This is a genomic window from Nocardiopsis sp. NPDC058789, assembly GCF_042745575.1.
GTDB classification, from domain to species: Bacteria; Actinomycetota; Actinomycetes; order Streptosporangiales; family Streptosporangiaceae; genus Nocardiopsis; species Nocardiopsis eucommiae.
The window spans coordinates 1-52,193 of the sequence record NZ_JBHYOW010000025.1; the positions used below are offsets into that span (position 1 = coordinate 1).

The window sequence follows — 52,193 nt, forward strand, 5'->3', positions numbered from 1 at the left end:
CCCGAGCCTACATGCCCCGAGCGACTGCTCGAACCACTCTGTTTCGGGAGGACGTCGTGATCGCGGCCCGGTGCCGAGCCGAAACCGTGAAGGTTTCGCTCGCCGTCCCGCAGCGACTCGTTCGAGTGTAGGGGGATCGTGTGCGGACGTCAAACCGGGACCCGGAACGGGCGCCCTCAGGGCGATCCGGGCCTCTGGCACTTCCGCGCGGCCTCACACCAGGCTCGCGCCGGAACGTCGGCTGTGGTCAGACATGGACAGTCGTGCCCGGATCATCCCGAGGGCAAACCTCCGCCCCGTTCCGACCGCCGACCGACACGCGAGGGTCGGCCCCCCAAGGGGAGGCCGGCCCTCGACCGCCCGTGGGTCAGCCCTTGAGGACGACGCCACCGATGTTGCGCTTGCCCTTGCGGAGCACGACGAAGCGCTCCGCGAGCACGTCCTCCTCGCTGAGCCTGGCCTCGACGTCGGTGACCTTCACGTTGTTCACGTAGGCACCGCCCTCCTGGACGGCGCGGCGGGCCGCCGACTTGCTGGGCGTCAGGCCGCTCTGTGCGAACAGGTCGGTGACCAGCAGTTCGGTGACCGGACCCTCGACCTCGGACTTGGGCACCTCGGCCAGCGCGGCCTCCAGGGTGCGGCCGTCGAGCTCCGACAGGTCCGCGCGGCCGAACAGCGCCAGGCTGGCGTCCTTGACCTTGCGGGTCTCCTCCTCACCGTGGACCAGCGTCGTCAGCGCCTCAGCCAGGGTGCGCTGTGCCGCGCGGGCCTGCGGACGCTCCTCCGTCTGCCGCTCCAGCTCCTCGATCTCCTCACGCGAGAGGAAGCTGAACACCTTGAGGTAGCGGATCACGTCGCGGTCGTCGGCGTTGAACCAGAACTGGTAGAAGGCGTACGGCGAGGTCAGCTCGGGGTCGAGCCAGACCGTTCCGGTCTCGGTCTTGCCGAACTTGGTGCCGTCGGCCTTCGTGAGCAGGTTCGTGGTCAGACCGTGTGCCTGGCCGTGCGGCTCGTTGCCCTCGATCCGGCGGACCAGATCCAGACCCGCGGTGATGTTCCCCCACTGGTCGGAGCCGCCGGTCTGGAGCGTGCAGCCGTAACGCCGGTACAGCTCGACGAAGTCGTAGGACTGGAGGAGGACGTAGCTGAACTCGGTGTAGCTCATGCCCTCACCGTCGAGACGGCTCTTCACCGTCTCCCGGGCCAGCATCTGGTTGATGCTGAAGTGCTTGCCCACGTCACGGAGCAGCTCGATCGCGTTGATCTCCCCCAGCCAGTCGCCGTTGTTGGCGAGAATCGCGTCGGTCGGTCCGGCCTGTTCGCCCTCCGGGGCGAAGTGCAGGAAGGCGGAGAGCTGACCGGCCAGATTCCCGACCCAGCCCTTCACCGTCTCCACCGAGTTCATCTGGCGCTCGGCGTTGGGCTTGGGGTCACCGATCAGGCCCGTGCCACCACCGACGAGGGCGATCGGCCGGTGCCCGGCCTGCTGGAAGCGGGCCAGGGTCAGCGCCTGTGTGAGGTGTCCGACGTGCAGGCTGCCCGCGGTGGGGTCGAATCCGCAATAGAGGGTGATCGGACCATCGGCCAGCGCCTTGCGGAGTGCGTCAAGGTCGGTCGTCTGCGCGATCAGGCCGCGCCACTGGAGTTCGTCGATGATGTCGATCACTGTGTGGCTCTCTGTTGTGTAGGCGGGCCCTTCGGCCCGATCTGCCTAGCAGTGTAAGGGCGGGCGACCGTGCGGGGCACCCCGATATCCCTCACACGACCACGCTATCGGCCGGGTGTCGGTCCAGTTCACACGGTCGGGGACGGCAGCGGTCGGCGGGTGGAGCCCGTGCTCTTGACGTGGTTGGCTAATGACATTAGCTTTATGGCTACTGGCATGAGCCACGAGGTTCGTGCCGCGGACGAAGGAGACCGCCATGCACCACCTGCGACGCCCCGAGGGGCGGATCGCCTACGACCTCCACGGGACGGGCGACACGGGCACCCTCGTGATCTGCGTGCCCGGCATGTTCGACCACCGCTCCTCCTTCCGGTTCGTCGCCGCGGAGCTGGCCCGGGCCGGACACCGCGTGGCCGTCATGGACCTGCGCGGGCACGGGGACAGCGACGCCACCTTCGACCGGTACGACAGCCGCGCCACCGCCGGTGACGTCATCGCCCTGGTCGAGGAGCTCGGCGGCGGGAGGGCGGTGATCGCGGGCAACTCCATGGGAGCCGCCGCCGCGACCATCGCCGCGCTGGAACGGCCCGACCTCGTCGCCGGCGTCGCCCTGCTCGGACCGTTCCTGCGCCCGGCGGCCGTGAGCCGACTGACACGGGCAGCGCTGAGGGTCCTCGTCTCCGGGCCCTGGACCGCCCGGGCGTTGACGCTGTTCTACGACTCCCTGCACAAGGGGCGCGTCCCCGAGGGCCACGCGGAGCAGAAGGCCCGGATCCACGCGATGCTCCGTCCCGCCGAGCGGCGACGGGCCGTGGCCCGGACCATCGAGGCGCCCAACGAGACGATCGACGACGCGGGCGGGCTGACCGCCCCGGCCGTGGTGATCATGGGTGAGCTGGACCCCGACTGGAAGGATCCCCGGGCCGAGGCCGACTGGGTGGCCTCCGTGGTGCGCGGTCGCGTGGTCATGGTCCCCGAGTGCGGGCACTACGCGCAGTCGCAGCGCCCCGACGTCGTCGTCTCCGCGTTGGAGGACCTGATCAGGCGGGCGGAAGCCGTTGCCTAGGGCGGGGCTGACCCCCGGAGTGGTCACGGCGGAGGCGGCCTCGCTCGTCGACGAACGCGGGTTCGACGCACTGTCCCTGGCGGCCCTGGCCAAGCGGTTGGGCGTGGCGACACCGAGTCTGTACAAGCACGTCGACGGGTGGGACGGGCTGGTTCGGGAGGTGTCCCTGCTCTCCGTGTCCGAACTCGCGGAACGGTTGCGGTCCGCCGCGGTCGGCCGGTCGGGAGCGGAGGGCGTCCGGGCGGTGTTCGACGCCTACCGGCGGTACGCGCTGGAGCACCCGGGCCGCTACGCGTCGATCCAACGGGCCCCGGCGGCGTCGGACACCGAAGCGCACACGCACTACGCGCGGCCCGTGGAGGTGATCGCGGCGGTGCTGCGCGGGTTCTCGATCCCCGAGGGGCGGATGGTGCACACCATCCGGGCGCTGCGCAGCGCCGTACACGGATTCGTCGACCTGGAGACCCGGGGCGGCTTCGGGCTGCCGGAGGACGTCGACGAGAGTTTCGCCGTGCTGGTGGAGGGCTTCGTCCGCGCTCTGGACGGGTGGTCTGGCCGCGCCACGGGTGAGGAACAGCGGGGCTGACGAGGCGGAGCTGACGGGGTCGGGGCATTGCGGGCGGTGGTGCCGTCCCTGGGACCCGGGCGCCCCACGGTGGCCCGCCAGGGAACACTGACCCCCGGTGCCGTTACGGTCCGGCCCCGTGATGGGCCAAGCTGGTGGGACCCGGATCGGACGACCCGCCCGTCCCGGGAGGCAAGACAGTGTTGGAGTTCCCTGATGGCCCAGAAATCCTCCCCCCGAACCCCCGCCAAGGGCGGGAAGCCCACCTCCCGGCTGACCGCGATCATCAGTACCGTCGTCGGCGTCCTCGTCCTCGCCGCCTTCGTCCTGCAACAGCTGGGCGTGATCGACCTGGAGTCGGGTGACCCCGCCGTCGAGCAGCAGAGTGCCCCCGAGTCGAGCTCGGCCGACGTGGACCAGGCCCGAGAGCGGTTGGAGGAGATCCGGATCGAGGAGGAGGACGACCCGCCGGGATACGACCGCGCCCTCTTCCCCCACTGGGACTCCGGGGTCCAGGACAACTGCTCCACCCGCCAGGTCGTGCTGCTCCGCGACGGTGAGGACGTGCGGACCGGCGACACCTGCCAGCCGACCTCCGGTTCCTGGTACAGCGCCTACGACGGCGAGACCTACACGGACGCTCAGGACATCGACATCGACCACATGGTCGCGCTCAAGGAGGGGTGGCGGTCGGGCGCCCACGCCTGGTCGACCGAGGAGCGTCAGAAGTTCGCCAACGACCTCGACTCCTCGCAGCTGTGGGCGGTGAGCGCCTCGACCAACCGGGCCAAGGGTGACGCGGACCCGGCGAACTGGATGCCGCCGTTGGAGTCCTCGCACTGCGACTACGTGGTGTCCTGGATCGAGGTCAAGCACAAGTGGGACCTGACCGCGGACCCCGACGAGGAGTCCGCGCTGCGTGAGGTCCTGGCTGGTTGCTGATCCCGGCCCTCGAGCGACCGGGGCTCGGTGACGCGTCGGCCCGGCACACCGGGCCGACGCGTTAGGCCGGGTTCTCCTGGATCACTCCGCGCGCGGTGGCCAGGATCTCCTCCTCACCGATGAGGCCGAAGGGGTCGCGGACCTCGACGGCGACGCCCGGCGCGGGTGTCCAGAAGGCCTCGGAGCCGCCGTACAGCCCGCCGGTTCCGTTGTTGTCGAAGTCCCCGAGCTCCCAGGTGTCCGCGTCGCGCTCGTGGTAGCGGGTGAGGAAGGCACGGACCGCCTCCAGGTCGGTGAGCTGCTCGCTCCTCAGGACCAGGACCTGGAGCAGCACCTCGAACCCGCCGCCCTCCTTGGCCTGTTCCCAGGCCCGTTGGGTGAAGGAGACCTCCCCCCACTCGTAGGTGAAGTCCGAGGCCGAGGCCTGGGGACCGACCTTCGCGGGCAGGTGGCCGATGGTGAATCCGTCCAAGGGTCCTCCTCGGGGGCCGACGGCGGACACGGCCGCCGTGAGAACGAGTGCGAGCACGACGGCGAGGGCCGTCGAGGCCCACCTGGTCAGACGCATGGTCACCTCCACCGGCGGGCTCGGGACCGTCCCGAGTGACCGGTGATTCCATGCTCCGCCGGGCGGGCGGTCAGAACCAGAGTGTCCTCGAACCTGTGGATAACTCCGTTCCGACACACCGGCCGGAGGAGGGCCCGGGCCACCCGAGGTTCCCCCCGGGTGGCTCTGAGGGCCGGGGTACTCCCCCGTCCGTTCCGGGCACTCCCCCGCGCGGACCGGGGCCCGGGGTGCTCCCCCAAGGTGTACCCGAGGGCCGGAGCCTAGCGCGCGCCGCCGACGTGGTGGTCGTACAGGAACTCCGCGATCGCCAGGGACGAGGTCGCCGCCGGTGAGGGGGCGTTGCGGACACACACGACACGGCCGTGGGTGTCCACGTGGAAGTCGTCCAGGAGGCCGCCGTCCCGGCCCAGGGCCTGGGCCCGCACTCCGGCGGGCGCCGGGCGCAGGTCGGCGGCGGTGAGCTCGGGAAGCAGGCGGCGGGCCTGCCCGGCGAACACCGCCTTGGAGGCCGAGACCAGTGTCTCCCGCGCGCCGACGGTCCAGTGCTGGCGGGCCAGCCGCCAGAAACCCGGCCAGGCGAGCGTCTGGGCGAACTCACGGGCGTGCAGGTCGCGGGCGCGGTACCCCTCCCGGGCCAGGGCGAGGATGGCGTTGGGGCCCGCCATGACCTCGCCGTGCACGTGGCGGGTCAGGTGCACGCCCAGGAACGGGTACCGGGGGTCGGGCACCGGGTAGAGCAGTCCGCGCACGAGCTCACGGCGTTCGGGAACGAGCTCGTGGTAGTGACCCCGGAAGGGGACGACCCGCGGGTCGGTGCCGCCTCCCGCCATGCGGGCGAGCTGGTCGCTCTGGAGTCCGCCGCACAGGACCATCCGGTCGAACCGGTGGATGACCCGCTCCCCCTTGGGGTCCCCGGTGAGGGCCTCGGTACCGTCGAGGTCCTGACGGAGGTCGATGACCGGGGTGTTGAGCAGGACCCGGCCACCGGAACGGCGCACGTCGTCCGCGAGCTGCTCCGCGACCGCGACGAAGTCCGTGATGGCGGTGGTGGGAGAGTGCAGCGCCCCGACCCCGACCGCGTGGGGTTCGACCTCCCGCAGCCCCTCGGGGCCGAGGCGGGCGACCCCGGGGACCCCGTTCTCCTTGGCCTTCGCCTCGATGTCGTCCAGGCGCGCCTCCTCCTCCGAGTTCACCGCGACGAGGAGCTTGCCCGCCTCCTCGTAGGGCAGGTCGTTCTCCGCGCAGTAGTCCCTGAGCAGACCGACCCCCCTCCGGCAGAGGGTCGCCTTGAGCGATCCCGGGCGGTAGTAGAGCCCGGCGTGGACGACGCCGCTGTTGTGGCCGGTCTGGTGCGCGGCGACCCGGTTCTCCTTCTCCAGGACGGTGACTCGGGTGCCGGGGCGGTGGAGGGTGATGTGGCGGGCCAGGGCCAGTCCGACGATCCCCGCTCCGATGATGCCGATGTGTTCGGTGCTGCGCATGGGCGCACGCTAGCAACCCGGTGTCCGCGAGTGGGGCACCGGGTGACGTGCAACACGGGCGTCGCGGCCCGGAGTCACAGCGAGCGCAGTCCGACCAGGACGGCGTGCAGGATGTCCTCGCGGCCCAGGGGCCGGGACGGGCCGCAGGACTGGAGCGATCCCTCGGAGACCATGCGGGTGACCATCGAACGCACCTGGCCCATGGGGAGTCCGACCTCGGCGGCGAGCTCCGCCACGGTCCGGGCCCGCCGGGCGTGGTTGAGGATGGCCTCCCGCTCGGGGCGCAGCCACTCGTGGCGGCCGGGGGTACGGGCGGCCACCACGAGGGTGAGCAGGTCCAGTTCGGCGGTGTCCGCGGTGGGCGGCGCGGCCCGCTCCGTGGTTCCGACGTCGACGGCGTAGGGCCGCAGGAACCTCTCGTTCTCCGCGTCCTCTCCCTCGTCGGCGGGTCTGGGGCCGTTCCCGTCGGTGCGGTCGGCCGCGCCACGCTCCGTCAGGCGACGGGCGTGGCGGCCCTCAGCGCTCACTGTGTCCTCCTGGTGGTGTCGTGAAGGGCGAGACGTCGGACGGCGCGGGGTCGAGGGGCTCCTGCTCCCCGGAGTCGAGGCGCAGGGACGGCCCGGTGGAGCCGCCTCGGTCGCGCTGCGCCGACCGGCGGTGCGGGAGCCGTCCCCCGGAGGCGCCGTACGGCCTCCGGGGCTCCGAGGCGCCGACCCGGTACTGCTCGCCGCTGGGCGGCCGGGGCACCGCCTGGGGCTGGGGACCTGAGTGGACCTGCGGCTGGGGGCCGGAGTGCGCCTGGGGGCCGGTCCCCGCCTGGGGCCCGGTGCGGGGGGCCCGGTCGTGGTGGCCGGGGACCCCCTGCGGCCCGGACTGGCCGAACGGCCCCTGGGGTCCCGTCTGTTGGGTCGGCCCCTGGTGCGCCAGGTGACCGAGCGCGCCGGGGAAGGCCGGGACCCCGGCCGGGGAACCCGTGACCGGGACCGGGTTGTCCACGGGCTCCAACAGGCTGTCCGGGATGAGCGCGGTCGCCAGAGTGCCGCCGTAGGGCGAGGGGTGCAGCCACACGCGGATGCCGTGCCGTTCGGCCAGGCGGGCCACGACGAACAGACCCAGACGCGGGTCGTCGGGCAGGGCCATGACGTCGAACTCCGGCGGCCGGGTGAGCGTGCGCTCGGCCGCCGCGTAGCCCTGCTCGGACATGCCCAGCCCGCGGTCCTCGATCTCCACGATCAGACCGCCCCCGACCGGGGAGCACCCGACGTCCACGGTGGTCCCGGCGGGCGAGAACTGGGTCGCGTTCTCCACCAGCTCGGCCAGGAGGTGCACGACGTCCGCCACGACCTGGCCGTGCATGAGCACCCGGGGCGCGGACGTGAGCCGCACGCGTTCGAAGTCCTCGGTCTCCGCGATGGAGGCGCGCAGCACGTCCACGAGGGGGCGCGGCTGACGCCACCGGCGGGCGGACTGGCCGCCGCCCAGGATGATGAGGTTGTCCGCGTAGCGCCGGGCACGGGTGGCCAGGTGGTCCAGGCGGAAGAGCCGACGCAGCGCCTCGGGGTCCTGTTCCCTGTACTCGATCTCGTCGAGCAGGCGCAGTTGGCGTTGGACCAGGGTCTGGTTGCGGAAGGCGATCCCCAGGAAGGCCCGGTTGGCGCCCCGTCGGATCTCCGCCTGGCGGACGGCGGCCTCCACCGCGGTGATCTGGGCGCTGTCGAAGGCGTCCGCCACCTGGCCGATCTCGTCGTCTCCCTCCTCGTCCAGGGCCGGGAGCTCGTCCACCACGTCGACCTTGTCGCCGCGCTGGGCCCGCTCGATGATCTCCGGCAGGTCGGCGTCCCGGTCCAGGATCTGTTCGCGCAGGCAGGTCAGGCGTTCGGTGAGGCGGCGCGAGGAGCGGCCCACGAGCGCGATGGCCACCACCCCGCCGAGGAGGGTGACGGCCGCGGCGGCGACGCCCAGGGTGACCCTGAGCAGGGCGGCGCTCCAGGCCAGGTCCACGGTGCGTTCGATCTGGGACCGGGAGATGTCGTCCAGGGAACCGGCGGCGACGGCCGAGGAGGTGTCCCAGTCGTTGGCCTCGATGTCGATGGCGGAGTTCCACTCGGTGAGGGGCTCCTGGCCGGGGAGGGCGTCGTCGTTCTGGGCGACCGGCGGACGGGTGACGACCCTGCGGCTGAACCCCTCCGCCCTGGTCCACACGTCATCCTGGACCAGGGCCTCGTGGGCCGCGCGGATGCTGGGGTGCATGGCGTGGCTGACGGTGTGGAGGGTGGAGCGGTAGGAGGCGGTGAGGAAGGTGAAGTGCGCCGTCTCCTCGTAGGTCATCCGCTCCGCCGCGATGACCCCCGCGAGGAGGGCGTCGGCGGTCGCGTACTCCTCCCGCGCGGCCAGGAGCTCCCTGGTGAGGACGGCGTCGGTGAGGTTCTCCCCGCCGTCGGTGGTGTGCAGCAGCGCGATGACGGTGTCGGTGAGGGTCCCCAGGAGGTCGCCGTAGCCGCTGAGGGCCTCCCCCCGGTTGGCGGTGCGGGCGTCGACCGTGGAGCGCAGGGCCTCCAGGCGGTCGGGGGCTCCGGTCACCAGGGCGGAGTTGCGGTTCACCTCGACGTCCCTGCCGTCCTCCAGCCTCTCGGCCAGGGCCACGGCCTCGGTCAGGGCACCGTCGGTGGTGTCGCGCTGTTCCTCCAGGTCGTCCTGGCGGGTCGCCTCCCCTCCGCCGTCCTGGACTCCCAGGTGGACCATGGTCAGTCGGCGTTCGGCGCGCAGCTCGGTCGCGGCCCGGGACAGGATCTCCGTGCCCTCCCTGGCCTGGCTCACGGCGCTCATCAGCTGCGCGGCCTGAGCCGTGCCGAGCGTGGCCACGATGAGCCAGAGCGCGAGGAAGCACAGGCTCGGGATGAGCACGATCCGGTTGAGCTGCCCGCGGATCGTCCGGGTGGACGCGTGTGTTCTTCGCATGGCCCCCTCCAGCCCGTGCGGGTGCCGGGGCGTCCTGGGGAGGTGCCGCGGCGGCTTTCGGTCCTGCCGAGGCTATCGAAAAATCATTGCCGTACGTTGTCAAACAATCACGACTAGTTATACGAGCTTGTGGGGACGGTCGCGGCGCGCGCGTGGAGGAGGGGCGAATCCGACGTGAAGGGGCAGGTCACCCCCCGATCAACGCGAACAGGGCCGCCCGGTGGTCCGGGCGGCCCTGTTCGACGGGGTCCTGGCGGGGCGTGTCGCGGAGTCAGGACTCGGGACGGTGTCGGGAACCCACCGGGGCGGGCAGCTCCTCGGCGGTGGGCGGCTGCTCCACACCGAGCGAGTTGAGCACCTCGGCGTAGCGCAGCGCGGCGATCTTGCCCAGGAGGCTGTCCGCCCCCAGGGGAGCGCCGGGCCGGGCGCCGTGGCGCTCGGCGAGGTCGGCCAGGTACCGGGGCGGAACCTCCGGCCCCAGGGCGCTCGGCGCGATGACCGGGCGCTGGCTGCCGCCCTGGCGCAGCTGGGCCACGACCTGCTCGATCGAGGCCTCGTTCTCCAGGTCCGCCGGGAGCACCGTCAGCCCGAGCCGGGCCGCGAGCAGGACGGCGGTGACGCCGGCGGCTCCCACGGCCCCCTCACCCCCGACGGCCCCGACGACGACGCCGTCGGCCATGGTGGTGTTGCGGGCGGTCACACTGATCAGGCGCATACGGTCGGCGCGCACGAACCCGGCCTCGGCCAGTCGCAGGTGCAGCACCTCGGCCAGCATGGGGTGCGGGCCCAGCCCCTCGGTGACGCGGACGTCCGCGCGGGTGTGGGCCACGGCCGCCTCGATCGCGGCGTTGGTGCCCCCGTGCGGCGCCGTGACCAGGGGGACGACGACACCGGCGAGCGGTCGGCCCTCGGACTCCTCCAGGTCGGCCAGAGCCTCACCGATACCCAGTTCGTGGCCCTCGGTGTGCCCGAACCTGATCGTCACCTCGGGGCGGTAGGCCCGGACGAGATCGGCCATTCGGGCACCGATCAACTCACCGTCGGCGTCCCTGGCCTGTTCGGCCGTGCCCGGGACCGCCATGATCAGGGTGGGGGTACCGAACCAGTTGTCGAAGGACAGCGGGTTGCGGTGGCGTCCGGAACGCCGCTTGGGCAGTTCGCGTGGGGGAAGTCGGTCAGAGTTTCGCATACCAGGATTCAGACGAGAAGTGGATGGGGCGCGCTGTCAAAGCGGGTGGTCACTGCCGCGACATTGTAGCGTTCAACACCACATTCACGGGCGTTTCTCCTGAACGTACAACGGACCGACCCGGCTCCGACTGGCGGGGTCGCCCGCTCAACCGCTGAGTACCGGACGACGACCGTTGATGACGTGGGTCACCAGCTGGACGAGGACCTCCTTGGACGACTCGCGCTCCCTGGCGTCCGCCATCAGCAGCGGCACCTCCGCCGGTATGTCCAACGCCTCCCGTACCTCCTCCGCCTCGTAGTGCGCCGCACCGTCGAACTGGTTGACCGCGACCACGAACGGCACGCCCCGGCGCTCGAAGAAGTCCACCGCGTGGAAGCAGGTGTCCAGCCGACGCGTGTCGGCCAGCACCACGGCGCCCAGGGCGCCCTCCACCAGCTCGTCCCACATGAACCAGAAGCGGTCCTGCCCCGGTGTACCGAACAGGTACAGCACGATGTCCTCGTTGATGGTGATACGACCGAAGTCCAGGGCGACCGTCGTGGTGGTCTTGTTCTCCACTCCCCCGAGGTCGTCGACCCCCTGGCTGGCCTCGGTCATCACCTCCTCGGTGCTGAGCGGGGTGATCTCGCTGACGGAGGCCACCATCGTCGTCTTTCCCGCGCCGAACCCTCCGGCGATGATGATCTTGACCGCTTGGGGTATCGCCTCCGGCGCCTCACGCGCCTCCTGCGCTCCCGGTCGGTTCTCAGAGTCTGCGGATGCCATCGAGTACCGCCTGAAGTACTTTCTTCTCGGGAAGCTGGGCCACGGGCATCGCTGCCCGCGTGTGGACGTCCCCCTCGGCCACCAGGTCTCCGAGGAGCACCTTGACCACGGTCAGGGGGATGTCCAGGCGCGCGGAGATCTCCGCGACCGAAATGGGCCTGCGGCACAGGGTCAGGATCGCCTGGAGCTCGGGGTCCCGGGCACGGTCCTCACGGTCGGGGGCCGCCATCACGATCGTGATCAGGTCCAGTCCGCGTCCCGCGCTGCCCGGTCGGGTCCGTCCCCGGGTCATCGTGTAGGGACGGACCAGCGGCCCGGCAGGGGCGTCCCCCGGCGTGATCCCGGCGGCGGGACCCTCGGAGGTGGGGTGGCCCCGACCACGGTGCCAGGTGGGGTGTGCGCGCCGTGTGGGACCGCCCACGCCCTCCCCCTCCCTCACGGGCGGCACGCTCGACAGCGAGCCGCCGCGTTGTTCACCAGGGGTGCTCACGAGCTCCCGCCTCCCATGGCCGTGAGGTGGCCCGGCCGTCGTGGCGGCGCGGTGAGGAACTGACCCACCCTCTTGACCCGGAGGTTCATCTCGTAGGCGACCAGTCCGACGTCGGCGTCCTCGGTCGCCAGGACGGCCAGACAGGCCCCGGTGCCCGCCGCGGTGACGAACAGGTACGAGTGCTCCATCTCCACCACGGTCTGACGGACGTCCCCGCCGCCGAAGTGGCGCCCGGTGCCCCGGGCCAGGCTCTGGAACGCGGAGGCCACCGCGGAAAGATGCTCGGCGTCGTCCGAGATCAGTCCCCGGGAGCGTCCGAGCAGCAGTCCGTCGGCCGACAGCACGATCGCGTGGCTGGCTCCCACGACACGGTCGACCAGGTCGTCCAGGAGCCAGTCCAGGTTGTCCGCGGCCTTGCTCATGCCCACCATCTCAGTCGCTCTCTCCTGTGTGGTCGTCGGCGCCTGCACCGACCTGGTCATCACTGCTGTGCCCGAGCCCTTCGTGGCCGATCTCCTCGGCTCGACCGCGTCGGGTTCCGGCGCTGAAGGCGTCCATCATGCGGCGTGCCTGTTCGGGGCTGCGTTGCGACACCGGTTCGGTGTCGTACGGATCCGCGCCGGTCGAGGGGTCGTCGCGGAGCTGGGGTGCGAGGTTGGCCTGGCGCCTGCGCCGTGGCAGTCCGGCCCGGTCCGGTCTGGTCCCGATCGTCGTCTCGTCTCCTCCTCTTCGGGGCAGGGGCGCGTGGCCCGTGGGGCCGGGCTCCTCGCCGGGCCCGTGCGCGGGCTCGGGGGTCGGCTCGGGTTCGGGTGTCAGGTCCGGCACCTGGCGCAGCAGCGGCCCGTGGGGAACGTGGTCGCCCGTCTCGTCCGCGGGCCGGTCGTCGTGTTCGGGGACCGACCGCAGGACCGGGCGGGCGTGCCGGGGGCCCGCCTCGGCCGCCAGCAGGTCGGCGGGGTCGTCGTGCTCGGTACCCGCGTGGGGTTCCGGGCGGACCGATCCGGAGCGGGCGAGCACCGCCGCTCGGGGACGCTCCACCGGCGCACCGCCGCTGGAGACCACCAGGGCGCTGGGCACGAGCACCACGGCGCGGGTGCCTCCGTAGGGCGAGTGCCGCAGCTGCACCCCGATCTCGTGCTTGAGCGCGAGCCTGGCCACGACGAACAGGCCGAGGCGGCCGTCCGTCCCGGGGGTCATGACGTCGAACTCGGGTGCCTCCGCGAGCGTGGCGTTGTTCTCGTCCAGGACCTCCTCCGTCATCCCCAGGCCCCGGTCCTCGATCTCGATCACCACGCCCTTGGGGACGTTGTCGGTGGCGATGGTGACGTTCGTGTGGGGTGGCGAGTAGGCGGTGGCGTTCTCGACCAGCTCGGCCAGCAGGTGGATGACGTCGGCGACGACCGCTCCCACCAGGGACAGGTCCGGCACGGAGGTGAGTTCGACGCGGGCGTACTCGTCCGTCTCGGAGATGGCGCCGCGCAGGATGTCCACGAGGGGGACGGGGTGGCGCCAGCGCCGTCCGGGCTGGGCGCCGCCGAGGATGATGAGGTTCTCGGCGTGACGGCGGCCCCGGGTCGCGAGGTGGTCGAGCTGGAAGAGGCTCTCCAGCAGGTCCGGGTCCTCCTCCTCGCGCTCCACCCGGTCCAGGAGCTGGAGCTGGCGCTGCACCAGGGACTGGTTGCGGTGGGCGATGCCGAGGAAGACCCGGCTGACGCCCGCCCGGATGTCGGACTGCTTGACGGCGGCGCCGACAGCGGTGCGCTGGGCGATGTTGAAGGCGTCCGCCACCTGGCCGACCTCGTCGGTGCCGTGGTCGAGCTGCTTCATCTCGGTGTCGAGGTCCACGCTCTCGCCCGCTTCCAGGCGGCGCACGATTCGGGGGAGGTCGCTGCGGGCGATCCCGAGCGTCTCCGCGCGGAGCCTGGCCAGTCGGTAGGTGAGTCGGCTGGCGGAGCTTGCGGCCACCCCGTAGGCGACCGTTCCCGCGAACAGCGAGGTGATGCCGCCGCCGAGGGCCATCGTGAACATCCACGAGCTGGCCTCCTCGGTGGAGGTCACCACGCTGTCCACCCTGTCCGTGGTGACCTCCGTCAGCCCGGCGTTGACCTCGTCGGCGGCCTCGCGCCAGGCGCCGAGGCCGGCGGGCGGGGCGTGGTCGCGGTGGAGCTCCCCGGTGATGGGGTCGACCTCCACCGGTGCCTCGTGCTGGACGAGGGTGTCGGCCACCCCCATGGCCCGCGCCCACGCGGCGCCGCGGGTGATCCGCTCGACGCTGGCGGCCTGGTCCTCCTCGGCGGCCTCCGCGGTGTCCGTGCCGGTCTCGGCCCGGGCGACGGGCCCCTGCCCCTCGGAGAGCTCGTCGGGGGGTTCCTCCGCGCTCAGCCTGCGGCGCGTGTCCCCCGTGAGGGAGGCGATCTCGGCCTGGTGCGAGCGGGTGAGGTCGTTCTCGGCGAGCACGGCGGTGATGACGGCGTCGGCGTGGCCGAAGCTCTCCTGGGCCCACAGGAGGTTGTCGGCCTCGGAGGCGGCGTCGGAGACGAGCCCGTCGTCGAGGCCCTGGACGGTGGTCGAGTAGAGCCGGATGCCCTGCTCGACGGCGCCGGTGTAGGTGTCCAGGACGTCGGCCACCGCGCCGGGGTCGGCGAGGTTGTCGGTACGCAGCGCCTGCACGTCCTCGAGGGAGCCGAAGAACGCCAGGGCCAGCGCCTCGGGCTCGTCTCCTTCGCCCTCCAGCGTCTCGCGTACCTGGCGGAGCTGGGCGAGGGTCTCGTCGGTCGTTCGCGCGGCCTCGACGAGCGCCTGACGGGTCTCGCCTCCGGGGTCGGTGACGAAGTCGACGCTGAGTCGGCGTTCGTCCTGGAGTGCGGTGAGCGCCCCGGCGAGGTCGGCCCCCGCACGGCCGTCGGTGACGGAGTGGTGCAGTGACAGCGCCTGCGCGAGGGTGGCCGTGCTGAGCAGGATGAACAGCGCGAGAAAGGTGATACTGGGGATCAGCACGATTCGGTTGAGCTGTGTTCTGATTCCTGGCCCGCTACCGGACCTGGGCCCGCGACCCGTGCTCACTGGCTGACCCACTGCGCTCCTCCCACGGACTCGACGCGGGCACCGGAGACCACGCCTGGTGCGTGCCGGTCCCCGCACGGGTCGTCACGGTACGCGCAGATGGAAACACGTGCGGTGTCCGCAGACTCAGGACGCTACCGCACTCTTCCCCCGGGCGCGTGGGGAATCGGAGATTGGATTCGCTCGCGGGCACGGGCACGTCGCGCGCCCTTGGGGTGGTGTGTACACGCATGTCAGACGATGGGGGCTTAAGTCCGACCTCGCCGCGTTCCATGCGTCGAGGACATAGGCTGCTGCCCATGACGCAAGAGGACCGAGACCTGGACCGCCTGGTGCGGGGACGCATCCGCGCCCTCCGGGTGGCGCAGGGGTGGTCGCTGGAGGAGCTGGCCGCTCGGGCCCGGCTGAGCCAGTCCACCCTGAGCCGGATCGAGAACGGGCAGCGGAGGCTGGCCCTGGACAGCCTGGTGACCCTGGCCCGGGCGTTGGACACCACCCTGGACCAACTGGTGGAGAGCGCCACCGACGACGTCGTCTCCAGCCCGATGGTGGACGGTGCCCACGGAACGCTCCGGTGGCCGGTGCGGGCCGACCCCGGCATGACCGTCATGCGGCAGAGGCTGACCGACCCCCCGCCGGACCAGCCCTCGCGGATGCGGGCGCACCCGGGGCGGGAATGGCTGGTCGTGCTGTCCGGAACCGCGGTGCTCCTCCTGGGCGACCGGCGCATCCGGATCGAAACGAACCAGGCGGCCGAGTTCCCGACCATGCTTCCGCACGCGATCGGGGCCGAGGGTGGTCCGTGCGAGATCCTCGGGATCTTCGACCGCGACGCGCGCCGGGGCCACCAGCGGGGCGGCGCCGAGACCTCACCCTCCTGAACCTGGGCGGACGGACTTGCGCGTTCGGCACCCCCCGAGGAGACTCTCTTGCCTTTGGCGAAAGAAGTGCTGCCACTGACGCAAGGTCGGCCTAGCCTGGCCGCATGACGCACTCTCACAAGCAGCACGGACACCACTCGGCACACGACCGGCACGGCCACACCACGGAACACGCGCACGAGCGCGGCGCGCACGACCAGGCCCTGATCCTCGACCTCGACGCACGGGTGACGGCCCCGCTGACCGACGACGTCATCGCCTGGCTGCCCCTGGTGGGAGACCCGCGCGAGATCGTCGACCTGGGGGCCGGAACCGGGGCCGGAACCCTCCCGCTCCTCGCCCGCTTCCCGGAGGCGCGCGTGACCGCCGTCGACTCCTCGGCCGAGCACCTCGACCGGCTGCGGGCGAAGGCCCGGGAGGCCGGGGTGGCCGACCGCGTGCGCACGCTCCTGGCCGACCTCGACCAGGCCGACTGGCCCGACCTCGGTTCACCGGACCTGGTGTGGGCCTCGGCCTCCCTGCACCACATGGCCGACCCCGACCTCGCCCTGCGCCGGACCCGCGACCTGCTCGCTCCCGGAGGGCTGCTCGCCCTGGTCGAGCTCTCGGGCTTCCCTCGGTTCCTGCCCGAGGACGCCCCGGCGGAACGACCGGGGCTGGAGGAGGCCCTGCACGCGGTGAGCGACCGGTGGCACACCGGTCACGTGCCGCACCGGGGCGCGGACTGGGCCGAGAAGCTGACCGCCAACGGGTTCCGTGTCGAGGGTGAACGCACCCTGACGGCGGAGCTGGAGGGCTCCGGAGACCCGGTGGTCGTGGAGTACGCGCTCACCAGCCTCCGCCGCCTGAGGGAGAGCGTGGTCGACGCGCTGGTGCCCGAGGACCTGACCGCGCTCGACCGGCTGCTGGACAGCGGGGACCCGAGCGGGATCGCGCACCGGGACGACCTGACGGTGCGTACCGTGCGCTCCGTCTGGGCCGCCCGCCGCTCGGACTGATCCGGCCCGTCCGGCGGACGGCCGACGGGGCCGCGACACCGCCGGGCCGCACCGGTGGGGACCGCTCCGGTCCGAGATGTGCCAACGCGTCCGGCGATGAACCCGGTGATCCGGCACCACTGGCGGATCGGCGCCCCGGTCAGGGGGTCGTGGATCACCTACGACCACTGACCGGGGCACACATTGCACACCAACGATCTAGGCCGTGAAGGCCTTGCGGTGCTCCTCGACGTCGGCGCGGAGCCGGTCGAGCTGCTCCGCCACGCGGACGGGGGCGGTCCCGCCCCGGCCCGCGCGGGAGGCCAGGGAGCCCGCGACGGTGAGGACCTCGCGCACGCCCGGGGTCAGGTGCTCGGAGATCTCCGCGAAGTCGGCGTCGGTGAGCTCGGGCAGGTCGATCCCGCGCTCCTCGCACACCCGAACGCAGGTACCCGCGATCTCGTGGGCGTCACGGAAGGGGACGCGCTCACGGACCAGCCACTCCGCGATGTCCGTGGCCAGGGAGAATCCCTGCGGGGCCAGTTCGGCCATCCGGTCGGTGTGGAAGGTGAGCGTGGCGACCATGCCGGTCATGGCGGGCAGCAGCAGGTGCAGGCTGTCCACGGCGTCGAAGACCGGTTCCTTGTCCTCCTGGAGGTCCCGGTTGTAGGCGAGCGGGAGCCCCTTGAGGGTGGTGAGCAGGCCGGTGAGGTCACCGACCAGTCGGCCGGCCTTGCCCCGGGCGAGTTCGGCCACGTCGGGGTTCTTCTTCTGCGGCATGATCGAGGAGCCGGTGGAGAAGGCGTCGTCGAGGGTGATGAAGGAGAACTCCTTCGTCGCCCACAGGATGACCTCCTCCGAGAGCCGGGACAGGTCCACGCCGATCATGGCGGTGACGAAGGCGAACTCCGCGACGACGTCGCGGGCGGCGGTGCCGTCGATGGAGTTCTCCGAGGACGCCGGGAAGCCGAGTTCGTCAGCGACCGCCTCCGGGTCCAGGCCCAGGGAGGACCCGGCCAGGGCACCGGAACCGTACGGGGAGACGGCCGCGCGGCGGTCCCAGTCCCGGAGCCGTTCGACGTCGCGGACCAGCGGCCAGGCGTGCGCCATCAGCTGGTGGGCGAGCAGGACGGGCTGGGCGTGCTGGAGGTGGGTACGGCCCGGCATGGCGGCGTCGGGGTGGGCCCCGGCCTGGTCCGCGAGGGCGCGTACGAGGTCGAGGAGCTGGTCGGCGATGGACCGGGCCTCCTCCCGCAGGTACATACGGACCAGGGTGGCGATCTGGTCGTTGCGGGAGCGCCCGGCGCGCAGCCGTCCGCCGAGTTCGGCTCCGACCCGCTCGATGAACCCGCGCTCCAGCGCGGTGTGCACGTCCTCGTCCTCCAGCACGGGGGTGAAGTCCCCCGAGGCCACGTCGGCCTCCAGCCGGTCCAGCCCCGCGATCATGCGGTCGAGTTCGTCGGCGGTGAGCAGCTCCGCGCGGTGCAGGGCGCGGGCGTGGGCCCGCGATCCGGCGATGTCGTGGCGGGCGAGGCGCCAGTCGAAGTGGGTGCTGAGCGAGAGGCGGGCCAGGGCCTGGTCCGGTCCGCCCTCGAAGCGGCCGCCCCACAGGCGCAGGGCCTCGGGCTGGTCGGCCATCGTGGTCTCCTTCGTGACGTTTCGGGTGGTGCGGGACGGCGCCTGGGCCGTCCGGAGCCGGGGTGCGACGGCGCGTGCCGTCAGGGTCTGCGGTCGGCCAGCCGCAGCAGCGCCGCGGCCAGGTCCTCCCCGCCCCGCGGGTCGCGGGAGATCACCAGGATGGTGTCGTCCCCGGCGATGGTCCCCAGGATGGCGTGGAAGTCCGTGTGGTCGATGGCCGAGGCGAGGTACTGCGCGGCCCCCGGCGGGGTACGCACGATGACCATGTTGGCGGAGGCCTCGGCCGAGACGAGCAGGTCCTCGGCCAGCCGGGTGAGGCGGGCCCCGGAGACCTGTTCGAGGCTGAGGGTGTCGGGGCGGGTGCGCTGGAGGCGTTCGCCGCCCTCCCCCGGGAGCACGTAGGCCAGGTGACCGTCGGCGGTACGGAGTTTGACCGCGCCCAGTTCGTCCAGGTCCCGGGAGAGGGTGGCCTGGGTGACCTGCACCCCCGCCTCGGAGAGGCGCTTGGCCAGCTCCCCCTGGGAGCGGACGTCCTCACGGGTGAGGACGTCCGTGATGCGGGCGTGCCGGGCGGCCTTGGTCATGGGGGCCGGGCCGCTGGGGTCGTGGCTCATCGCGTCTCGGGCTCGGACTCGGGGTCGTCGCTGCTCTCCAGCAGGTGGGTGAGCAGGGCCTTCTGCACGTGGCGCCGGTTCTCGGCCTCGTCCCAGACCACGCTCTGGGGGCCGTCGATGACCCCGGCGGTGATCTCCTTGCCCCGGTACGCGGGCAGGCAGTGCAGCACGACGGCCTCGGGCCGGGCGGCGGCCATGAGCGCCTCGTCGACGATGTAGGGGCGGAAGGGGGCCTCGCGGTCCTCCTTCTCGTCCTCCTGTCCCATGGAGACCCAGGTGTCGGTGGCCACCACGTCGGCGCCCTCGGCCGCCTCCCGGGCGTCGGTGGTGACGGTGACCGATCCGCCGGTGCCCTCCGCGATCTCGCGGGCCCGGGTCAGCACGACCTCGTCCGGGTGGAACCCCTCAGGGGCGCCGATCCGCACGTGCATCCCGGCGGTGGCGCAGCCCAGGAGGTAGGAGTGGGACATGTTGTTGGCGCCGTCACCGAGGTAGGCGAGGGTGAGCCCGGCCAGGAAGCCCTTGACCTCGCGGACCGTCTGGAGGTCGGCGAGGATCTGGCAGGGGTGGAACTCGTCGGTGAGCGCGTTGATCACCGGGACGCCGATGTGCCGGGCGAGGTTCTCCACGTCGGCCTGGGAGAAGGTGCGCCAGGCGACGGCGGCGACCTGGCGCTCCAGGATGCGGGCGGTGTCCTCCAGCGGTTCGCCGCGCCCCATCTGGGTGCTGCCGGAGTCCAGGACCAGCGGGCTGCCGCCGAGGTCGGCCACGCCCACGGAGAAGGACAGCCGGGTCCGGGTCGAGGGCTTGTCGAAGAGCAGGGCGACGGTGCGCGGCCCGGCCAGGGGACGGTACGCGAAGCGGTCCCGCTTCATCTCGTCGGCCAGGTCGAGGACGCGGGTCTGCTCCTCGGGCGTGAGGTCGTCGTCACGCAGGAAGTGGCGGGTCATGACTGCTGCTCCTTCGTGGCGGCGGCTTCGGCGGCGTCGAGGATGGTGGGCAGGGCCTCGATGAACACACCGATCTGCTCGGGGGTGATCACCAGGGGCGGGGCCAGTCGGATCGCGTCGGGCGCGACCGCGTTGACCAGGAAGCCGCGGACCGCCGCCTGTTCCTGGACGTGCGCGGCGTGCGGCCCGGTGAGCACGAGCGCGCGCCAGAGCCCGCTGCCGCGCTGTCCGGACAGGAGGGGGTGGTCGATGCCCTCGATCTGCTCGGCGAGCAGGTCGCCCATCACCTTGGTGTGGGCGAGCAGGCCCTCGGTCTCGATGGTGTCGATGACGGCCAGCGCGGCGGCGCAGGCCACGGGGTTCCCGCCGAACGTGGAGCCGTGGTCGCCCTTCTGGAAGGCGTCCGCGAAGCGGCCGAAGCCGACGCAGGCGCCGATGGGCAGCCCGCCGCCGAGGCCCTTGGCGAGGGTGAGCACGTCGGGGCGCACGCCCTCCTCCTGGTGGGCGAACCACTGGCCGGTGCGGCCGATGCCGCTCTGGATCTCGTCCAGGACGAAGGCGGCGCCGGTGCGGTCGCACAGGGCGCGGACCCCGGCGAGGTAGCCCTCGGGGGCGGGGACCACTCCGGCCTCCCCCTGGGTGGGTTCGACGAACACGGCCACGCAGTGCTCGTCGACCGCCTCGGTGAGGGCGTCGATGTCGCCGTGGGGAACGAAGCGCACGTCCGTGCCGTAGGGGCCGAAGGGCTCGCGGATGGAGTCCTTGCCGGTCAGGGCGAGGGCCCCGGCGGAGCGGCCGTGGAAGCCCTTGGCGGCGGCCACGAAGTAGTGGCGGCCGGATCCGGCGGCGCGCTTGACCAGCTTGAGCGCGGCCTCGTTGGCCTCGGTTCCGGAGTTGGCGAAGAACACCTTGGCGTCGCCGCCGACCAGCTCGACCAGGCGCTCGGCCAGCTGGACCTCGCGCTCGTGCACGAAGAGGTTGCTGGTGTGGGCGAGGGTGGCCGCCTGGTGGGCGACCGCCTTGACCAGGGCGGGGTGGCCGTGACCCAGGCTGGACACGGCGATGCCCGCGATGAGGTCGAGGTACTGGCGGCCGTCGGCGTCGTAGACCTCGCAGCCGCGCCCGAGGGCCAGGGCCACCGGCGGCACGCCGTAGTTGGGCATGAGCGAGGCGGCGAAGCGCTCCCTCAGGTCGCTGCTGGTCACTTGTGGTCTCCCGTGTTCGGTTCGGAGGTGTGGGTGGGGCGCCAGGGGCGCGGGTAGTGGCCGTTCCCGGAGAGGAGTTCGGCCTCCAGCTCCTCGTCGGCGACCATCGTGCCGACGCCCAGGTCGGTGAAGACCTCGAGGAGCAGGGAGTGCGGCACACGACCGTCGATGATGTGGGCCTGGGGCACGCCGCCCTCGACCGCCGTCAGACAGGCCTCCATCTTGGGGAGCATCCCCGCGGAGAGGGAGGGCAGGAGGGCGCGCAGTTCGTCCACGTTGAGGCGGCGGATGAGGTCGGTGTTGGCCGGGTAGTCCGCGAACAGGCCCTCGACGTCGGTGAGCATGATGAGCTTGCTCGCTCCCAGGGCGACGGCGAGCGCGGAGGCGGCGGTGTCGGCGTTGACGTTGTAGACGCCGCCGTCGTCGGCTCGGGCGACGCTGGAGACCACGGGGATGCGGCCGTCCGCGATGAGCGCGGAGACCGCTCCGGGGTCGACCTCGCTGACCTCTCCGACCCGGCCGATGTCGACGGTCTCGCCGTCCACCTGCACGCTCTTGCGTTCGGCGTAGAGGAGGTTGGCGTCCTCACCGGACATACCGACCGCGAAGGGGCCGTGCTGGTTGACCAGCCCGACGATCTCGCGGTTGACCTGCCCGGTGAGGACCATCCGGACGATGTCCATGGCCTCGTCGGTGGTGACCCGCAGCCCGGCGGTGAAGCTGGACTCCACTCCGGAGCGGTCCAGCATGGCGCTGATCTGGGGTCCGCCGCCGTGGACGACGACGGGGCGCAGGCCCGCGTAGTAGAGGAAGACGATGGACTCCGCGAAGCGGACCCGGAGCTCCTCGCTGATCATGGCGTTGCCGCCGTACTTGACCACGACCGTGCGACCGTGGAAGCGGGAGAGCCAGGGCAGCGCCTCGATGAGGTGCGCCGCCTTGTCCATGGCCTGGGCCTGGTCCTGCGTGGTGGGTGTCGCGGAGTTCACTGGTGGGCCTGCCTGTCCTGGGGGGATCCGGGTTCGGAGGTGACGGACGCGGGCGTGTCCGCCGCGATCTGGGCCGCGAGCTCCTCGCAGACCCGGGTGAGCAGGAGGGCGACCGCCGGCTCGTCCGGGGTGACCGGGGCCGCGCCGCTGGCCATCAGCAGGACGGTGTCGTTGGTGCCGGTCAGCGGGGCGAGAGCCGAGGCGGTCGCGTCGGTGACCAGGCGCTGGCACTGTTCGGGGGTGAGTGCGGCGTCGGTGGTCAGGACGCACAGGGCGGAGCCGACGGAGGCGTCGGGGCCCTTGGCCATGCCGCCGACGGTGACGCCCTCGCCGCGTCGGAAGGCGAACTTGGCGACGGTGTCGTCGGTGCGGACGGCGTCGGCGGCGGCGAGCCCGCCGCCCCGGGCCGCCTGGGCGAGAGCGTCCGCCACGGCGGTGTTGAGGGGGTCGGTCCTCGGTACGGTGCCGACCTCCCCGGCGGAGCAGAGCGCGACCTCGGCGGCGGAGTCGGCCAGGAGGTCGGCGGTGTGCTCGGCCTGGGCGTGGGCGGCCTGGAAGCCGAGCGGTCCGGTGGCGGCGTTGGCCCCGCCGGAGTGGAGGACGACGGCGCGGACGCGTCCGCCCGCGACGACCTGCCGGGTCCACAGGACGGGGGCGGCGGGCTCGGGGTGGTCGGTGAAGACCGCTCCGGCCGCGCGTGCGGGGCCGTCGTTGACGACGACGGCCAGGTCACGGGTGTGGTCGGTGCCGGTTCCGGTGGTCACACCGGCGGCGCGGAAGCCCTGGGGCGCGGTGACGCTCATGTCGGCACTCCCTAGGGCGCGACCGCGGCGAGCGGGAGGCCGGTGGTCTCGGGCAGGCCGAGGGCGAGGTTGGTGCTCTGGACCGCTCCGCCGGCAGTGCCCTTGGTGAGGTTGTCCAGGGCGGCGACGACGACCATGCGACCGGCGTCGGGGTCCACGGTGACCTGTACGAGCGTGGTGTTGGCGGCGAGGGTCATGGCGGTGTTGGGCCAGGTGCCCTCGGGGAGCAGGTGGACGAAGGGTTCGTCGGCGTAGGTGGTCTCGTAGGCGGCGCGCACCTGGTCGGCGGTGACCCCGGGTTTGAGGGGCGCGGTGCAGGTGGCGAGGATGCCGCGCGGCAGCGGTGCCAGGACCGGGGTGAAGGAGAGGCGGACCGGTTCGCCGGTGACGGCGGTGAGGTTCTGGACGATCTCGGGGTTGTGCCGGTGGGTGCCGCCGACCCCGTAGGGGCTGAGGGCTCCCATGATCTCGCTGCTGACCAGGTTGGGCTTGGGCGCCTTGCCCGCGCCGGAGGTGCCGGTGACGGCCACGACGGTGAGGTCGGTCTCGACGAGCTGCTGGGCCAGGCCGGGGAAGAGGCCGAGGGTGGCGACGGTGACGTGGCAGCCGGGGACGGCGATCCGGCGGGCGCCGGTGAGGCGGTCGCGCTGGCCGGGGAGTTCGGGGAGGCCGTAGGGCCAGGTCCCGGCGTGCGGGGTGCCGTAGAAGCGTTCCCACGCGGCGGCGTCGTTCAGGCGGAAGTCGGCACCGCAGTCCACGACCAGCACGTCGTCACCGAGCTGGTGGGCGATGTCGGCGGACTGCCCGTGCGGGAGGGCGAGGAAAACGACGTCGTGGCCGCGCAGTTCCTCGACGGTGGTGGGCACGAGGGTGCGGTCGGCCAGCGGAAGCAGGTGGGGCTGGTGCTGGATCAGGGGGGTCCCGGCGTTGCTGCCCGCGGTCAGGGCGCCGATCTCGATGTCGGGGTGTCCCAGGAGCAGACGCAGCAGCTCGCCCCCGGCGTAGCCGCTGGCTCCGGCGATGGCCGCTGTGTATCCCATGGTGAGACCCTCTCTGACTCGCTTGGACTGAACCATCATGCATGCCAGTGTAATTTTATGCAACTGACGGCGGTCGAAGCGGGGGTGCGCGGGGAGGGTATGGCGGGTCGAGCGGCGACCCGGCCGGGGGGACGGCGGGTCAGTTCCCGGGCATGCGCGTGGCGAGGTCGGCCAGGCGGGAGGTGTGGCCCTTGCCCTCGGTCCGGGACTCGCGGCGGTCGGCCGTCCGGTAGAGACCGCGCACGACCTGGGTCCCCATCCAGCGCAGCGGCTCGGGTTCCCAGCCGCGCACCTCGTGCCCGACCCACGGCAGGCGGGTGAGGTCGCTGCTGCGCCCCAGGACCAGGTCGCGCAGGGTGCGACCCGCGAGGTTGCTGGTGGAGACGCCGCTGGTGGAGTAGCCGCCCGCCCAGCCCAGACCGGACGCGGTGTCCAGGTTCACCGTCGGTGACCAGTCCCGGGGCACCCCGAGCACGCCCGACCAGGCGTGCTCGATCGGGGCGTCCGCGACACCGGGGAACATCCCGGTCAAGGAGCGCCACAGTTCGGCGATGGCCTGGGGCGCGGTGGCCCCCTCGTTGTCCTCGGAGGCGCCGAGGCGGTGCGGGGCGCCCCGGCCGCCGATGGCGATGCGGTCGTCGGCGGTGCGCTGGGCATAGACGTAGGAGTGGGCGGAATCCCGCAGGAGCTCACGGCCCTCCCATCCGATGTCCTCCCACAGCTCCGCGGCGATCGGCTCGGTGACGATCATCGAGGAGTACATGGGACGCCACCGGCGGCGCTGCCCGCGCAGGGTGGAGGTGAAGCCCTCGGTGGCCCGCAGCACGTGGTCGGCGCGGACGGTGCCGTGCTCGGTGACCACGGACGGACGCTCGGACCCCTCACGGGGCCGGATCTCCGTCACCGGGGTGTCCTCGAAGATCTCGACGCCCAGCGCCTCGACCACGCGGGCCAGACCGGTGACCAGCTTGGCCGGGTGGACACGGGCGGCGTGCCGCGAGTAGGCCGCGGCGACCGCGCCGTCCACCGTGATCGGGGGCGCGTGGTCCGGGTCGACCATGTGGATGTCGTCGGGCCAGTAGCCCCAGTCCTGGAGGTGGTCGATGTGGGCCCGGAGACGTTCGTGCTGGGCCGCGTTGCTGGCGACCAGGCGCATGCCGCCCTTGACGACGTCGGCCTCGATCCCCTCGGCCTCGGTGACCGCGACCACCTCGTCCACCGTGTTCATCAGGGCACGCTGGAGCGCGATCATGGCGGGCTTGCCATGTGACCGTGCGTAGTCCTCCTGGGAACCGGAGAACTCCGCGGACAACCACCCTCCGTTACGCCCCGACGCCCCGAACCCGGCGAACTCCCGCTCGACGACGCAGACGCGCAGGTCAGGCTGGTCCTTCTTGAGGTAGTAAGCGGCCCAGAGACCGGTGTACCCGGCCCCGACCACGCAGACGTCGTAGTCGGCGTCACCGGGGAGGGGGGATCTCCGTTCGGGCAGACCGTCCTCGCGGAACCAGAAGGAGACGCCACCGTTGGCGAAGCGAGAGGACCGGGGAATGGGCCTCATCTGGGCAGCAGTGGTGAACAGCCTCATTCGTTCCCCCCGGAACCTCAGTGCTCCCGACCCACCCCGCATGGGCCCCCGAACTCTGGCCAACCTACATGGGAACGAAGGCGCATGGGATGTTTTCGGCACATTCACGTGGATCGACACCCCGCGAGAGTGGGGATTCGACTACGTAGAGTCGCCGTTCGGGGTTCGCCTCAGTCGCGAGCGCTGTCACGGAGCGTACGCGCGATGGCGGCGAGTTGTCTAACCCCCGCCTCCCCCAGCGGCGCGAGCACGTGCTCCCGGAGACGCTCGACGTGCCGCACGCGCGTCGCGACGATGAACTCCAGACCCTTCTCGGTGAGGGTGGCGTAGACGACGCGCCGGTCACTGGCGCAGTTGTGTCGTTCCAGGTAGCCCTCCTTCTCCAGGCGGTCCGCCAGCTTGGTGAACCCGCCCGTGCTGAGGCTGACCTCGCGCGCCAGACGACTCATCGGCAGCTGGTGACCGGGGGTGCGCTGGAGGCGGATGAGGACCTCGAACCACGGACCCGCCATGTCCCTGCCGTCCGGGGTGATCCCGTGCAGCAGGCGCGGCTGGATCGTGCTCATCGCCTCGTGCACCAGCCCCCAGGCCGTGATCAGATCGTCGCCGCTGGGACCGGCCTCCAGCGGTTCGGCGACCTCCCCGCCGTCCCGCTCCGCCGTGGCGTCTCCCTGTGCCGTCATGGTCTGCCCCCTGCCGTGTGACCGGGGACGTCGACCCTACGCACCCCGAAGAAGTATCTTCCCAGTAAATATTACCGTACGATACCAGTACTCGACAGAGGTTTCCTAGGAAAATAATCAACCCACCGGCGCCGTGCACCGGTGGGCTCTACGCGTCCTGCCGTGGGGTCCTTTCACGGGGAGCCCGGAGACCCCGGGCTCCCCCTCGTCAGTGTCGGTCCATGACGGCGTCCAGGGCCCCGTACAGGGTGGACGTCAGGTGCTCGACCTGCTCCCAGGTGATGATCAGGGGCGGCGAGACCAGCAGTGCCTTCGGAATCGGACGGACGATGACGCCGCGCGCGCGGGCCTCCGAGAAGACCTCCGCCGTGGTGATCCCACGCTCGGTCAGCGCCTCCTCCGTGAGTTCCACCGCGCCCATCACCCCGACCCCGGAACGGACCTCGGCCACCAGCGGGTGGTCGGCCAGCCCGCGCAGCGCGGAGTCCAGGTGGGTCTCCACCTCGCGGGAGACCGTGAACAGGTCCTCGCGCTCCAGGATGTCCAGGTTGGCCATGGCCGCGGCGCACGCGGACGGGTGGCCCGCGTAGGTGGTGCCGTGCAGGAACGGGTTGCCCTCCTGGTTCCAGAAGGGGTCGGCCACACGACCGTTGACCACGACCCCGCCCAGCGGCAGGTACCCGCTGGAGACGCCCTTGGCGAAGACGATCATGTCCGGGCTGACCCCGAACCGCTCGATCCCGAACCAGTTCCCCAGACGGGCGAAGCCGCAGATCACGCTGTCCACGACGAAGAGGACACCGTACTTCTGACAGATCCGCGCCACGTCCGCGAAGTAGTGCTCCGGCGGCAGGAAGACACCGCCCGCGCCGATCACCGGCTCCGCGAAGAAGGCGGCGACGCGGTCGGCCCCGACCCGCAGGATCTCGGCCTCCAGGGCCGCGGCGGAGTCGTGCGGGACCACCGAGGTGTCCTCGATGAGCTTCCCGTAGCCGGAACGGAAGCGTTCCATCCCGATCATGCTCGTACCGAACCCGTTGAGGCCGTGGTACCCCCCGGTCCGGCTGATCAGGTGCTGCCGCTCCGGCTGGCCCTGCGTGACCCAGTAGGCCCGCGCCAGCTTGGCGGCGGTGTCGATCGACTCCCCTCCCCCGCAGGTGAGGATGACGCGCGGGTCGTCGACCGGGGCGTGGGCGGCGAGTCGCTCGCTCAGCTCCATCGCGGGTACGTTGGCGAAGTCCCCGTAGACGGTGTAGGCGTCCAGGGAGCTCATCTGTCGGTGGACCGCGTCCGCGATCTCCGCGCGACCGTGCCCGACGTTGGAGTACCAGAGGCTGGCGGTACCGTCCAGGTACCGGTCACCGAACTGGTCCCAGAGCCACACGCCCTCGGCGCGGGCCACGACGAACTCCGGGCCCTTGGCCACGGTGTTCATATCACAGAAGGTGTGCCAGAGGCGGCTGGGCTCCCGGTGTTCCTTGGGAGCGAGCGCGGACGAGACAACCGTTTCGGTCATATGGCGACCTCCGAGCCGTGACATGCGCGAGAACGCGCAGCGGAAAACGGATCTGACCCCTCCCTGGGCGCCCAGGTCGTGGCAGGTACTCGCAGGCTAAGTTCTCAAGCCGCTCCACAGCAAGAGCCAAAACGAGCTTTCATGCCCCGAAACCCAAACTTCATTCCGGCTACCCCCGCCGCCTCGCACTAAAACCCTTACTACGCTGGAAAGACACCCCTCCAATTTTCTTGAAATCCGAACTCTCACTCTGCATGTTTCACAACCGAGGGGGGTCTTCTCGCATTCCGTCTGAGCGGGGTCCGACTGCCTCTCACAGCGAGAACGCCGAAGGGCGGGGCGCGTCCCCCTCACAAGGGAGAACCCGCCCCGCCCGCCGTGTCGGCGCCCCTCTCCCCGGAGGGGCGGGTGCCGACCGGGATCAGCCGCGCAGGACCGCGCCGGTCCGCTCGGTGGCCAGGGCGACGGCGGCGTCGCGCGCGGCGCCCGCCTCCTCGGCCGTCAGCGTCCGGTCCTCGGCCCGGAACCGCAGCGCGAAGGCCACGGACTTACGCCCCTCACCGACCTGCTCGCCGGTGTAGACGTCGAACAGCCGCACACTCTCCAGGAGGGGGCCGGCCCCCTCGGCCAGCGCCTCACTGATCCGGCCGACCGGCACCGAGGCGTCGACGACCAGGGCCACGTCCTGGGTGGCCACCGGGTAGGTCGACACCGTCGGCGCGGGCGCGTCGGAGCGGGCCCGCTCGACAGCGTCGAGGTCGATCTCCGCCGCGGCGGTGCGCTCCGGCAGTCCGAACGCCTTGACGACCCTCGGGTGCAGTTCGCCGGCGTGGCCGACGAGCACGCGCTCGCCCTGCACCCCCACGTACAGTGCGGCGCAGCGACCGGGGTGCCACGGAGCACGGGTGTCCGCCTCGACCTCCAGGTCCACCCCGGCGACCCGGGCGACGTCCCGGGCGGCCTGGACCGCGTCGGCCCAGGTGGCCGCGCGCCCCTCGCCCCACCAGCCCGCACGCTCGGCGGCGCCGGTCACGACCACGCCCACGCGGCGCGGCTGCTCGGGCAGGGCCGCGTCGATGAGCGCGAGCTCCTCCGCGCCGGGGCCGCGGTCCACCGGCAGGATCGGGGCGCGGGTGGCACCGGGAACAGGCAGGTACACCAGGCCCGTCTCGAACAGGGCGACGTCGGTGAGCCCACGGCCCACGTTGCGGGCGAGGGCCTTGAACAGCCCGGGCAGGAGGGTGGTCCGCAGCAGCGGCTCCTCCTCGCTGAGCGGGTTGGCCAGGCGCAGGCTGGCCCGGCGCGGGTCGTCGGCGGCCAGCTGGAGACCGTCGAGGTCCCGCTCGGCGGTGAACGGGTAGGACAGCACCTCGTTGAATCCGGTGTCGGCCAGGACACGGCCGACCGCGCGGCGCAGGCGCTGACCGGAGGTCAGGCCCCGTCCGGAACCGCTGGGCCGGATCGAGGGGATGTTCTCGTACCCCTCGAAGCGGATGATCTCCTCAGCGAGGTCGTTGGGGTCGGTGACGTCGGGCCGCCAGGTGGGCGGGGTGACCCGGAGCAGGTCCCCGTCCGTCTCGACGGCGCAGCCGACGGCGCGCAGCCACCGCTCGCTGGTGCCCTCGGGGTAGTCGACCCCCGCCACGCTCGCCGCGTGGGAGGCCCGGATGACGATGGGCTCGCGCGGAGTGGACTCGTCGACGACCGTGTAGGCGGTCTCGACGGTGGCGCCGCCGAGTTCGGCCAGCAGCTCCACGGCGCGGGTGGCGGCGGCGAGTTGTGCGGCGGCGTCGATGCCGCGCTCGAAGCGCCGGGAGGCCTCCGAGGACAGCTGGTGCCGACGGGAGGCACGCGCGACGCTCATGGCGTCGAAGTGCGCGGCCTCGATCAGGACGCTGGTGGAGACCAGGCCGATCTCGGTGTCGAGGCCGCCCATCACACCGGCGATGGCCTGGGCACCGGAGTCGTCCGCGACGACGATGTCGTCGGTGTCCAGGGAGCGCTGGACGTGGTCCAGGGTCTCCAGCTTCTCCCCCGCCACGGCCTGGCGGACCCGGATCGCGCCGTCGACGCGGTCGCGGTCCCAGGCGTGCAGCGGCTGACCGAGTTCGAGCATCACGTAGTTGGTGACGTCCACGGCCAGGGAGACGGGGCGGATCCCGCACTGGTGCAGGCGGCGCTTCATCCACAGCGGTGTGGGCGCCTCCGGGTCGAAGCCGGTGGCGCCGCGCAGCACGAGGCGGTCGCAGCGCGCGGGGTCCTCGATCGCACCCGGGTGGCCGGGCCCGGTGGCATCGGCCACGGTGACGTCGGCGGGGTCGTGCAGCGCGACCCCGTACAGGGCGGCGACGTCGCGCGCCACGCCGCGCAGGGACAGCGCGTACCCGCGGTCGGGGGTGACGGCGATGTCGAGGACGTCCTCGCGCAGGCCGAGGGTGGCGATGGCGTCCGCACCGGTCTCGGCGAAGCCCTCGGGGAGCACGACGATGCCGTCGTGGTCCTCCCACAGGCCGAGTTCGGTGGCGGAGCAGATCATGCCCGCCGACATCCGCCCGTAGGTCTTGCGGGCGCCGATCCGGAAGCCCCCGGGCAGTTCGGCGCCGGGCAGGGAGACGACGACGAGGTCGCCCTCGACGAAGTTGCGGGCGCCGCAGACGATCTCCTGCGGTTCACCGGTGCCGTTGGCCGCGCCCACGTCCACCCTGCAGTGGCGGATGGGCTTCTTGAAGCCGGTGAGCTCCTCGATCTCCAGCACGCGGCCGAAGACGACGGGCCCGGTCAGGTCGGTGCCGAGCTCGTCGACGGTCTCGACCTCCAGCCCGGCCAGGGTCAGCCGGGAGGCGAGGTCACGGGCGGAGACGTCGGCCGGAAGCTCGACGTACTCACGCAGCCAGGTCAGGGGGACGCGCATCAGTTCTCACTCCCGAAGGCCGAGGTGAAGCGGATGTCGCCCTCGACCATGTCGTGCATGTCGCGCACACCGTGCGCGAACATCAGTGTCCGTTCGATTCCCAGGCCGAAGGCCCAGCCGCTGTAGACCTCCGGGTCCACCCCGGCGGCGGTGAGCACGCGCGGGTTCACCACGCCGCAGCCGCCGATCTCGATCCAGCCCTCGCTGGAGCAGGTACGGCAGGGCCGGTCGGGGTCGCCCACGGAGGCGCCCCGGCAGACGAAGCACTCGATGTCCACCTCGGCGGAGGGCTCGGTGAACGGGAAGTAGGAGGCGCGGAAGCGGGTCCGCAGGCCCTCACCGAAGACGGACTCGACGAAGGCGTCGATGGCGCCGCGCAGGTGCGCCAGGGTGATACCCCTGTCGACCACGAGGCCCTCCAACTGGTGGAAGACCGGGCTGTGCGTGGCGTCCAGCTCGTCCGTACGGAAGGTCTTGCCGGGCGCGACCACGTACACCGGCAGTTCGCGCGAGAGCAGCGCGCGGATCTGGACCGGGGAGGTGTGCGTGCGCATGACCAGGCCGGACTCGCCGCCGTCGGGGCCCTCGACGAAGAAGGTGTCCTGCATGCTGCGGGCCGGGTGGTCGGGCTGGAAGTTGAGGGCGTCGAAGTTGAACCACTCCGCCTCGATCTCCGGACCCTCGGCGACCTCGAAGCCCATCCCGACGAACACGTCGGTCATGCGCTCCGCGACCGTGGTCAACGGGTGGCGTGCGCCCCGGGGCGCACGGTCCCACGGCAGGGTGACGTCGACGCGTTCCTCCACGAGGACGCGCTCGTCGCGCTCGGTCTCCAGCACCGCCTGGCGGGCCTTGAGGGCCTGCCCGACGTCGCGTCGGGCGCCGCCGACACGCTTGCCCGCGTCGGCCTTGGCGGCCGGGGGCAGCGCGCCGATCTCCCGGTTGGCCAGGGCCAGCGGGGAGCGGTCCGAGGCGTGCGCGAGCCGGACCTCCTTGAGTTCCGCGAGGTCGGCGGCGGCCTCGATGGCGGCCAGCGCCTCCTCACGCATGCGGGCGACCTCGTCGGGGTGCAGGGAGGTCACCTCGACCGGGTCGAAGGAATTGTTCGGTGCAGACATGGTTGGTTGCCTCGCCGTCACCGGCCCCCCACGGAGCGGGGACCGGCGCGGCAGTCACGGTCCGCGCGGGGCGGACGAAGCCGACAGGAAAAGCACAGGCGGTTTCGGGCAGCCCGGGAAGGTCCGTCGCGGGGTCCGGGACATGCCGCGTGCGCCCACCGGGGGGCCGAAGGGTCTGAGGGCTCAGACGAACTCGGGCGTCCCGGCGGGCACGGTAAATCGGAACTCGGCGCCGCCGTTGGGGGCGCGTCCGACGGTGATCGTGCCGCCGTGGGCCTCGACGAGGCCCTTGACGATGAACAGTCCGAGGCCGGTTCCGCCACGGCGCTTCCCGCGCCAGAACTGACGAAAGACGCGCGGAACGGTCTCGGGTGCTATGCCCTGGCCTTCGTCGCGCACCGACACCGCTGCTCCTCCTTCACACGGCTCGATCACGACACTGACAGTACCAGCGCCGTGCCGCACCCCGTTTTCCACGAGGTTGGACAGGATCTGCTCCACCTTGTCGGCGTCCAGCCACATCTGCGGGAGTTCACCGCGCGTCTCGACCCGGAAACGCTCCTCGGCGTAGCCGGAGGCGACACGGCTGGCGACGAGGCGGCGCACGGCCGTCGGCAGGTCGACGACCTGGCGGCGCACCTCCAGGCGTCCGGACTCGATCCGGGAGACGTCGAGGAGGTCGTGGATGAGCCGGGTGACGCGGTCCGCGTCGGCGTTGACGGTCTCCAGCATGAACAGCTTCTGCTTGTCGGTGAGCCGTTCCCACTTGTTGAGCAGCGTGGAGGTGAAGCCCTTCACGCTGGTGAGCGGGGAGCGCAGCTCGTGCGCGACCTCGGAGACGAGGTCGGCGCGGGAGCGTTCCACCCGCGCGGAGGCGTCCCTGAGGGTGAGGACCAGGCGGACGAGGTCGCCGCCGGGGCGGGCCCGCACGTAGCGGGCGGAGACGAGGATCTCACGTTCGTCGGGCAGGCAGAGCATGCGTTCGGGCTGGCGGGTGCGTTCGCGGTCGCCGCCGTAGGGGTCGCTGGACTCCCACCAGTTGTTGCCGTCGAGCCCGTTCAGCGGGAGGGCGGCGCGGAAGTCCCGGCCGATCGCGGACGTGGCGGGGACACCGGTCAACTGCGCCGCGAGGGAGTTGAAGAGGACGATCCTGCCGCTCGCGTCGGCCACGACCACCCCGTCGGGGAGGTCGTCGGCGTGCAGGGGCGGACCGTCGGAGCCCGCCGAGGCGGTGTCGACGTCCCACAGCGCGGGCGCGGGCGTACGCCGCCGCCCGGTACGGGTGTCCGCGTCGGGGACGCCCTCCCGGTCGGTGGGGACGTCGGTGGTGTGTCCGTGCCCTGGGACGGGGTCCTGTGAGGGTCGCGCCGCCGCTCCGTCAGAGTCCTCCGCCGGTTGGCCCACGTGTCGGCCGGTGCCCACGCCTCTCCCCGCTCCCCTCCGAAGGTCCGCGACCACAGGACTCCTGGGTCGGGATCGCTGACCGGTCGTGTCCGTCCCTGAACTCCCCGGACACCACCGCAGATCTACCCTGCACTCCCACCTGGTACGCCTGGCGACCCGGGATACGGCCGCCCCCGGAGACCGGGAGACGCCGTCGGCTCGGCGCCGCCGTCCGGAGGCGGTCGGCCGCCCGCCGACCCCGGGCCCCCGCCGACACGTTCGAGCTTCGTGTGCTCACACCCTGTCGCCAAGCCCGCCGTGCCACCGCGAACACGCGCACTGTCCGACCCCTGACACGGGTCGGCCGGGGGTGGACAAGCGGGATGCGCATGAACCACCGTCGTACTGGCCCGACCCTATCGACACTCGAACCCCGTGCACGTGCATTTCGGGTGGTTGAGGCAACCTGTTACCGAGCGTGTGGGACGACCGGCACGGCACGCCGGGTCAGCCGCCCGACCGTGACTGGGAGTGACTATTCGGCCTGGTTCCGCCACGCCGAAGCGCGGTCAGGGGGCTTCCACGGAGCGGCGTCGGCACGGCGCGGCCAACCACGAAGGGCCCGCCGCGACGCTGGCCGGATCCAGCCTTTCGGGCCCGCCGTAGACCGGACACCGGCGACGCCGGCCCGGTTCGGCCGCGCTCAGGCGCGGCGCTGCTGACGGGCGGTCGTGTACAGGCAGACCGCGGCCGCCGTGGCCAGGTTCAGGCTCTCGGCGGCGCCGTAGATCGGGACGCTGACCGCGCCGTCCGTCTGCTGGACGATCTCCTCGGGCAGGCCCCAGGCCTCGTTGCCGAAGACCCAGCCGACCGGGCCGTCCAGGTCGCCGTCGTCGGCCAGCTGGTGCAGATCGCGGTCGCCGCTGCCGTCCGCGGCCCATGCCTTCGCTCCGGCGCCGTGCAGGAAGTCCACGGCCCGGGCCACCGGCACCCCCACCACCACGGGCAGGTGGAACAGGCTTCCGGCGGAGGCGCGCACGCACTTGCCGTTGTAGGGGTCCACCGAGGCGTCGGTGAAGATGACGACGTCGGCTCCGGCCGCGTCGGCGGTGCGCAGGACCGTACCGGCGTTGCCGGGGTCGCGCACGTGGGAGAGGACGACGGCGAGACGCACGTCGGACACGCTCTCCAGGGGGACGTCGACGAACTCGCAGACCGCGATGACCCCCTGCGGGGTGATGGTCTGCGCCAGTTCGGACATCACGTCGAGACTGACCCGGTGGGTGGGCACGCCCGCGGTGTGGGCGGCGTCCATCAGGTCGATGTGGCGCTGCATGGCCTCCGCCGTGGCGTAGACCTCGACGACGCCGTGGGCGGTCCCGTTGTAGGGGGACCGCCCGACGCCGCCGTTGACGGCGGCCAGGGCCTCCCGTACCGCCTGCGGCCCCTCCGCGAGGAAGCGCCGCTCACGCTGACGGAAGGTGCGCTTGGCGAGCCGCCGAACCCCCTTGATCCTGGGTGACCGGACACTCGTGAACTCGTGGCTCGCCATCGCTACCCGTCTGCTTCTTCCAACTGCCCGCTAGGCCGCGGCGGTGGCGGGGAGGGCCTGCTTGGCCTTCTCCACGAGAACGGCGAAGGCGGCCTCGTCGTTGACGGCCAGCTCGGCCAGCATGCGACGGTCGACCTCGATCTCAGCCAGCTTCAGCCCCTGGATGAGACGGTTGTAGGTCAGGCCGTGAGCGCGGGAGGCGGCGTTGATGCGCTGGATCCACAGACGACGGAACTGCCCCTTGCGGTCCTTGCGGTCCCGGTAGGAGTAGGTCATCGAGTGGAGCATCTGCTCCTTGGCCTTGCGGTACAGACGCGAGCGCTGCCCGCGGTAACCACTGGCCCGGTCGAGAACGACCTTGCGCTTCTTCTTGGCGTTGAGAGCCCGCTTCACGCGTGCCACAGTGACTCCCTCATTGGTTCTTCCGGCGCGCACGGCGCGCCGACCGGTCCGGCCAGGACGCACCCAGCGACCGTGTTCGCTTCAGGTGGGTGTCCTCCGGGCGCCTCAGCGCGCCGACGGGGTCGGGCGCACGGGCTCGCCAAGGAGGACGGGTGCTCCGGTGCTACATGCCCAGGAGCTTCTTGATGTTCTTGGTGTCGGCCGGAGCGAGCTCGGCCTCCGTGCCCAGCTTGCGCTTGCGCTTGGAGGTCTTGTGCTCAAGGATGTGGTTCTTGTTGGCACGGCGGCGCATGATCTTGCCGGAGCCGGTGACCTTGAAACGGTCCTTGGCTCCGCTGTGGGACTTGTTCTTCGGCATGTCGCCGTCGTCTCCTACTCCGTCGGCGCGGCCCCCGCACAGGATGCGGGCACCGCGATTGTTCCGCCACTACGGCGGGATCCCGTCGCACACCGGTGCATCACGGACTGGTCGGGCGCAGCCCACCCCACCACCCGGTCGTCGCCTTCACGGCGTCCGGGCGGTGGGGGACTTCCCCTGGCGCCCTACGCCTGGTCGCGCTCGTCGCGGCGGGTCTTGTCCCCCGCCGCGGCGCGGGCCTCGGCCTTGTGCTCGGAACGCCGCTTGTGCGGACCGATCACCATGACCATGTTGCGGCCGTCCTGCTTGGGCTGGGACTCGACCGTTCCAAGGTCCTGGACGTCCTCGGCAAGACGCGCCAGCAGCCTGCGCCCGAGCTCGGGCCTGGACTGCTCACGGCCACGGAACATGATCGTCACCTTGACCTTGTCCCCGCTCTTGAGGAACCGAACGACGTGACCCTTCTTGGTCTCGTAGTCGTGCGGATCGATCTTCGGGCGGAGCTTGATCTCCTTGATGATCGTGTTCGACTGGTTCTTGCGCGACTCACGGGCCTTGACCGCGGACTCGTACTTGAACTTGCCGTAGTCCATCAGCTTCGCGACCGGCGGGCGCGCGGTCGGCGCGACCTCGACGAGGTCGAGGTCCGACTCCTGGGCCAGACGCAGCGCGTCCTGCACGGAGACGATTCCGACCTGCTCACCGTTGGGTCCGACGAGTCGGACCTCGGGCACCCGGATACGGTCATTGATGCGGGGCTCTGTGCTGATGAGACCCCTCCCTAGCTTTCTCGGATTACCTGGGACCGGCCGTCCACCACTCGGTGGTCGGCCTGTTCGACCGGGTCGCCCGTGCTTGTTCAGGCCACCCGCCCGCGTTGGGGTCTCACCAAAAACGAAAAACCCCGCCAGCGTGTGCAAGCGGGGCGATCCGACCGGACGTTGACGAGGGGACCGCGCACCGGGGCGCCGGAACCCGTACACGGGAGTCCGACGCGTTCGGGGCGCTGAGCCCATCGTCTGACCGGGACCCACACGGGCGCGGCCCGGTAGGTGGGAGGATCATCTCCGCTTGCGGTTCCGGCGTGTCTGGCACACCGGACCAAGTCGATGACACCCAATATAGCAGGACCCGCGACCACCGTGTCCGGTGGTCAGACCCCGGGCTGGGCGGAGCGCCGGACCAGCTCGGCCTCCCCCGCTGCCCGCATGGCGTCCACGGGGACGTCGTCCACCCCCGTCATGAGGCGGACCTGGGCGACGGCCTGGTGCAGGAGCATCGGGAAACCGCCGACCACCCGTCCGTCACGGGCCGCCACCGCCGTGGCGGCGGGGGTCGGCCACGGGGCGTAGATCACGTCGAACAGGTCCGCCCGGGAGTCCGCGATCCGCTTGGCGTACTCGTCCGCCGCCCCCGAGGGCAGCGTGGAGACCACGAGGTCGGTGTCCAGGTGGCGGTCGATCTCCGCGAGCGGGGCCACCCGGACGGGACGGCCCAGGCGCTCGGCCGCCTCCGTGACCTCGCCGGTACGCGCGGTGTCCCGGGCCAGGACGGTGACCGGTCCGGTCGCGCCCAGCTCCCGCAGCGCCGCCAGCGCGGAGGCCGCGGTGGCACCGGCGCCCAGGACGACCGTACTGGCCGGGGTCGGCACACCCGCCTCGGTCAGGGCGGTGGCGATCCCCTCCACGTCCGTGTTCAGGGCCGACCACCCCCGGTCCCGACGGACGAGGGTGTTGGCGCCGCCGACCGCCGTGGCCAGGTCGGTGACCTCGTCGGCCAGCTCCATGGCCCGGCGCTTGAGCGGCATGGTCAGGGAGAGCCCGGCCCACTCCTCGGGGTCCAGCCCGGCGAGGAAGGGCCCCAGCCCCGCCTCGTCGCACTCGACGATCCCGTACGACCAGTCCTCCAGACCGAGTGCCGCGTACGCGGCCGTGTGCAGGACCGGGGAGAGCGAGTGGGCCACCGGCGAGCCGAGGACGGCGGCGCGCGTCATTCCCCGCCCTCGCTCGATCCGCCGCCCCACGTCTCCTGGAAGCGTTCCTTGAGGACCTCGAACTCCTCGTGGGTCTCCGCGAACTCGGTGACGCCGTTGTCCGGGTCGGTGGCCACGAAGTACAGCCACTCGCCGTCGGCCGGGTCCAGGGCCGCCTCGATGGCGTCCTGACCCGGAGCGACGAACGGGCCGGGGATCAGCCCGGGGCTGTGGTAGGTGTCGAACCCACTGGTGTCCTCCCGGCACTGGGCCAGCTGGTCGTTGTTGAGCGCGATGCCGTACTCGCCGATGGCGTAGAAGCAGGTGCTGTCCATCTGGAGCGGCATGTCGATGTCCAGGCGGTTGTGCACCACGCGGGAGATCTTCGGCATGTCCTCGGCCCGGCCGCTCTCGGCCTGCACGATGGAGGCGATCGCCATGATCTCGTTGGGGTCGTACCCGAGGTCGGATCCCCGGGACTCCAGGTTCACCTGCTCAGCGACCTGCTTGTGCTGGGTGACCATGGTCCGCAGCATCGACAGGGCCTCGGTGTCGGGCTCGAAGCGGTAGGTGGACGGGAACAGGTAGCCAGCCGGACCCTCCGTCGCGTAGTCGGGCAGGTTGAGGTCGTCGGTCTGCTCGTACGCCGCCTGGAGTTCCTCCAGGCCCAGACCGGTGTTGTCGGCCAGGAGCTGGAGCATCTGGTCGGAGCGGAGCCCCTCGCGGATGGTGACCCGCCCCCCGAGCCGGTTCTCCGGGTCGAGCAGAGCCGCCACGGCGCTCTCCCCGCTCATCCCCTCGGCCAGGGAGTAGGTTCCGGGCACCAGGCCCTCTCCGCCACTCGACCTGAGGGCGTTGGTGAAGGACCGCACGCTGGCGACCACACCCTGGTCCACCAGGCTCTGGGCGACGGCGGTGCCGCTCTGACCGTTCTCGATGGCGAAGACGACCTCGCCCTCTCCTTCACCGTCGAAGTCCGGCGGGAAGACGTAGGTGCGGGCGACCGCGAAGCCACCGCCCGCGACCACGAGCAGCAGGACCAGCACGAGCAGGACCGTCATGCCCTTGCTCTTCTTACGCTTCTTCGGCTTGCCCTTGTTGAGGCGGGCGGCCTGCGCGGCCTTGGCGCGCTTGGCGCGCTTCCGGGTGGCACGGCTGTCCCCGTAGGAGGCCGCGATGTCCTCGAGGCTGTCCTCTTCGTAGAGGTCCTCCTCGGGTTCCTCCTCCACCACGGGTTCGGGCTCGGCGCGACGGCCCCGCTTGGCGCGACGGCGCCCACGACGCCCCATGGGCTCCTCGTCCTCGGGCTCCTGCGCGAGGAAGGAGCCGGTGTCCGTGAGGTGTTCCTCGTCCTCGTCCAGATGGGACAGCTCGGCGAAGGCGCCGGTGTCGGTGACCGGAGCGGCGGCGAAGGCGCCGGACTCCTCCGGCTCCGGATCGGCCCCACGGCGGGCGCGCCGACGGCCGCGACGGCCGGTCGGCTCCTCGGGCTCGGGTTCGGGTTCGGGTTCACGGGCCCGGAACGGACCGGTGTCCTCGGGGTTCTCCTCGGCCGCGCGGCGGGCACGACGGCGACCGCGGCGGCCGGTCGGCTCCTCGTCCTCGGGCTCGAGCGCACGGAAGGCGCCCGTGTCGCGCACCGGCTTCGGCTGGGGCTCCTGGGCACGCCTGCGACGGGCCCGGCGTCCCTGGGGCTCCTCCTCGGGAGGATCGGTGAGGAAGCCGGGGGCGGGTTCGTCGGCGTCGTCGCCCCAGAAGACGGAGCGCGGCTCGGCGGGCTCCTCGGCGCGGGCGCGACGGGCCCTGCGGGGAGGTTGTTCCTGTGCGGGGGGCTCGGCGGGGGGCTCGGCGGGGGGCTGGGGGGCCCCGGTTCCGCGTGCCGGGTTCTGGGCACCGCCCAGGTTGGCCAGGGCCGCCAGGGCGTCCTGGGTCGCGTCGGGACTGGGGCGCTGGTGGCTACCGGTGTCCGAGGGGGAACCCTGGGCGGGTCGCTGGGAGGTCTGTCCGCCGCGTGCGGCCCGGCCGCCGCGCAGGGCGTCGGCCGCGCCGAAGCGTCGGGGCTGGGCCGTCTGGGGGTCGCCGTTCCACGGCGTCTCGTCCGCAGGGGGTTCGGCCCTGCGACGGCGGCCCGGGGCGGGTCCGGTCCGGCCCGGGTCGGACTCACCCGGTGCGGGGGACGCGTACCGGGGGGCGCGGACGTCACCGGTGGGGGGTCCCGTGTGTCCGAACCCACCCGTCCCGGGCTCCTCGGGCCAGGGGTTGGACCGGGGCTCGGGACGCGCGCGTCGGCCGCGTGACGGCGGCTGCGCGGGCAGCGGGTCGGACAGCGGGTCGTAGTCGTAGCCGCCCTCACGGTCGGCACGGCCACGGTAGGGATCGGGGTGGTCATCCCTGTCGGTCATGAATCTCCCTGGCTTGCACGGACGGTCTCGCCCGGGGGATGGCCTGTCGACCGTTCCTGGTCCAAGGCGCTCTGCAAGAGCACGGTGGCGGCCGCCTGGTCGATGACCGAGCGGCGGGCCCGGCCACCCTTCGCGCCCTTCTTTCCGAAGGAGGCACCGGAGAGCAGCTGTCCCTGGGCGGTCACCGTGGTGAGTCGTTCGTCCACGAGCCGGACGGGGACGGGGTCGAGGAGTCGGGCCAGGGTGTTCGCGAACTCGCGCGCGGACCGGGCCGCCGGTCCCTCCTGGCCGGACAGTGAAGCAGGGTAGCCCACGACGACCTCGCGGGCCTCCTTCTCCAGGACGAGGAGGGCGATGCGCTGGACGTCGCCCCTGCCTCGCGGGATGGTCTCGACCGGACTGGCCAGTACGCCGCTCGGGTCGCTGGCGGCGACTCCGATACGCGCGTTGCCCGGGTCGATGGCCAGGCGCACACCGTGTCTCACGAGGACGCCTCCTCCTGCCTGGGGGCGCTGCTCGCGCGGGCGGCCGTGCCGTCGACGGCACAGCACCGCTGCTGGGAAATCCTCAACACGGTGGTCCTGTTCATCAGCTGGATCGCGGGAATCTCCGCGCAGACAGCCATGTGATCGGCTGTGACGCGCCACAGTATGCCCGATTCGATGACGGTGCGCAGCCTCACGCATGGAACGCTCCCGGTCGCGCGGGGACGGGCCTCAGGCCTCGGGTCTGCCGTGGCGACGGGGACCGGGGAGCACACGTACCGTCCGAGTGTAGGTCACGGTGGTCACGTGCCTGGTACGGGCCCGGGACGCCCGGCCCTCCGGCCGTGGCGTGAGTCGGAGCGGGCCCCGGTGCCGGGAGAACCGTCAGCTTGGTCACATGGGGAAACTGTACGGACATGAGCGGCGACACGGGGGCATTGGCCGTTCCGGTGTGGCGGGACGCGGGCCGCGCCCCGTGTGACCCGAAGGTCCACGGGGCGCGGCCGGACCGGCCGGTCGCCCGGGCGTCTAGGCGCCCGCGACACGCGCCTCCACGGCGCGCAGGGCCTCGTCCACCTTGCTCGCGTCGGTGCCGCCGCCCTGGGCGATGTCGGGCTTGCCGCCGCCACCGCCGCCGAGAGCGCGGGCCGCGACGCCCACGAGATCGCCCGCCTTGATCCCGGCCTTCTGGGCGGCCTTGTTCGCGGCGATCACGACCACGGGACGGTCCTTCGGCACGGCGGTCATGGCCACGACCACGGGCTCGTCCTCACCGAGGCGTCCGCGCACGTCCAGGACCAGCTTGCGCAGGTCGTCACCGCTGGCGCCCTCGGGAGCCTCGGCGGCCACGACACGGGCGGAGCCGTGGCGGCGGGCGCCCGCCGCGAGGTCGCCCGCCGCCTGGAGCACCTGGGCCGCGCGGAGCTTCTCGATCTCCTTCTCGGCGGCGCGCAGCCGCGAGACCATCGTGTCGATCCGCTCGGGCAGTTCCTCACGCGGGGTCTTGAGCTGCTCGGAGAGCTGCCCGACCAGCGCCGACTCCTTGGACAGGCGCTTGAACGCGTCCACGCCCACGGCCGCCTCGACGCGGCGCACGCCCGAGCCGATGGAGGACTCCCCCAGCAGCTTGACGATGCCGAGCCTGGCGGTGGAGCCCACGTGCGTGCCGCCGCAGAGCTCGACGGAGTAGTCGCTCATCTCCACGACCCGCACGCGGTCGCCGTACTTCTCGCCGAACATGGCCAGGGCGCCCATCTTGAGTGCCTCGTCCAGGCTCTTCTCCTCGGTCCGGACCGCGATGTCCCCGGCGAGGACGGTGTTGACCTCCTCCTCGACCTCGGCCAGGCGCTCCCCGCCCAGCGCGTTGTCGGCGGTGAAGTCGAACCGCAGCTGGCCGGGACGGTTCTCCGAACCGGCCTGTCCGGCGGAGGGGCCGATCGCGTTGCGCAGCGCGGAGTGGATCAGGTGGGTGGCCGAGTGGGACCGTTCGATGGCGTGGCGGCGGCCGGTGTCGATCGCGGCGTGCACGGTGTCGTCCAGGACGACCTCTCCCGAGCGCACGGTGCCCCGGTGCACGAACAGACCGGGGAGCGGCTTCTGGACGTCCTCGACGTCCACGACGCCGCGCCCGTCGACGGTCAGGGTCCCGGTGTCCGCGAGCTGGCCGCCGCTCTCACCGTAGAACGGGGTGCGGTCCAGGACGATCTCGACCTTGTCGCCCGCGCGGGCGGCCGGGACCCCGGCGCCGTCCACCACGATGCCCCGGACGCGGGAGTCGCTCTCGGACTCCGTGTAGCCGAGGAACTCGGTGTTCCCCGCGTTCTCGTGCATCTGGGCGTAGAGGGAGATGTCGGCGTTGCCGAGCTTCTTCGCCTTGGCGTCGGCCTTGGCGGTGTCCTTCTGCCGCTGCATGAGCTCGCGGAACGATCCCTCGTCCACGCTCAGGCCCTGCTCGGCCGCCATCTCCAGGGTGAGGTCGATGGGGAAGCCGTAGGTGTCGTGGAGCTGGAAGGCGTCCACGCCCGAGAACACGGTCCCGCCCGCGGCGCGGGTGCGCTCGGCGGCGCGGCCGAAGAGCGTGGTGCCCGCGCGGAGGGTGTCCGCGAAGTTGCGCTCCTCGTTGTCGATCACGCCGTGGATGACGTCGGCCTTGTCGAGCAGGTCCGGGTAGATGTCCTTCATCGCGTCGATGCTGACGTCGGTCAGCTCGTGGAGGAAGAAGGACTCGGTGCCCGAGAGCAGGCGGAGGTTGCGGATCGAGCGGCGCAGGATGCGGCGCAGGACGTACCCGGCCTTCTCGTTGCCGGGCTTCACGCCGTCCCCGACGAGCATGACGGCGCTGCGCACGTGGTCCGCGACCACGCGGAGCATGACGTCCTGGTCGTGGTCGTCACCGTAGGAGGTGCCGGTCAGCTCGGCGGCGCGGTGCAGCACGCGGCCGATGATGTCGGTCTCGTAGATGTTGTCGACGCCCTGGAGAACCGCCGCGAGGCGCTCCAGGCCCAGGCCGGTGTCGATGTTCTTCTTCGGCAGCTCACCGAGGATCGGGTACTCCTTGCCGGAGCCCTCTCCCCGCTCGTACTGCATGAAGACGAGGTTCCAGATCTCGATGTAGCGGTTCTCGTCCGCCTCGGGACCGCCCTCGATGCCGTACTCGGGGCCGCGGTCGTAGAAGATCTCGGAGCAGGGGCCGCAGGGACCGGGCACGCCCATGTCCCAGTAGTTCTCCTCCTTGCCCATGCGCTGGATGCGCTCGGGCCGGACCCCGACCTTGTCACGCCAGATCGACGCGGCCTCGTCGTCGTCGAGGTAGACGGTCACCCACAGTCTGTCGGGGTCGATCCCGAAGCCGCCCTCGGACACCGGGGTGGTGACGAGCTCCCACGCCAGCGGGATCGCTCGCTCCTTGAAGTAGTCGCCGAAGGAGAAGTTGCCCAGCATCTGGAAGAAGGTGGCGTGCCGGGAGGTCTTGCCGACCTCCTCGATGTCCTTGGTGCGGATGCACTTCTGGACGCTGGTGGCGGTGCTGAAGGAGGGAGTGCGCTGACCCAGGAAGTAGGGCTTGAAGGGGACCATGCCCGCTGGCACCAGCAGCAGCGTCGGGTCCTCGGCGATCAGGCTTGCCGAGGGCACCACGGTGTGTCCGTTCTTCTCGAAGAAACTGAGGAAGCGGCGCGCGATCTCTGCCGTCTCCATTGATGCCCTCCTGTGCTTGGCTCCGCCGCGAGGTGGCGGCGGGGTTGTCCCTGGGCGGGACCGTGGTCACGCGTGGTCGGTAGGGGCCCATCGTAGAGGGGACCGCCACGCCCGCGCGCATGGTTTGCAGTGGCCGCCGAGGACCCGCACCGTTGAGGACAACGGCGTCGGTCCGGCCATTCCAAGGCTATCGCCGCTGGCCACCGACGCATCCCCGTACGGGCTCCGGGGGCGGGTGCGCGAACGCCGAGGGGCCCGGCGGTCTCCCGCCGGGCCCCTCACCGGTCGCTCCGGTCTCCGCCGGATCGACCGGCCGTGACGTGCGCGTCTAGGCGCCGTAGAACTGACGCACCCGCGGGGCGAACATGAGCCCGGTCATCGTGGCGTGGAACGCCAGCGGGATCAGCGAGGAGGGAGACTCCTCCATCACGATCGAGGCGACCACGTTGAGCACCAGGACGAGCGCGGCGACGATGTTGAAGACGACCACACCCCAGTAGACGCCCTTCGAGCGCTTGCCCATCTTGGCGGCCAGCGTCGTCGAGACGATGCCGTAGACGAGGGGGATCAGGGCGACGACGGCGCCGAGTGCTCCGAAAACACCGATCATGCCGGCCATCTCGGCGCTGTCCACCTCGGGCGAGCTTCCGGCGGCGGCGCCCAGGCCCACCCCGAACAGGACCAGCGCGCCGAGCAGCAGGCCGAAGAGGATGCCGACCGGACCGCCGATGAACATCAGCACCCGGACCGTGGTGGCCTGGCCCGGCATGGCGTCGGGGACGCCGGGGGCGCCGCGGAAGTGCGGGGGCGGGACCGGAGCACCGGGGGCGCCGCCGTAGGGGTGGCCGGGGCCGGGGCCGTGCGGCATCGGCTGTTGCGGGTAGCCGTAGCCGCCCTGCTGCTGGTGCTGCGGGGGCTGACCCTGACCATAGGGCTGGTTGGGGCCGGAGGGAGGTGAGGGATACACCTTGGTCCTCTCTGAGAAGTGTGGGGACGGCGGGAAGGCTCTACAGAGACAGACCCGGGGGAACGACGGGGGCCGGGACGGTCGGGACCGTCCCGGATCTCAGTAGCCCGCGCGGGGACCGGCGGACGCGGGCGTGTAGTACGCGCGGGTCGCCGGAACCACCATCAGGACAATCATGCCGACCGCGAAGAGCAGCGGGATGATCGCTCCGATGGCGCCGGTGAACAGGTTCACGACCAGCAGGAGCGCGGCCAGGCTCTGGAAGACGACGATCGACCAGAGGATGCCACCGCTGCGCCGGCCCATGAACGAGGCGAGCGCGGTGGAGACGATGCCGTACACGAGCATGACGCCACCGATGATCGCCATGACGACGACGACCTCGGCCGGGTCGACGTGGACGCCCGACCCCTGCATGCCCTCGGTGAAGCCCTGGGCGAACTCGCCGTCACCACCGGCCGCGAGGCCGATCAGGAGGACGAGACCACCCATGAGCAGGCCGAACACACCGCCGATGAACATGAGCACGCGCACCGTGATCGCGGTGCCGGGCATCTTGTCCGGGGCCTGCGGAACGCCGGGGTATCCGTACTGCCCCTGGTTGTAGGGGTCGTGACCCCCGGGGACGGGGCCCTGGGGCGGTTGTGGCGGGTACATGGCGCTTCCTCCGTGTTGCACTGGTTCGTCAACCCTACAGACGCGCGTCAGGGGCTGGCGGTTCGCGATTTCGGGTCACATATCTGACCCGTTCGGGCCCCGTCCGGTTCCCTCGTTGTCCCAGGTTGTTCCCGTCGCGACCGGTTGCTACCCGCGCTCGGCCCGCCCCGGGGGCGCGGCGTCGGCGGAGCGGAGCGCCCGGGGCTCGGGTGCGTACCGGCGCAGCAGCTCCGCCTCCTCCTCCCGGACCGCCTCCGCGAGGTCCTCGTTGAGCTCCTGGAGGGCGCCCCGGTACTCACTGACCCGCCCCTCGACGCGGTCGGCGATCCCTCCGGGCGTCAGCGACCGCCGGGCCCGGTTCACCCGGTGCACCACGTAGCCGCCGATCGCGGCACCGGCGGCGAGGTAGACCAGTCGGCCGATCACCGGTTCTCCTTCCTCTTGCGCCCGCGCACCACGGCCAGGGCCTTGCGACGGCCCAGGACCTGGCGGACGGCGTAGGAGAACGAGGCGATCCGTACCAGCGGGCCGGTGAACACCGACCGGGTGAGCGCGGTCATGGTGGACACGTCCTCCGAGGAGGCCTGGACGTTGGCGGTGATCTCCTCCACCCGCTCCAGTGACGTGTTGGTGCGCTCCACCGTGGAGGCCATGTCGTCCAGCAGCGGCGGGGTCCGGTCCCCCACTTCGGAGACGACCTTGGTGGTCTCGTTGATGAGCTTGATCAGTTTGACGAGCGCCACGCACATGAACGTGGCCAGCACCGCCCAGACCACCGCTGCGACGAGCGCGGCGACCTCTCCTCCGGTCAGCATGAAGGCTCCGTAGGGCAGATAGAGGGTTGCTTCGAGGACGTGCGGACGGTCCCCGCGCGCTCGGGCGCGCGGCGGGCACCGTGGGCGGGTTCGGGGGCCAGCGATCGCGCCGGGTCGGGGCTCCCGATCCGCGTCCGCCGCCGCTGCCGTTGAGGGCCGGGCGGCGGGTTTCGGCTGACCCTATCGCGTCCGGTGTCGGGGCGCGTGGGCGCGCCACGGTGTGGCAGACGGTGGTGACCGTCACGTGTCCGACGGGTCCGTTTCGTCCCCGTCCGCGGGGCCCGGGGTATCGACGGACCGGCGGGCCCGGACGAGAATCTCGGCGGGGGCGGTTCTTCACTACGATGTCCGGACACCAGGGCACACCCGCAGCCGCCCGCTGGCCCAGAAGCACCGACAGGACACCCATGAGCCCCCGTTCTCCGCGTGAGATCTCCGTACTGGTACCCCCGGACCTGGCCCCCCTCTACCCGGACGACCCGTCGCGGATCGGCCCCTACCTCGTCCTCGGACGACTGGGGCAGGGATCCACCGGCACCGTGTACGCCGCGGTGGACACCGCCTCCGCCACCGCTGGCGACCGTCTGGTCGCCGTGAAGCTGCTCCGGTCCCCCGAACTGGAGTCACCCGACGTCCACCCCGCGCTCGCTCGGAGGCTGCGTCACCTGTCGCGGGTCGACTCCGACCGGGTGGTCGTACCCCTGGCGTTCGACGCGGACGCCAACCCCCCGTGGCTGTCCATGCCCTACCTGGCCGGGCAGCGGCTGTCCCACTACGTGACCAAGCGGGGCGGGATCGGGGTCGGGAAGCTGATCGCCCTCGCCACCGCGCTCGCGGACGGGCTGTCGGCCCTGCACGCACGCGGGGTGTCGCACGGATCGCTGCGCCCCAGCGAGATCCTGCTGGAGTCGAACGGCCCGCACATCATGGAGTGCGCGATCGCTCCGCGAGCGGAGCGGCTGCGCGGCTCGGGGGCCACCTGGCTGAGCCCCGAGCGCTACCGGGGCGGGGCTCCGTCGCCCGCCGCGGACGTGTTCGCGTGGGGCGCCGTCGTGGCGTTCGCGGGGACCGGGCGCCTGCCCTTCGGTCCGGGCGAACCCGAGGAGATCGCCGATCGGGTGGCCTCCGGGGACTTCGGCCTGGACGGGTTGCCCCAGGGACTGCGTCCGGTCGTGGGGCGCGCCCTGGACCCCGACCCGGACCGGCGGCCCAGCCTGCGCGAGGTGACCGGCTCGGTCTTCGCGGTGTGGCGGGCGGAGGGTTCCGGGGAGGACGGCTCCCCCGCCGGGGGGCGCGAGGAGATCAGCCGCGTGCTCGAACGCGAGTGGCACGCGGTGGAGCCGCCCGCCCGGGTGCCGGAGGTGATCCGCTTGGAGGGGCGGATGGGAGACCGGCGTCCGACCCGCACCCTCTTCCTGGCGGGTTCGGTGTCGGTGGCCGCCCTGCTGGTGGGAGGCGGCGTCTGGGGCCTCTCCCAGGCGCTCGGCGACGGCGCCGAGGCCGGTCCCGTGGCCGACGGGAGTTCGGAGGCCCCCGAGGAGGAGCCCGTCGAGGAGCAGGACCCGGGGACCCTGGTGGTCCGGTTCGATCCCTCGGAGCAGGCGGAGCCGGAGCCCGGGGTGCGGGAGCGGGTCTGGGTGTACACGCCGGTGACCCGGGACGACGAGATCCCGCGCGACCAGGGCATCCCGACCCACGAGGCCTGGGCGGAGCAGTGGGAGGAGGCCGGTGACCCGGGCGAGGCGGTGATCCGCACCGACGCCGAGGTGAAGTGCGCCCGCTTCTGCGCGGCTCCCGAGCACGTCTTCCTGGACGAGGAGGGGCGCGGCACCTGGGACCTGAGCGGCGGTGACTTCGTCGACTACCTCACCTGGGGTCCGGTGATGATCGTGGAGATCACCTTCGGCGAGGACCAGGAGGGTGACGGGCCCCGTGAGGTGGTGGAGGTCGTCGAGCTGTTCTCCGACTGACTCCGGGCGGAGGGTGGTTCCGCCGCCGTTCGTGGACGGCCCCGGCGCGGCGCGCCGGGGCCGTCGCCGGTCTACCCCTCGCTCTTGAGGACGCTCCTGATCCTCTGGAGGATCTCCGTGAAGCGGCGCTCGGCTCCGTGCTGGGTGGGCCGGTAGTACTCGCGCTCGGTGAGCCCCTCGGGGGCGTGCTGCTGCGGGGCCACGCCGCCGGGGTGGTCGTGCGCGTAGCGGTAGCCCCTGCCGTGCCCGAGGTCGGCGGCGCCCTTGTAGTGGGCGTCGCGAAGGTGGGCCGGGACGGCCCCGGCCCGGCCCGCGCGCACGTCGGACACGGCCTCGTCGATGGCGGTGATCACCGCGTTGGACTTGGGGGCCAGGCTGATGTGGATGACCGCCTGGGCGAGGTTGATCCGGGCCTCGGGCATCCCGATGAGTTCCACCGCCTGGGCCGCCGCGACGGCGGTCTGGAGGGCGGTGGGATCGGCCATGCCGACGTCCTCGCTGGCGTGCACGACCAGGCGCCGGGCGATGAAGCGGGGGTCCTCCCCCGCCTCGATCATGCGGGCCAGGTAGTGCAGGGCGGCGTCCGGGTCGGAGCCGCGCATGCTCTTGATGAAGGCACTGATGACGTCGTAGTGCTGGTCGCCGGAGCGGTCGTAGCGCACGGCGTGGCGGTCCACGGCGCGTTCGACGTGCTCCGCGGTGATCTCCACCGGCCCGTCGGCGGAGGGCGGCCCGGAGACGAGGGCGCCCGCCTCCAGGTAGGTGAGGGAGCGACGGCCGTCTCCCCCGGCCAGCCGGACGAGGTGCTCGGCGCCCTCCTCGGTGAGGGTGTACCGGCCGTCCAGGCCGCGCTCGTCGGTCAGCGCCCGGTCCACCAGGGCGCTGACGTCGGCGTCGTCCAGCGACTCCAGTGACAGCAGCAGGGAGCGGGACAGCAGCGGGCTGACCACGGAGAAGAAGGGGTTCTCGGTGGTCGCTCCGATGAAGCTGACCCAGCGGTTCTCCACGGCGGGCAGCAGGGCGTCCTGCTGGGTCTTGTTGAAGCGGTGCACCTCGTCCACGAAGAGCAGCGTGCGGGTGCCGTTCATCCCCATCCGCCGCTTGGCCTCCTCCACGACCGCGCGCACGTCCTTCACCCCGGCGTTGACCGCCGAGAGCTCCACGAACCGGCGTCGGGTGACCCGGCTGACCACGGTGGCGAGGGTGGTCTTGCCCGTTCCCGGCGGCCCCCACAGGAACACGGACATGGGCGCGTCGTCCTCGACCAGGCGGCGCAGCGGACTGCCCTCGCCCAGGAGGTGGCGCTGGCCCACGACCTCGTCGAGGGTGCGCGGCCGCATACGGACGGCCAGCGGCTCCTGCCCCTTCGCGGCCTCGGCCCCGGCATCGTCGAACAGTGTTTCGGACACGCACCCAGGGTAGGCGAGACCGGGGACGACCGTGGTCGGCCGGAGGGCGGTCCGGGCTCAGCCCTGGTGGACGGAGATGTTCTCGGGGCTCTCGGCCTGTTCGGGCGGGGGCGTGGCGCGCGGGATCATCCGGGTGATGAGGAGGGCGATGTCGTCGCCCCGGCCCGCGGGCGCCATCTCCGCCAGGACCTGCGCGGCGGCGTTGGGGTCCTCGCCGTGCTGGGCGAGCGCCTCCCCCACCTGCGCGAGACCGTCCTGCATGGTGACGTCGGAGCTCTCCACGAGCCCGTCGGAACAGAGTAGCAGCGTGGTCCCCGGGGCCAGGACCCGGGTGGTGACGGTGTACTCGGTGTCGGCGAGCACGCCCAGGGGCGGACCGGTCTCGGGTGACCACAGTTCGTAGGCGCCCTGGGTGGCGAGCACGGCGGGGGGCTGGCCCGCCCAGGCGGCCTGCATGACTCCGCTGGCCCGGTCCACCACGAGGTAGCCGCAGGTGGCGAAGACGATCTCGCCGGTCTCGGTGAGCAGCCGGTTGGTCTCTCCCAGTACGACGCCCGGGTCGGACTGGTTGCTGGCGTAGGCGCGGAAGGCGACCCGGATCTGGCCCATGGCGGCGGCCGCCTCCACGCCGTGCCCCTGCACGTCCCCGACCAGGAGGCCCACCTTGTTGTCGGGGAGCTCGATGACGTCGTAGAAGTCGCCGCAGATCCGCCACTCGGCGCGGGAGGGCAGGTACTTGGTGGCGATGTCCATGTCCGGGAAGCTCGCCACCTGGCGGGGGAGCATGCGGCGCTGGACGGCGTCGGCCAGTTCCAGCTCGGCCTGCTGGGCCTTGATCCGCTGGAGGGCCTGCCCGGCCAGCCCGGCGAAGGTGAGCATGAGGGCGCGTTCGTCCCGGCTGGCGTGGTGGGGCCGGTCCCAGACCATCTGCCACACGCCGAGGGCGATCTTGCCGTCGCCGAAGATGGGGACGGTGGCCCAGGCCTGGCCCCGGGCCGAGCGCATGAGGTCGACGGCTGCCGGGAAGCGGCTGGCGATCTCGGCGCGGCTCTCGAAGAACCGTGGCTGGCGGTCCTGGATGACCGCGCCCATGGGGAAGTCGGTGTCGTCCGCCCGGCGACCGTCTATGCGGTGGGTGTTCCCTCGCTCCCGGGCGCTGGGCGAGGTGCGCAGGACGCCCTCCTCGACGTAGAGGGCGAGGGCGTAGACGCCGCCGAAGATCGGCAGGAACTCCTCGCTGAGCAGGTCCATCACCTTGTCGACGGTGGTGGCCGAGACCAGCTTGGACGAGAGCTCGGTGACCAGTCGGCCGTGTTCGGCCTCGGTGCGGCGGCGGTCGGCCAGGCGGCGCACCAGCTGCACGTGTTCGGTGACGTCGTCGATGATCCCGACGAGTCGGTCGGGCTGGCCGGGCACGAACCGGGCGCGCACGTGCAGGGAGCGTTCGTCCCCGAGGCGGTCGAAGATCCGGAAGCGCTGCTCGTAGTCACGGCCGGTGAACGACGCCGCCATGGCGTCGCGCACGCGGGCGTTGTCGTCGGGGTGGATGCGTTCGAGGATGCGCTCCAGGTCGCGGTCGTTCCCGGCCAGGAGCCCGCCCAGCGGGGTGGGGCCGAAGAGCTCCCGCAGGCGGCCGTTGCTCAGGTCCAGGCTCCACAGGACCGAGTCGGAGTTGTCGGTGCGCAGGTCACCGACCACACGCAGGTCGGTCTCCTCGGTGGAGAGCACGTGGAGGAGGACGACCACGGCCGGTGCCGAGGCGTCGTCGGGCACGGCGCCGTCGCCGTCGACGGGCCGGAGCCGGACCTCGGCCAGCCGGGAGGACTTGTCGGTGACGGCGAGACGCAGCCGGGAGCGGCGGTGCCAGTTCCCGGACAGGGCGTCGCCGTGGGCACGGGTGCCGTGTTCGACGTCAGCGGAGTCCAGGAGCTCGAACCAGGGGCGCCCGGTGAGTTCGTCGGCCTCCCTGCCGAAGAGCTCGGTGAGCGCGTGGTTGGCGTGCTGGATCGCGCCGTCGGTCCCCGTGACCGCCATGGGCTCGGGCGCATGCCGGAACGCCTCCGCGAGAGCGTCCTCGGAGCCACCGCCTGAAGCGCGTTTTCCGTTCACGTATGACTCATCCTCATGTCGGCTCGGACGTCACACCCGCGTCAGGCGCGGTCACCCCTGGAACGTACCGATTCGGCTCATTGTAGTGTCCGGAACGGGAACGGTCCGGGCGGGGAACCGAGGCCGGATCACCGGCGCCCGTCTCCCGTCGGCTGCGTCACCTCGTCGAACACGGACCCTCATGGTCCATCAACGTGCTGGGGTCACGGCCGGTTCCACTCCGGGGGGCCGTACCCAACCGACCCCAGGGCGTGAATCGTTACGCGCGTGTGACTCGGCGGCGCAGAATTGCACTCCGCTCCCACGGCGCCCCTCGTGGGACGGGCCTCGTCGACGCTCCGTGTTCACTCCCGGACACGTGCGTTCCTTGGCGTGGGAGGGTGATTCGCCCCCAACGGTAGGGGATGACGGGCCCGACCGCATCCGCGTGTCGCCTTCTTCCGGATTACGGACGGGGTTTTTGACCTGTTAATCACCTATTTTCACTTTCTGGCCGAATGTGGCACGTTCAAAGCGAGGTCATTCCGGGCACCGAACAGTTCAGTCGAGAACTCGTCCCCCACCCCGAGGACTCACCATGCATCCTGAACGCGTCCGTGCCCTGGCCGGAGCTCCCCTCCGCGGCGCCACCTGCGACTGGACCTGTCGGCTCTGCACCCACAGCAACCCGGAGGACGAGGACATCTGCTGTCAGCGCTGCGGCGCCACCAAACCCTGACCCCACGGCCGGGGGGGGGGGGGGGGGCCCCGGCCCCCCCCCCCCCCCCCCCCCCCCCCCCCCCCCCCCCCCCCCCCCGGGGGCGCCCCCCCCCCCCCCCCCCCCCCCCCCCCCCCCCCACCAACCCCAC

General features: G+C 72.0%; 45 protein-coding genes. 8 read left to right on the forward strand and 37 right to left on the reverse strand.

Annotated elements, in window-relative coordinates:
- Positions 1–367: 367 nt before the first annotated feature.
- A complete protein-coding gene (tyrS, locus tag ACFW3L_RS24875; RefSeq protein ID WP_378747107.1) occupies positions 368–1,666 on the reverse strand; it encodes a tyrosine--tRNA ligase in 1,299 nt (432 codons plus the stop codon).
- A gap of 256 nt (positions 1,667–1,922) precedes the next feature.
- On the opposite strand from tyrS, the gene ACFW3L_RS24880 reads away from it, so the two are divergent.
- The 3 genes from ACFW3L_RS24880 to ACFW3L_RS24890 all read left to right on the forward strand — a co-directional run bounded on the left by ACFW3L_RS24880 (position 1,923) and on the right by ACFW3L_RS24890 (position 4,239).
- Positions 1,923–2,732, forward strand: coding sequence for an alpha/beta fold hydrolase (locus tag ACFW3L_RS24880; RefSeq protein ID WP_378747108.1), 810 nt, complete (start codon positions 1,923–1,925; stop codon positions 2,730–2,732).
- Positions 2,725–3,318, forward strand: a complete 594-nt coding sequence (locus ACFW3L_RS24885) for a TetR/AcrR family transcriptional regulator (RefSeq protein ID WP_378747109.1) — start codon at positions 2,725–2,727, stop codon at positions 3,316–3,318. Before ACFW3L_RS24880 ends, ACFW3L_RS24885 begins: the two co-directional genes overlap by 8 nt.
- Before the next feature lie 195 nt (positions 3,319–3,513).
- Positions 3,514–4,239, forward strand: a complete 726-nt coding sequence (locus tag ACFW3L_RS24890) for an HNH endonuclease family protein (protein WP_378747110.1) — start codon at positions 3,514–3,516, stop codon at positions 4,237–4,239.
- 61 nt (positions 4,240–4,300) lie between these two features.
- On the opposite strand, the gene ACFW3L_RS24895 is transcribed toward ACFW3L_RS24890, so the two are convergent.
- The 9 genes from ACFW3L_RS24895 to ACFW3L_RS24935 form a co-directional block, all read right to left on the reverse strand.
- The gene (locus ACFW3L_RS24895) at positions 4,301–4,807 is read right to left on the reverse strand and encodes a hypothetical protein (RefSeq protein ID WP_378747111.1); all 507 of its coding nucleotides are present in this window, start codon (positions 4,805–4,807) and stop codon (positions 4,301–4,303) included.
- 260 nt (positions 4,808–5,067) lie between these two features.
- Positions 5,068–6,288, reverse strand: coding sequence for an L-2-hydroxyglutarate oxidase (gene lhgO / locus ACFW3L_RS24900; RefSeq protein ID WP_378747112.1), 1,221 nt, complete (start codon positions 6,286–6,288; stop codon positions 5,068–5,070).
- 74 nt (positions 6,289–6,362) lie between these two features.
- Positions 6,363–6,815 carry a DUF742 domain-containing protein gene (locus tag ACFW3L_RS24905; protein ID WP_378747113.1) on the reverse strand — a complete coding sequence of 151 codons (453 nt, stop codon included), beginning with the start codon at positions 6,813–6,815 and terminating at the stop codon, positions 6,363–6,365.
- Positions 6,805–9,246 (reverse strand): nitrate- and nitrite sensing domain-containing protein, encoded by a 2,442-nt coding sequence (locus tag ACFW3L_RS24910; protein WP_378747114.1) that lies wholly within the window; start codon positions 9,244–9,246, stop codon positions 6,805–6,807. Before ACFW3L_RS24910 ends, ACFW3L_RS24905 begins: the two co-directional genes overlap by 11 nt.
- 271 nt (positions 9,247–9,517) lie before the next feature.
- A complete protein-coding gene (locus ACFW3L_RS24915) occupies positions 9,518–10,435 on the reverse strand; it encodes a sirohydrochlorin chelatase (RefSeq protein WP_378747115.1) in 918 nt (305 codons plus the stop codon).
- A gap of 147 nt (positions 10,436–10,582) precedes the next feature.
- Positions 10,583–11,203 (reverse strand): ATP/GTP-binding protein, encoded by a 621-nt coding sequence (locus ACFW3L_RS24920; protein ID WP_378747116.1) that lies wholly within the window; start codon positions 11,201–11,203, stop codon positions 10,583–10,585.
- A complete protein-coding gene (locus ACFW3L_RS24925) occupies positions 11,184–11,642 on the reverse strand; it encodes a DUF742 domain-containing protein (RefSeq protein ID WP_378747158.1) in 459 nt (152 codons plus the stop codon). The genes ACFW3L_RS24920 and ACFW3L_RS24925 overlap by 20 nt, the downstream gene beginning before the upstream one ends.
- Positions 11,643–11,689: 47 nt before the next feature.
- A complete protein-coding gene (locus tag ACFW3L_RS24930) occupies positions 11,690–12,124 on the reverse strand; it encodes a roadblock/LC7 domain-containing protein (RefSeq protein ID WP_378747117.1) in 435 nt (144 codons plus the stop codon).
- Between the two features lies 1 nt (position 12,125).
- Positions 12,126–14,768 carry a nitrate- and nitrite sensing domain-containing protein gene (locus tag ACFW3L_RS24935; RefSeq protein WP_378747118.1) on the reverse strand — a complete coding sequence of 881 codons (2,643 nt, stop codon included), beginning with the start codon at positions 14,766–14,768 and terminating at the stop codon, positions 12,126–12,128.
- Between the two features lie 287 nt (positions 14,769–15,055).
- Here ACFW3L_RS24935 and ACFW3L_RS24940 point away from each other — a divergent pair, with 287 nt between their 5' ends.
- Both ACFW3L_RS24940 and ACFW3L_RS24945 read left to right on the forward strand, forming a co-directional pair.
- The gene (locus ACFW3L_RS24940; protein WP_352387786.1) at positions 15,056–15,637 is read left to right on the forward strand and encodes an XRE family transcriptional regulator; all 582 of its coding nucleotides are present in this window, start codon (positions 15,056–15,058) and stop codon (positions 15,635–15,637) included.
- A gap of 104 nt (positions 15,638–15,741) precedes the next feature.
- Positions 15,742–16,635 (forward strand): class I SAM-dependent methyltransferase, encoded by an 894-nt coding sequence (locus tag ACFW3L_RS24945; RefSeq protein WP_378747119.1) that lies wholly within the window; start codon positions 15,742–15,744, stop codon positions 16,633–16,635.
- A gap of 198 nt (positions 16,636–16,833) precedes the next feature.
- Here ACFW3L_RS24945 and argH read toward each other — a convergent pair whose 3' ends face one another.
- From argH to ruvX, 20 genes are all read right to left on the reverse strand, one after another.
- Entirely contained in the window at positions 16,834–18,252 is a 1,419-nt protein-coding gene (argH, locus tag ACFW3L_RS24950; RefSeq protein ID WP_378747120.1) for an argininosuccinate lyase, read from the reverse strand.
- 80 nt (positions 18,253–18,332) lie between these two features.
- Entirely contained in the window at positions 18,333–18,866 is a 534-nt protein-coding gene (locus ACFW3L_RS24955; RefSeq protein ID WP_378747121.1) for an arginine repressor, read from the reverse strand.
- Positions 18,863–19,816, reverse strand: coding sequence for an ornithine carbamoyltransferase (argF, locus tag ACFW3L_RS24960; protein WP_378747122.1), 954 nt, complete (start codon positions 19,814–19,816; stop codon positions 18,863–18,865). Before argF ends, ACFW3L_RS24955 begins: the two co-directional genes overlap by 4 nt.
- Entirely contained in the window at positions 19,813–21,021 is a 1,209-nt protein-coding gene (locus tag ACFW3L_RS24965) for an acetylornithine transaminase (RefSeq protein WP_378747123.1), read from the reverse strand. Before ACFW3L_RS24965 ends, argF begins: the two co-directional genes overlap by 4 nt.
- The gene (gene argB, locus ACFW3L_RS24970; RefSeq protein ID WP_378747160.1) at positions 21,018–21,968 is read right to left on the reverse strand and encodes an acetylglutamate kinase; all 951 of its coding nucleotides are present in this window, start codon (positions 21,966–21,968) and stop codon (positions 21,018–21,020) included. Before argB ends, ACFW3L_RS24965 begins: the two co-directional genes overlap by 4 nt.
- 38 nt (positions 21,969–22,006) lie before the next feature.
- Entirely contained in the window at positions 22,007–22,813 is an 807-nt protein-coding gene (locus ACFW3L_RS24975; RefSeq protein ID WP_378747124.1) for a bifunctional ornithine acetyltransferase/N-acetylglutamate synthase, read from the reverse strand.
- 11 nt (positions 22,814–22,824) lie between these two features.
- Positions 22,825–23,853, reverse strand: coding sequence for an N-acetyl-gamma-glutamyl-phosphate reductase (argC, locus tag ACFW3L_RS24980; RefSeq protein ID WP_378747125.1), 1,029 nt, complete (start codon positions 23,851–23,853; stop codon positions 22,825–22,827).
- A gap of 139 nt (positions 23,854–23,992) precedes the next feature.
- Positions 23,993–25,414 carry an NAD(P)/FAD-dependent oxidoreductase gene (locus tag ACFW3L_RS24985; RefSeq protein ID WP_378747126.1) on the reverse strand — a complete coding sequence of 474 codons (1,422 nt, stop codon included), beginning with the start codon at positions 25,412–25,414 and terminating at the stop codon, positions 23,993–23,995.
- 197 nt (positions 25,415–25,611) lie between these two features.
- A complete protein-coding gene (locus ACFW3L_RS24990) occupies positions 25,612–26,007 on the reverse strand; it encodes a MarR family winged helix-turn-helix transcriptional regulator (RefSeq protein WP_378747161.1) in 396 nt (131 codons plus the stop codon).
- 325 nt (positions 26,008–26,332) lie between these two features.
- Complete coding sequence (locus tag ACFW3L_RS24995; protein ID WP_378747162.1) at positions 26,333–27,559, reverse strand: aspartate aminotransferase family protein; 1,227 nt, start codon at positions 27,557–27,559, stop codon at positions 26,333–26,335.
- A gap of 502 nt (positions 27,560–28,061) precedes the next feature.
- Entirely contained in the window at positions 28,062–30,551 is a 2,490-nt protein-coding gene (gene pheT / locus ACFW3L_RS25000) for a phenylalanine--tRNA ligase subunit beta (protein WP_378747127.1), read from the reverse strand.
- Positions 30,551–31,669: a phenylalanine--tRNA ligase subunit alpha gene (pheS, locus tag ACFW3L_RS25005; RefSeq protein WP_378747128.1), complete on the reverse strand. Its 1,119-nt coding sequence runs from the start codon at positions 31,667–31,669 to the stop codon at positions 30,551–30,553. The genes pheT and pheS overlap by 1 nt, the downstream gene beginning before the upstream one ends.
- Positions 31,670–31,852: 183 nt before the next feature.
- Positions 31,853–33,091, reverse strand: a complete 1,239-nt coding sequence (locus ACFW3L_RS25010) for an ATP-binding protein (RefSeq protein ID WP_378747129.1) — start codon at positions 33,089–33,091, stop codon at positions 31,853–31,855.
- A 664-nt stretch (positions 33,092–33,755) separates the two neighbouring features.
- Entirely contained in the window at positions 33,756–34,604 is an 849-nt protein-coding gene (locus tag ACFW3L_RS25015; protein WP_378747134.1) for a TrmH family RNA methyltransferase, read from the reverse strand.
- A 30-nt stretch (positions 34,605–34,634) separates the two neighbouring features.
- The gene (gene rplT / locus ACFW3L_RS25020) at positions 34,635–35,006 is read right to left on the reverse strand and encodes a 50S ribosomal protein L20 (protein ID WP_357766205.1); all 372 of its coding nucleotides are present in this window, start codon (positions 35,004–35,006) and stop codon (positions 34,635–34,637) included.
- Between the two features lie 163 nt (positions 35,007–35,169).
- Positions 35,170–35,364, reverse strand: coding sequence for a 50S ribosomal protein L35 (gene rpmI, locus ACFW3L_RS25025; RefSeq protein WP_017583949.1), 195 nt, complete (start codon positions 35,362–35,364; stop codon positions 35,170–35,172).
- Between the two features lie 185 nt (positions 35,365–35,549).
- Positions 35,550–36,227, reverse strand: coding sequence for a translation initiation factor IF-3 (infC, locus tag ACFW3L_RS25030; RefSeq protein WP_378747163.1), 678 nt, complete (start codon positions 36,225–36,227; stop codon positions 35,550–35,552).
- A gap of 290 nt (positions 36,228–36,517) precedes the next feature.
- On the reverse strand, positions 36,518–37,357 hold the full coding sequence (locus tag ACFW3L_RS25035; protein WP_378747141.1) for a shikimate dehydrogenase: 840 nt from the start codon (positions 37,355–37,357) through the stop codon (positions 36,518–36,520).
- Positions 37,354–39,738, reverse strand: coding sequence for an endolytic transglycosylase MltG (gene mltG, locus ACFW3L_RS25040; protein ID WP_378747143.1), 2,385 nt, complete (start codon positions 39,736–39,738; stop codon positions 37,354–37,356). The genes ACFW3L_RS25035 and mltG overlap by 4 nt, the downstream gene beginning before the upstream one ends.
- Entirely contained in the window at positions 39,735–40,223 is a 489-nt protein-coding gene (gene ruvX / locus ACFW3L_RS25045; protein WP_378747144.1) for a Holliday junction resolvase RuvX, read from the reverse strand. Before ruvX ends, mltG begins: the two co-directional genes overlap by 4 nt.
- Here ruvX and ACFW3L_RS25050 point away from each other — a divergent pair.
- A complete protein-coding gene (locus ACFW3L_RS25050; RefSeq protein ID WP_378747145.1) occupies positions 40,215–40,367 on the forward strand; it encodes a hypothetical protein in 153 nt (50 codons plus the stop codon). The two genes, ruvX and ACFW3L_RS25050, sit on opposite strands and share 9 nt — an antisense overlap.
- 384 nt (positions 40,368–40,751) lie before the next feature.
- Here the strand turns inward: ACFW3L_RS25050 and alaS are convergent, their stop codons facing one another.
- The 5 genes from alaS to ACFW3L_RS25075 form a co-directional block, all read right to left on the reverse strand.
- Entirely contained in the window at positions 40,752–43,418 is a 2,667-nt protein-coding gene (alaS, locus tag ACFW3L_RS25055; RefSeq protein ID WP_378747147.1) for an alanine--tRNA ligase, read from the reverse strand.
- Positions 43,419–43,746: 328 nt separating this feature from the next.
- Complete coding sequence (locus ACFW3L_RS25060; protein ID WP_378747148.1) at positions 43,747–44,385, reverse strand: hypothetical protein; 639 nt, start codon at positions 44,383–44,385, stop codon at positions 43,747–43,749.
- A 99-nt stretch (positions 44,386–44,484) separates the two neighbouring features.
- Complete coding sequence (locus ACFW3L_RS25065) at positions 44,485–45,042, reverse strand: hypothetical protein (protein WP_378747149.1); 558 nt, start codon at positions 45,040–45,042, stop codon at positions 44,485–44,487.
- Between the two features lie 147 nt (positions 45,043–45,189).
- A complete protein-coding gene (locus ACFW3L_RS25070) occupies positions 45,190–45,468 on the reverse strand; it encodes a hypothetical protein (RefSeq protein ID WP_378747150.1) in 279 nt (92 codons plus the stop codon).
- Entirely contained in the window at positions 45,465–45,857 is a 393-nt protein-coding gene (locus ACFW3L_RS25075; RefSeq protein WP_378747153.1) for a DUF948 domain-containing protein, read from the reverse strand. Before ACFW3L_RS25075 ends, ACFW3L_RS25070 begins: the two co-directional genes overlap by 4 nt.
- Positions 45,858–46,264: 407 nt before the next feature.
- On the opposite strand from ACFW3L_RS25075, the gene ACFW3L_RS25080 reads away from it, so the two are divergent.
- A complete protein-coding gene (locus ACFW3L_RS25080; RefSeq protein WP_378747154.1) occupies positions 46,265–47,827 on the forward strand; it encodes a serine/threonine-protein kinase in 1,563 nt (520 codons plus the stop codon).
- Positions 47,828–47,898: 71 nt separating this feature from the next.
- Here ACFW3L_RS25080 and ACFW3L_RS25085 read toward each other — a convergent pair whose 3' ends face one another.
- Both ACFW3L_RS25085 and ACFW3L_RS25090 read right to left on the reverse strand, forming a co-directional pair.
- Positions 47,899–49,236 carry a replication-associated recombination protein A gene (locus ACFW3L_RS25085; protein ID WP_378747155.1) on the reverse strand — a complete coding sequence of 446 codons (1,338 nt, stop codon included), beginning with the start codon at positions 49,234–49,236 and terminating at the stop codon, positions 47,899–47,901.
- A gap of 57 nt (positions 49,237–49,293) precedes the next feature.
- Positions 49,294–51,345, reverse strand: a complete 2,052-nt coding sequence (locus ACFW3L_RS25090; protein WP_378747156.1) for a SpoIIE family protein phosphatase — start codon at positions 51,343–51,345, stop codon at positions 49,294–49,296.
- 577 nt (positions 51,346–51,922) lie between these two features.
- On the opposite strand from ACFW3L_RS25090, the gene ACFW3L_RS25095 reads away from it, so the two are divergent.
- Positions 51,923–52,063, forward strand: a complete 141-nt coding sequence (locus ACFW3L_RS25095; RefSeq protein WP_378747157.1) for a hypothetical protein — start codon at positions 51,923–51,925, stop codon at positions 52,061–52,063.
- Positions 52,064–52,193: the final 130 nt, after the last annotated feature.

Bases quoted from the DNA above. Each gene is read 5' to 3' on its own strand.
- ACFW3L_RS24890 (WP_378747110.1), top strand. From the start codon at position 3,514: ATGGCCCAGAAATCCTCCCCCCGAACCCCCGCCAAGGGCGGGAAGCCC.
- alaS (WP_378747147.1), bottom strand. From the start codon at position 43,418: ATGGAGACGGCAGAGATCGCGCGCCGCTTCCTCAGTTTCTTCGAGAAG.
- rpmI (WP_017583949.1), bottom strand. From the start codon at position 35,364: ATGCCGAAGAACAAGTCCCACAGCGGAGCCAAGGACCGTTTCAAGGTC.
- ACFW3L_RS24880 (WP_378747108.1), top strand. From the start codon at position 1,923: ATGCACCACCTGCGACGCCCCGAGGGGCGGATCGCCTACGACCTCCAC.
- argF (WP_378747122.1), bottom strand. From the start codon at position 19,816: ATGACCCGCCACTTCCTGCGTGACGACGACCTCACGCCCGAGGAGCAG.
- ACFW3L_RS24920 (WP_378747116.1), bottom strand. From the start codon at position 11,203: ATGGCATCCGCAGACTCTGAGAACCGACCGGGAGCGCAGGAGGCGCGT.
- ACFW3L_RS24930 (WP_378747117.1), bottom strand. From the start codon at position 12,124: ATGGTGGGCATGAGCAAGGCCGCGGACAACCTGGACTGGCTCCTGGAC.
- pheS (WP_378747128.1), bottom strand. From the start codon at position 31,669: ATGTCTGCACCGAACAATTCCTTCGACCCGGTCGAGGTGACCTCCCTG.
- ACFW3L_RS24985 (WP_378747126.1), bottom strand. From the start codon at position 25,414: ATGAGGCCCATTCCCCGGTCCTCTCGCTTCGCCAACGGTGGCGTCTCC.
- ACFW3L_RS25065 (WP_378747149.1), bottom strand. From the start codon at position 45,042: ATGTACCCGCCACAACCGCCCCAGGGCCCCGTCCCCGGGGGTCACGAC.
- ACFW3L_RS24940 (WP_352387786.1), top strand. From the start codon at position 15,056: ATGACGCAAGAGGACCGAGACCTGGACCGCCTGGTGCGGGGACGCATC.
- ACFW3L_RS24895 (WP_378747111.1), bottom strand. From the start codon at position 4,807: ATGCGTCTGACCAGGTGGGCCTCGACGGCCCTCGCCGTCGTGCTCGCA.
- mltG (WP_378747143.1), bottom strand. From the start codon at position 39,738: ATGACCGACAGGGATGACCACCCCGATCCCTACCGTGGCCGTGCCGAC.
- ACFW3L_RS25015 (WP_378747134.1), bottom strand. From the start codon at position 34,604: ATGGCGAGCCACGAGTTCACGAGTGTCCGGTCACCCAGGATCAAGGGG.
- ACFW3L_RS25035 (WP_378747141.1), bottom strand. From the start codon at position 37,357: ATGACGCGCGCCGCCGTCCTCGGCTCGCCGGTGGCCCACTCGCTCTCC.
- ACFW3L_RS25075 (WP_378747153.1), bottom strand. From the start codon at position 45,857: ATGCTGACCGGAGGAGAGGTCGCCGCGCTCGTCGCAGCGGTGGTCTGG.
- pheT (WP_378747127.1), bottom strand. From the start codon at position 30,551: ATGCGCGTCCCCCTGACCTGGCTGCGTGAGTACGTCGAGCTTCCGGCC.
- ACFW3L_RS25080 (WP_378747154.1), top strand. From the start codon at position 46,265: ATGAGCCCCCGTTCTCCGCGTGAGATCTCCGTACTGGTACCCCCGGAC.
- argC (WP_378747125.1), bottom strand. From the start codon at position 23,853: ATGGGATACACAGCGGCCATCGCCGGAGCCAGCGGCTACGCCGGGGGC.
- ACFW3L_RS25095 (WP_378747157.1), top strand. From the start codon at position 51,923: ATGCATCCTGAACGCGTCCGTGCCCTGGCCGGAGCTCCCCTCCGCGGC.
- ACFW3L_RS24955 (WP_378747121.1), bottom strand. From the start codon at position 18,866: ATGAGCCACGACCCCAGCGGCCCGGCCCCCATGACCAAGGCCGCCCGG.
- ACFW3L_RS24995 (WP_378747162.1), bottom strand. From the start codon at position 27,559: ATGAACACCGTGGCCAAGGGCCCGGAGTTCGTCGTGGCCCGCGCCGAG.
- ACFW3L_RS24975 (WP_378747124.1), bottom strand. From the start codon at position 22,813: ATGAGCGTCACCGCGCCCCAGGGCTTCCGCGCCGCCGGTGTGACCACC.
- lhgO (WP_378747112.1), bottom strand. From the start codon at position 6,288: ATGCGCAGCACCGAACACATCGGCATCATCGGAGCGGGGATCGTCGGA.
- argH (WP_378747120.1), bottom strand. From the start codon at position 18,252: ATGGCCGACCAGCCCGAGGCCCTGCGCCTGTGGGGCGGCCGCTTCGAG.
- argB (WP_378747160.1), bottom strand. From the start codon at position 21,968: ATGGACAAGGCGGCGCACCTCATCGAGGCGCTGCCCTGGCTCTCCCGC.
- ACFW3L_RS24945 (WP_378747119.1), top strand. From the start codon at position 15,742: ATGACGCACTCTCACAAGCAGCACGGACACCACTCGGCACACGACCGG.
- ACFW3L_RS24910 (WP_378747114.1), bottom strand. From the start codon at position 9,246: ATGCGAAGAACACACGCGTCCACCCGGACGATCCGCGGGCAGCTCAAC.
- ACFW3L_RS24990 (WP_378747161.1), bottom strand. From the start codon at position 26,007: ATGAGCACGATCCAGCCGCGCCTGCTGCACGGGATCACCCCGGACGGC.
- ACFW3L_RS24915 (WP_378747115.1), bottom strand. From the start codon at position 10,435: ATGCGAAACTCTGACCGACTTCCCCCACGCGAACTGCCCAAGCGGCGT.